The sequence below is a fragment of the Enterovibrio makurazakiensis genome (assembly GCF_050336585.1).
Lineage (GTDB): Bacteria > Pseudomonadota > Gammaproteobacteria > Enterobacterales > Vibrionaceae > Enterovibrio > Enterovibrio gelatinilyticus.
In genome coordinates this window covers 57,672-115,342 of sequence record NZ_JAKJSE010000008.1, presented here as the reverse complement: position 1 = coordinate 115,342, position 57,671 = coordinate 57,672, and the positions used below count along the sequence as shown (strand labels likewise).

Below are 57,671 nucleotides of genomic sequence, written 5' to 3'. Positions count from 1 at the left end.
CTTCATCGACCATTTGCTGCRCGGTCATGTCGCCTTCCCACTGAACATTCATACCAATGTTCACAAAACAGGTGACGATCCCCGTGTCCTGACAAATCGGGCGTTTACCCTCTGCAGACATGCGAGAGTTAATAAGAATTTGCGCGATGGCATCTTTTGCTGCTTGGCTTTGTTCCTTGTTGTACGCCTTTTCTAGGGCCTGAACAAAGTCGATAGGATGATAGTAAGAAATGTACTGCAGGGCGTCAGCGACACTGTCGATGACGTCTTCCTTACGAATGACAGTCATAGTTGCCTCTTTCATTGTTATGATTCCTTGGCGCTGCTTGCTCGCTTATTGATGCGAGCTAAACAGGGCTTCCAGTAAAGCGTTTGTATTATCAAAGCGTAGGCCGCTTTTTAAACAGCGACCTTCCGGTGTCTCTATTTATCAATAACGCTCACTCGGGCTTCATGCCCAAAAACGCGTGACTGTTGCTTTCCACATGGTGATCAGAGCTCAAACTGTCGATAGGTGACGTGAGAATAAACCCCGCGAATATGATACTCTTACGACTCTATCAGCGCCAATTGACGCTTCAATGCCGATCACAAAAACACGAAAATGACTGAATCCAGACGTACGCACCTCGCTTTGCAGTTTCTTGAGTACTCTCCGTCAGCACTCACGTCACTCTTTTCCCGTATTGAGCACCTTCCTTGGGCCATGCTGTTGCAGTCTGCTGCGCAGTCTCACCCTGATAATCGGTTCGATATTTTGGTTGCAGATCCTATCGCAACGCTGTGCCATGAAAATGGCATTAACCAGATTCGTCATCGCGACGGACGGACTTCAGCAAGTGAAACCGACCCATTTGAAGAACTCCACGCGCTGCAAACGTCCTTACTGCCGACGCTAAAACCTATTGAACCATGGCCCTTTTTGGGCGGAGCACTTGGGTATTTCAGCTATGACTTAGGGCGTCAGGTTGAAGTGCTGCCATCATTGGCTGTGAAAGACATTGATATTCCAGACCTTGCTATTGGCATTTATGATTGGGCGGTCATTGCGGATCACCAAGAAAAGCAGCTTGTTGTTATTCAGCCACAAGGTGATCAACGCCTTGCATGGCTTGATAGCCATCATGCGCATGAAAAAGCGAATTTCAAACTGGAAGGGCCGTGGCAAGCCAACATGACACCGCAAAGTTACACAGAGAAATTCGATCGTGTTCAGGCATATCTTCAATCAGGCGACTGCTATCAAATAAACTTGGCGCAACGATTTGAAGCGCCTTATCACGGCAGTGAGTGGGAAGCTTATCAACGGCTGGCGCGCATCAATGGTGCCCCCTTCTCAGGGTTCATGCGTATGGATGATTGCGCCCTTCTATCGGTGTCACCCGAGCGATTCTTACAATTGCATGGGCAACAGATAGAAACCAAGCCAATCAAAGGCACGCGACCACGAAATGATGACCCAAAACGAGACGCTGAAAACATTCGCTGCTTGCAACATGCGGAAAAAGATCGCGCCGAAAACCTCATGATTGTGGACTTGCTCCGTAACGATATTGGAAGAGTGGCCTCGCCGGGTTCCGTAAATGTGCCTAAACTTTTTGATATTGAGACATTTCCAGCCGTTCATCACATGGTCAGTACTGTAACGGGAACACTCTCAGAAGATAGCCATGCCACCGATTTACTTCGTGCATGCTTTCCAGGTGGTTCAATTACAGGTGCACCAAAAGTACGCGCCATGGAAATCATTGAGGAGTTAGAACCTCACCGTCGCAGTATTTATTGTGGCAGCATGGGGTACATCAGCCGTTGCGGCACGATGGACACCAGCATCACCATTCGCACATTGGTGTGTCATAAGCAGCGCGTTTATGCATGGGCAGGTGGCGGAGTGGTAGCAGATAGCGAAGCCGCTTCGGAATATCAAGAAACATTAGACAAACTCAGTAAGATATTGCCGACGTTGTCATAGCCCAAATCTTCTTCGTTAACAGGGCCTTCGAAACACTCAGGAAATGCGCATGGACAAAGCAACACGGATGACAGATACCACCACGTTGAATCACTCAACGCTTTCCGCGCCAACTCAGCGTAAGAGTCCCATGCGCCCTCTTTCCCGACACTGGCTCGTACAGCGATTTAGCTTAAGTCCGGGTTGTCAGTATGACGAACGGGTCATCAGGCGCGCCACAGATGCGATGAAGCGCCAAACGCAAACTGAATTACGTCCCGCCGCCGTGATGATAGCCCTTGCTGAACGACAGGGAGAATTGCACGTCTTGCTGACTAAACGCGCCACGCATTTAAAACACCACCCAGGGCAAATCAGCTTTCCCGGTGGCAAGGTTGAACGTTCAGACAAAGACATCATCGACACCGCCATCAGAGAAATGGAAGAAGAGATTGGTGTTACCGCAAACCGAACTAATCTTTTGGGCTGCTTAACGCCCCTACCTACCGTGAGCGGTTACCTTGTCACACCTGTAATTGCGTTTGTTGATGCCAATTACGACGCCGTGATTGACGAAAACGAAGTCGATACACTTTTTGAAGTACCACTTGCTCAGTTTCTGAGAAAAAATGCCATACGCAAACAGCCATTCCTTGTTCGCGGAAACACGTATGACATTTATGCCATGACCTACCAAGATCACCTGATCTGGGGGGTGACCGCCCAGATACTTTATGCCTTCAGCCAGCAACTTTGTCTAAACTAATTTTTAACTAATAAACTTTTTTTTAAGTCTTTAAACAGGTTTTTTAAACCCTAAAAAATGCATGTGTACTGAGATCAATTAAATTCGTCGCACGAATTATTATTGCTACAAAAAGTGATCAGCATCACTTTTTTCAATGCAAAAATGTAAATAATACGCATCAGATTCAGATCCGTTCCGTATTTTTATTGGTGATTAATTGATGCAAACTCACTCCACCGCAACTTCAAGCGCAGACAAAATGAAGTGGTCAGCGCAAGACACAACTTGGATGCTATCGCTGTTCGGAACAGCTGTAGGTGCAGGTATTCTATTTCTTCCAATCAATGCAGGCTTAAACGGATTCTGGCCGCTGGTTGCACTGGCGATCTTGGTAGGCCCGATGACTTACCTTGCTCACCGTGGTTTGGCACGCTTTGTACTGTCTTCTAAAAAACCAGGTAGCGACATCACTGAAGTTGTAGAAGAGCACTTCGGCGCGACAGCGGGTAAACTCATCACTTTGCTTTACTTTTTCGCGATTTACCCAATCGTTCTGATTTACGGCGTTGGTATCACCAACACTGTTGACTCTTTCATGGTTAACCAACTTGGCATGGAATCATTGCCACGTGTTGTACTTTCAATCGTTCTTATCCTTGGCATGATGTCTGTTATGCTTGCTGGTGAGAAACTGATGCTGAAAGTGACTCAGTTCTTGGTTTACCCACTGGTTGCTATCTTGGCATTCATGTCAATTTACCTAATCCCAGATTGGAACACATCTGCGCTGCAGCAAGTTCCAACCGTGGCTGACTTCATGACTACCATCTGGATCTCTATCCCAGTGTTGGTGTTTGCGTTCAACCACAGCCCTGCAATTTCTGCTTTCTCTATGGCTCAAACCCGTGACTACGGTGATGACGCTGAGCGTAAAGCAAAACAAATCCTTATCCGTACATCGGGTATGCTGCTTGGCTTCGTTATGCTGTTCGTGTTCTCTTGCGTACTAAGCCTAACGCCTGCTGACCTTGCAGAAGCAAAAGCACAAAACCTTGCGGTTCTGTCTTACCTTGCAAACAAGCACGAAAGCCCATTCATCTCTTACTTGGGTCCAATCGTTGCATTCGTTGCTATCGTTTCTTCTTTCTTCGGTCACTACATGGGTGCTCGTGAAGGCCTAAACGGTCTAATCATCAAGCAACTACGTTCACGTAACAAAACGGTAAACCTGAAGAAAATCGACATGTTCACCGTATCGTTCGTTATCATCACCAGCTGGATTGTTGCAACTATCAACCCAAGCATTCTAGGTATGATCGAGTCACTGGGTGGCCCAATCATCGCAACGATTCTGTTCATCATGCCGATGTACGCAATCAAGAAAGTACCGGCTATGCAGAAGTACGGTGGTAAAGCGAGCAACATCTTTGTGACCTTCATGGGTCTGGTAGCGATTTCAGCGATTATGTACAGTTTCCTATCGTAATTAATCGTGTAGAATAGCGCGAAATGAAAGAGCAGGATGCCAACTACGCATCTTGCTCTTTTTGCTTTCCTTTCCTGAGCCACGGAATGAACGGCTCGCAGAATGTCACCTCCACGGATGGATAAATCGAATTAATCCAAGTGCCCGTCTATGTAGACCACGGGCATTGACTGAGGTATGACACATGATCAGCGTTTTTGATATCTATAAAATCGGCGTTGGCCCTTCAAGCTCACACACCGTGGGCCCAATGAAAGCCGGTAAATCATTCATCGACGATCTACGCAGCATGGAAAAACTGCGTGACGTAACCAAAATCACTGTTGATGTATATGGTTCACTGTCTTTAACCGGTAAAGGCCACCACACTGATGTTGCCATCATCATGGGTCTAGCTGGTAACTCGCCAGAACACGTAGATATCGACAGCATCCCAGGCTTTATTGCTCGTGTAGAAGAAACCGAGCGTCTGCCAGTTGGTATGCACTGCCACACTGTGGATTTCCCACGTGAAGGCGGCATGAACTTCCACACCACCAACTTGCCGATGCACGAAAACGGCATGCAAATTCACGCTTGGGTGGGTGAAGAGAAGATCTATAGCAAAACCTACTACTCTATCGGCGGTGGTTTCATCGTTGATGAAGAGAACTTCGGTAAAGAAGACGACAACAAAATTAAAGTGCCTTACGAGTTTAACAGCGCTGAAGACCTGTTGAACCATTGTAAAGAAACTGGCTTGTCAATCAGTGCTGTTGTCATGGCAAACATGCGCGCAATGCACTCTGAAGATGAAATTCAAACCTACTTCGGTAACATCTGGCGCACTATGCGTGAGTGTTTAGACCGTGGTATGAGCAACGAAGGTGTATTGCCTGGCCCACTACGTGTACCACGTCGTGCAGCTGCGCTTCGCCAACAGCTTATTGCGTCTGAGAAATTCTCAAACGACCCAATGGCAGTGGTTGACTGGGTGAACATGTTTGCCTTTGCGGTAAACGAAGAAAACGCCGCCGGTGGCCGTGTTGTTACCGCACCAACTAACGGTGCATGTGGCATCATCCCTGCTGTATTGGCGTACTATGACAAGTTCATCCAAAACGTTGGCCCACGTGAGTACATTCGTTACTTTGCGGTATCTGGCGCGATTGGCGGCCTTTACAAGCAAAACGCATCTATTTCTGGTGCGGAAGTAGGCTGTCAGGGTGAAGTCGGCGTGGCGTGCTCTATGGCTGCAGCTGGTCTTGCTGAACTGATGGGCGGTAGCGCACAACAAGTGTGTATCGCTGCTGAAATCGGCATGGAACACAACCTAGGTCTAACCTGTGACCCAGTTGCTGGCCAAGTACAAGTGCCTTGTATCGAGCGCAACGGCATTGCAGCAATGAAAGCGATTAACTCAACCCGTATGGCACTTCGCCGTTCGTCTGAACCACGCGTTTCATTGGACAAAGTTATTGAGACCATGCTGGAAACAGGCAAAGACATGAACGCGAAATACCGCGAAACGTCTCAAGGTGGTCTAGCAATCAAAGTCATTTGCTAATGAATACTGTTCGTTAATAGAAGCGACCTGTTCACTGAACGCCCGCTTTGCTTAACGCAGAAAAAAAACCGCCATCTGGCGGTTTTTTTGTGAGTCACGAACTTCTTATACCAATCGGATTAAGTCGGTGATCATGAGTTTTCGCAAAAAAATCAATATCTGACGTAGCGCTATTGCCAGTTTTAACCAGCAAGAATGATCAAACGCTTAATCTGATTGGTATTAAGCCATCGCAAGTAACCCCTCCTCTCTCGACACGTGCTTTTCAGCCGCATCAATGGCTCGGTAAAGGCGCATTTTCGTTGCGCTTAAACCCAACCCTAGCACATTACTGATCTCCTCTAGAGACAGGTCATGCTCGAACCGAAGAACAAGAATTTCTTGCGCTGGTTTCGCCAAGGATTTCACAGTCTGAGAGATGCCCTCATCTGTGGTAACAGGGCATTTTTCCTCACTGCCCGGTTCTTCTTGCGTTTCTTCAGAAACGAAGCGCTTCGCGTGGGTAGCACGCTTTTTCAAGTAGCTTCGGCATTGATTGTCTGCGATGGCATAGAGCCAACTTCTGAATGCAGCTTCGCCGCGATAGGCATGGATGTAGCGGAAACTCCGCACTAAGGTTTCTTGCAATACGTCATCCGCATCATAAGGGCAACCTAACCAAGCCATGCATCGACGATGTAATGGTGACAAGTAGCAAGCGACCAATTGATCGAAGTAGTTGCGAGCTAATGGATGCTCCGCCTGAATCTTTGCTATTTGTTCACGCTCACTGTTATTAGAACAGGTTGAATCCACTGAATGCATGTTAATACCCTCCTGGTATTCGAGTGGTGAACACAACCTAGCCAATGCACGGCGAACAATCAAACAGTGTTTTCTATTCAAAAAAGTATAAAAATCACTCAAAAATAGAACAGGTCATACCTCATGTAATGAACAGTGTTTTATTATCAGTCACTTAACCGAAACTATTCAGAACAACATACAATAACCCTGAATATAATGAGCATTTTTCATGTCTCATGAATTCTCATCCATGGAACATAATATTAAATACGGACGCTGGTACGACCATATTTCAGGTATAAAAAAACCCGCTCAATGAGCGGGTTTCGGTAACATTATGAACGCTTGTCGTTACGCGACAACTTCCTGTGCGTTTGTCGCTTCTACTTTCACTGGTTTAGTGATGAAAGACAGAACAACTGCTACACCCAGCATCGCTGCACAGATAGTGTAAGCCATTACGTAGTTACCCGTCATGTCCACTGCGGTAGCCGCAACAACAGGACCAATGAAACCACTTACACCCCAAGCGGTGTAAAGCACGCCGTAGTTACCACCGTAGTTTTTCAAACCGTAGTAATCAGCAGTGATAGATGGGAATACCGCCAGAAGTGTGCCATAGCCTACACCCGCAACCGCTGCACCCACCATCAAGGTGAACTCAGTGTTGTAAGTTGCAAACATCATCATGTTGATGCCTTGCATGATGAAAGCTAGCATCAGCGTTTTCAGGCCACCAATCTTGTCAGATAGGATGCCAGCTGCAACACGACCACCAGAGTTGAAGATAGACAGAACAACAACCAAGAAAGCAACCTGAGTCAAATCAGACTGGTTGATTGCGATAGAGGTAATGTTACCGATAATCATCAGGCCAGCAGATGAAGCCAGTGCATACATCAGCCACAAAGAATAGAACTGCGGTGTTTTCAGCATTGCACGCCATTTCATGTCTGCTTCACCCGCACCGCTCTTAGCCACATAGCCAGCTGGCGCTTCAGGTACATAATCAGCAGGTGGGTTGTTGATGGTGCAAGCCAAAGGCACAGCAAGAACCAAAATACCAACACCCAGAATCAGGAAGCTCGTGTTCACGCCGTACGTGGTGATCAGCATAGACGTTAGCGGTGCAAGGTAAACCGCAGCCAAGCCGAAACCTGCAGCGATAAGACCGTTAACCAAACCTTTCTTAGAAGGGTGGAACCACTTCATTGCTGCTGGAGCAAGACACGCGTAGCCGAAGCCGATACCACAGCCCGTGATCACACCGAAGCTAAGTAGCAATGTCATTGGAGTCGTTGCAAAGCTAGACACGATCATGCCAAGACCTACCATGATGGTACCCAGGATCAACACTTTACGTGGACCCATACGGTCTTGCAGGTTACCCGCCACTAGAAGAGACAGCGCAAAACAGATAGTTGCGACGGTGTAAGGCATCGATGCGTCAGCGTTTGTCCAACCCTGCTCTACCAAAGACTGTTTGAATACAGACCATGCGTACAGAATGCCTATACACATGTTGATAAAGAAACCGGCAGCTAGAACGCCCGCAGCTTTGTTCAGTTTTTTCATGTTACGACTCAATAAAATCACGAGTAAGAGGTGTCGCTGGAAAAACCCAAAGTCAAAGACCTAACAACGTCACCCACAAAATAGCCAAACCACTAAAATCTCATGACTTTATCCGCCATGCTGACCAAAATGACTCAACTCCATAAATTATTTTTGGTATTTCTCAAATCAAGTGAGAAGAACCAAAGCGCGCGGAGTCTATCAAGGAATCAGAGCGTGATCAAAATCTACTTTTGTTTAATGCGAAAAAAGTTTTTCCCACGGTTAAAAAAGAAGCAAAACAGGCAGAATAGGTGGTGATAAACGGAGGGGAGAAATCGCTCCAACCCCTTATAAACACTGGGCAGAGCGACGAAATATATTGTTACATCCAGCAATGTGTTAACACGAATAGCGCAAAAAGTTACCAGTTCGTAGCGAGTGCAAACGCTACTTAATATCAAAACCTTTGCTTTGCAAAAAATCATGCATAAAGGGGCGCGATTCTTTATCTAACGAGCCAGAAATCTGCTCGCTCCAGCTCATTTCTTTATTGCCACCCGTGCGCGTTCGATAGTATTCACGAATGGTTTGGTCGTACGTTGCTAGTGTGTCGACATCCATCAACTGATAGGTATCTTCATGCACATATAAAGATGAAGGTAGGCGCGGTTTCACCTCGGGATTTTGTGCTGGATACCCCAGGCACAAACCAAACAAAGGGATCACATGCATCGGCAGTCCGAGCAATTCACTCACTTTCTCGGGGTTGTTTCTAAGTCCCCCGATATATACCCCCCCTAGCCCTAACGATTCCGCTGCCGCTAACGCGTTTTGCGCAGCCAATGCGCTGTCTATTGCACCGATCAAGGTCTGTTCAGCAAAACCCAGCTTGGCGTCCGGCTTGATCTGCAAGTGGCGATTGAAGTCCGCGCACCATACGAAAAACTCAGCAGCCTCGGCAACATAAGGTTGTCCTCCTGCGTATTCAGCCAGCAAACGACGTTTTTCCTGATCAACGACGCGAATGACACTCGTGCACTGAATGAAACTTGAGGTCGAAGCGGCTCTCGCACAATCTAAAATTACGTTGCGCTGTTCATCAGAAATCGGTTGATCGTTGAACTTACGGATTGATCGATGAGAAAGTAAATTCTCGATGGTTACATTCATGGGGCGTCCCTGTCTTATGCCAAACACTGTCAATAGTGACACAAAGACCCGAGACGCCCGAGTGCGACGTTTAATTGGCGTTAACAAAGTCAAAGATTATTTTGGGAGGTTTAACCCCAAAAGGGTGAACACGCCACCCGACGGTATACGTGCCCGTTTGTTCGATAGGACCGTTCGGTGTATTGATGGTAAGCACATAATTACCTGCCTCTACCACTTTTCGAAAGCCCGTGCGCTTAATCTCAATAATCTCTAATTGTAGATGTTCTACTCCCTGCTCAAAACCTGCTCTCCAAGCTTCAACAATGTTGCTGCGATAATGGGCAGGCAAACTTTGATCCAGTTTCAACGTTGCCGTTTTCGCATAAAACACGCCCAACCCGTCAGCGTCTTTTTGATTAAACGTTGACTGAAACGCCGTACTGGCCGATTGCACTTGTACTATTGGATCTTGAAAGGTGGGCCAGATTTGTTGCGAAGCCGAGACATAGCTTGAAAACAACAAAAAGAAGCTGGCTGTCAGTTTAAAAAATTGATTGTTTAATAGTGTCAACATAATGTTCCCTCGATATGTATGAGAGCATTCATAGTAAATAACGGAACAGCGTTGAACGATGACAAAAAATACCTAAATGGATTGGCGAACTAGAGAATGATCATGCTGCGATATGCCGATAGAGACACGTTGAAAAAGAACCTATTGGACAAACGAAGGAAAGAGCTAGACGGCCAAACGCAGGATGCCATCGCACATTTGATTCTAGAGCTCGACGACCCAGAGACGATGCTGGCCATTTCAACACGATTTATTGCAGAGCGACTAAGCGCTAACAGGGTGGATGGCGGCTTTTCTTCACGAACACAATTGCACTACTGCCCCACGCAGGAATACCGAGATGCGGGTGAGGAACTACCTTCCATGGTAAATGCTGTATTTCCTAATAAGCACCGTTCTCTTCAAACGATTTGGCGCTCGAAAAAGCCGGTTATTTTTCACAACATCGCCTCGAACCCTCTTCTGAATGGGATTCACGACGCGGTATTGGCCACGGAAGTTAAATCCATGATGGCGTTGTCCCTCGGCACGCACCATAAAGATATCGGTATTCTATGCATCGACCAATGTGACCGCGAAAGAGTCTGGACAACAAAAGAACAGGTCTATATTCATGAGCTTGCCAAATACATCCTCTCCCCATTGTTCGATGCCAGTCAAACATCTGCCGTCTCTAAACATTGCTTGTTGTCGGATGCAGAGTTGAATGTGGTGCGGTTAGCGGCAGAAGGGATGAGTTATGTACAAATCGCCGATACGCTCCATAAATCAGTACGAACCATTGAAAATCAACTAAGAAGTGCCAGACATAAAACAGGCGCACAGAATCAAACTGATCTTGTACGCCGCTCTATACATTGGTTTTAACACCGCCGATGGTGACGTTAGTCAGAAAGAGAGTGCGAATACTCATGAATAGGTTCTTGCTTACACATGCGCCGCATGATGTTTACGAGTCTTTCATGATTTAACGGCATGGCATTGCCTTTAATAGAACTAGACCTCAATGCTTGCACGGCCACATCATCAAACACAGCCTCACAAAGACCGTAGTGACAAAGCGAAGGAAGCGAGAGGCGCTTCACGGTGCGCTGCACCCACACAATGCCATCACTCGGCTCCGCATTGTGGCGCCCTGTCAGAATGCAGGATAATTGGCGATATCGGTTTAACAGGCTCATTCTACCAACCTCTCGTGCCGCCAGAATGTTCTCCGCCATAACATAAGGCGCAAGCTGCGCGGTAATCGCACCATGTGGGGCATCAAGCACCGCACCCAATGCTGCCGCCAAACCATGTGCTGCGCCCAGTTTGGCATTCGACTGCGCCATGCCTCCCAGCATAGAAGCAAATGCCATGTCTGCCCTCGCCTTCGGGTCGTCATCTTCACAGGCATGAATAATCGCGGGGGCTAACCGACGTAACCCTTCTTCACACACCATGTCGGTAAGCGGGTTGGGGTCACCACATACATAGGCTTCCATCAGATGTGTAAATGCATCCATGCCGCAACGCGCTGAGACCGCTTTGCTGGTTCCATAAGTTAACGTTGGGTCGATAATAGCCATATCGGGGATCAAATCTGGGCTTCTAATTGCCGCTTTCACATTCTCTTGCGCAGAAATCAACACAGCGTTACGAGTCACTTCTGAGCCCGTCCCCGCAGTGGTGGGAATCGCTATGCAAGGGAGTGGCTTGGCGGTGAGCGGAAGTGAACGCCCTACCACGTCAACATAGTCATAAACACTTCCTTGATTGGGGATCAACGCTGAGAGCGCCTTACCCACATCCATCACGCTGCCACCGCCTATCGCAATGATCATGTCAGGTTTAAACAATCGCCCTAATGCCGCCATTTCCTCCACCATGGCAATCAAGGGTTCATCGTGCACAGCCAATTGCTGAAAGCGTAAGTTTTGTTGCTTGAGGTAACCAAGAAGCGGCGCTGCACGTTGTTCATCTCGCCCCGTTACCACCAACGCGCTGTAGCCGTAGTTGTTTAACAAAGAAAGAGAATGATTGAGCGCACCTTCACCAAAAATAATCCGTGTCGCTGTCATAAACTGAAACATGGAACCTCCCCAATGATGCATCTCTCACTAGCTTCGCTCAGGTCAAAGATAGGTAAATTGATGCAGCGCAGGGAAGTGAATATCCAACAAGCTTGTTTTAAACATGTGTCGTACCAATCACATACCGGCAACAAGCCAACTTTTTATGAGTGAGGAACAACAAAATACGATTGATAGATTTCATCGATGAGAATAAAAGGCAAAACCTTCTTTTAACTTACGATCGCATCAGGCATAGTTTGCACAAGTCAGATGATGAAGCGCATGGATGTGAACGGCGCCATCTCAAAAAATCAATGATTAATAGGATCGTATATTATGTTCGTAGTTATTTTTGGTCGTCCTGGTTGCCCATTCTGTGTGCGCGCTAAAGATCTGGCAGACAAACTGAAAGAAGAGCGTGACGACTTCAACTACCGCTATGTTGATATTCATGCAGAAGGCATCAGTAAAGCTGACCTAGAGCAAACTGTCGGTAAGCCAGTAGAAACAGTGCCACAAATCTTCGTAGATCAAGATCATGTTGGCGGTTTCACCGAGTTTGAAGCTTACGCAAAAGCTAACTTGGGTCTGTACGACTAAGCACCAAATTTCCGCTGTTTTTGAAAACAGACAAACGCTAAAAGCCAGCATTCGCTGGCTTTTTTGTGCTTAGATTCCGCAGAATATTCACAATACGTTAGCAATTTCTGCCAATGTACTGAAATCCTGACAAACACCTGAAATAAAATGCCATTTTCGTCACAACTTTCCATTACATTTGGCGGTAAATGCGTATAATACCCGCCCAGAAATTCTCCTTCCTCCCGCTGCGGATAATGGTTCAGTGAACATAGACGTCAACAACCTGCTCGTTCAAAACGACATACTTTTACTCTTCGTCGTATTGGCGATTGGCCTCACCATCGGCAAGATCCGTATTGGTGGTTTTCAGTTTGGTAATTCCATTGGCGTACTTGTCACGGCATTGAGCTTTGGTCATGCAGGCTTTTCATTTAGCCCAGAAGCACTGAACATTGGTTTTATGCTGTTCATCTTCTGTGTCGGTATTGAGGCTGGGCCTAACTTCTTCGGAATCTTCTTCCGCGACGGTAAATCCTACTTGATTCTCGCCTTCACGGTGCTCGCCGCTTCGGTGGGTATCACGCTGCTTATGCGATACCAATTTGGTGTAGATAGCAGTATTGCAACAGGTATGATGGCCGGCGCCATGACCGCGACCCCTGTGCTAGTAGGCGCAAAAGATGCCCTTAATGCAGGCTTGGCAGGCGTGAACTATTCTCCACAAGAAATTGCGACCATGATCGACAACTTAAGTGTCGGTTATGCATTGGCATACCTTGTTGGTTTGGTCAGCTTAATATTGCTGGCAAACCTTATGCCTAAGCTACAGAAAGAAAACCTTGAACATTCTGCCCAGCAAATTGCCATGGAGCGTGGTTTGGGTGACTCTGCCCACCGCAAAGTCTATCTGCCCATTATTCGTGCCTATCGTGTGGGGCCGGAACTGATTAACTGGGTAGACGGACGTAACCTACGCGAATTGGGCATCTATCGCCAGACGGGTTGCTATATTGAGCGTATTCGACGCAACGGCATTCTGGCTAACCCAGACGGCGATGCCATATTGCAAGAAGGTGATGAAATCGCATTGGTGGGTTACCCCGATAGCCATGCGCGCCTCGACCCCTCGTTCCGAAATGGTAAAGAAGTATTCGACCGCGATTTGCTCGACCTGCGCATCGTCGAAGAAGAGATTGTAGTAAAGAACGATGCCATCATTGGTAAACGCTTATCAGACCTCAACTTGTCTGAATACGGCTGTTTCCTTAACCGTGTTGTTCGTGCGCAAATTGAAATGCCGATGGACCACAACATCTTGCTATCTAAAGGCGATGTATTGCAGGTCAGTGGCGAGAAGCGTCGTGTTATGGGCTTAGCCGAACGAATCGGTTTTATCTCGATTCACAGCCAAGTTTCAGACATGTTGGCGTTTTGTTCGTTCTTCATCTTTGGCTTGATCTTCGGTCTGGTCACCATGACATTTGGGCAAATGACCTTAGGCTTGGGTAACGCTTCTGGTTTGTTGATAGCAGGCATTTTGCTCGGCTTCCTTCGAGCCAACCACCCTACCTTTGGTTATGTGCCTCAGGGCGCTATCAATATGGTGAAAGAGCTGGGCTTGATGACCTTCATGGTCGGCGTGGGACTCAGTGCGGGTGGTAACCTGTGGGACTATCTACAACAAATGGGATTCACCATCATGCTTGGTGCTCTTGCAGTCAGTGTGGTTCCGGTGATCCTCGCTTACTTGGTCGGCGCTTACATTTTGAAAATGAACCGAGCATTGCTCTTTGGAGCAATCATTGGTGCACGTACTTGTGCCCCTGCGATGGACATGATTAACCAGCACGCTCGCAGCACCGTACCTGCTCTAGGTTATGCTGGCACCTATGCGATCGCGAATGTCCTGTTAACCTTTGCAGGCACGCTATTGGTCATCCTCACTTAATTCGATCGCATTCTCGGTCAACAAGTCAGCCACTATTCAGCGAACAGCGTTAAACTGTTCGCTGAATCATTTCATCATATCCAATTATTTATTGATGACATTTACGCTTCGCTAAAGAACCTGACTCTCTCATACGCGCTCTAAAAGGTTCTCAGCGCCATAACAAAGGAAGCTCATTATGCGAATTCTGATTGTCGAAGATGATCCCTTATTGAGTCATCACCTAAAAACTGAGCTGCAAGAAATCGGTAACCAAGCCCATTGCGCCAGCACCGCCAATGAAGGTCTTCACATTGCTAAAGACTACCCAAATGACATCGCAATTGTGGATTTAGGCTTACCCGACAGAGACGGAATTAGCTTAATCAAAGACATTCGCGATGCAGGCATACGCATCCCTATTCTTGTGCTTACCGCACGCGCGAATTGGCAGGATAAAGTCTCTGCACTCGACGCCGGCGGCGACGACTACCTCGTAAAACCCTTCCAAAAAGAAGAGTTAGTGGCGCGTTTAAACGCACTCGTGCGCCGAAGTGCTGGCTTTGTGAAACCTGAAATTAAAGCCGGTGACATTGCGCTCGATTTGCTGGCCAAAAAAGTCACCGTCGGTGACAAACCTCTCGACCTCACCGCGTTCGAATATGACTTGTTGGAATATATGGTTCGTCACAACCGGCAAGTTGTCTCTAAGCACCGCTTATTGGATGTGCTTTACCAAGATCAAGAAGGCGACCCGAATACCATCGAAGTGATGATGAGTCGCTTGCGCAAAAAACTCACGCAAGCAGGGCAAGAAAATCCGATTTCAACCATTCGCGGTCAAGGTTATATTTTCGAACTACAGGTCAGTTAAACAGTATGGCAGCCAAAATCTCTTCCCCGATCCACAAACGCGTCATCTCCACGTCGATTGGCATAATTTTGGTTTTTTCTATCGCGGTTGGCGTCTTGTTAAACCAACTGTATGTACAAAACTATTCTGCCCTCTATGCGGCTGACTTGGTGTCTGCGGTACCTGATATTATTCGTGAACTTCGCCAAGATAAGCCGTTAAAGCGTAAAGACACTTTTATTGAGGCGCAGAATGCCGCAACAAACCCGCATTACCTTTCCTTCATTTGTAGTAAAGAACAAGACATTATTTGGATGTCCTCTGAAGCAAAGAAAGCAAGACTTGATGATATCTGCCGCCATATTCCTGCCGACATCCCAGAGCTCGATCTGGTTTACTACCAAGAAAGTCCCTATGCGGTTCACACAATTTCTGGCGCGACACATGGGATAGAAGAGCACTTCTTTGTACTGCGAAATGTTGAAAATCAGGTCGAAAAGTTCGCCACACTCAAGCGTAAAACGTGGTTCTACGTGGCACTGTTATTTGTTGGTGCTACAGGGCTGCTGTATGCCGCGTCATACTGGAGCTTTAGTCCGCTTCGCAAACTGGCGGGAGAGTTAAACGAAATCGCCGAATCACGGCGCGAGAAGCTTGATGAGGACTACCCACCAGAGCTTGAAGACGTCACCGATGCCCTTAACCGGATGATCACGCTAAGAAAAGCGCAGACTCAGCGCTATCGACATGCCATGGATGATCTCGCCCACAGCCTGAAGAGCCGATTGGCTGCTACCAATGCATTGCTCGATGACGGAACATTGGAGCGCGACATGATGAGCAAGCGAATCATCGAACAGGTTAGTCAAATGGACGACATGGTGCAGTATCAGCTCAAACGTGCCTTACTCGGACAGCAGGGCTTGATGCGAGAAAGCACCTTACTGCAACCACAAGTCGACAGTTTGACAGGCATGTTTATCAAGATTTATGGCGATAAGCCCGTGGACGTGAGCACAGATTTCAAAGGGCTGTCTTCCCTACCCTTGAACAAAGCCGATCTCACTGAATTACTGGGTAACTTACTAGAAAATGCGTTTCGTTACTGCATAAGCCAAGTGCGCATTCGAAGTGAAGAAACGCCAGACAGTTATTTACTGATCATCGAAGATGACGGCCCGGGCGTGCCAGTCACTTATCGAGATTCCATTTTCCAGCGCGGTGTTCGCGCCGATCAGTTAAACCCTGGTACTGGCATTGGCCTTGCGGTGTGTGACGATATCGTCCAAAGCTACGAAGGATCGATTTCCGTTGTTGCGTCAGATCTAGAAGGTGCCGCGTTTATTATGCGCTTTCCGAAGCACCGTTAATGTATTGTAGGGAAGCAGGATCTCAACCCCACAACTCAATGACTCTGTTCTAGGCGCTAGAAGCTAATATTACGACTTTTTACTCAAGTAAGCGTCTAGATTTGAACGAAAAAAGGCCGCATTCACATGCGGCCTTTCTTTTTGATTCTGTGCAGCGCCTCTGCAGCGTAGCAATCTACAACACTGCTAATCTACAACACTGCTAGTCTACAAACCTGCTAATCCGCAAGCGTGCTAATCAGCGTTAAGCAAATCGTCTTTGGCAGCGCGCAGGTATTGATACATAGACCAATAGGTTAATCCCGTCGCAACATAAAGCGATGCATAGCCGACATAAACAATGATGTCATTGTCGTGCCAAAGTAGCATAGTCAATGCGAACATTTGCGTCGCGGTTTTAAATTTACCTACCCATGAAACAGCAACGCTGGCACGTTTCCCCAGTTCCGCCATCCACTCACGCAGTGCAGAAATGATCACTTCTCGTGCAATCATTGTCGCCGCAGGGATCGTCACCCATACCGAATGGTAATACTCAGCAATCAGTACTAACGCAATCGCCACCATCACTTTATCCGCGACGGGGTCAAGAAACGCGCCAAAACGAGTTGTTTGATCAAGCGAGCGAGCTAGATAACCGTCAAGCCAATCCGTAAAACCAGCAATAACGAAAATCAAAGCCGCAGCAAATGCCGACCATTCATATGGCAAATAAAACGCGACTACAAAAACGGGAATTAATGCGATGCGTATAAGGGTCAGGATAATGGGGATATTCAGTCGCATAGTTCTTATTATTTGTGAGTGTCGCTGTTATGGTGCTTGAAAGTCACTGCTGTTGCAATGAGGAATGAATCTTCTCAGCTAAAACTCGGCTAATTCCCGGCACTTTGGCTATTTCTTCAACAGAAGCGCGCTTAAGTTCCTGAATTCCGCCCAAGTATTTTAACAAAGCTTGTCTGCGCTTTGGCCCAACACCTTCGATTTCTTGCAACACACTGCTTTTCCGCACTTTTGCACGTTTTGCTCTGTGCCCTGAAATCGCGTGATTATGACTTTCATCTCGAATGTGCTGAATTAAATGGAGCGCAGGTGAGTCCGTCGGCATGGAAAACTCTTCACCCGTTACCTTAATCAGAGTTTCAAGCCCTGGGCGACGTGTGGTGCCCTTGGCAACACCCAACATTAACGGATGCCTTGGCCACTCCTCTAAAAGCGGACCAACCACTTCCCAGGCTCTGTTTAACTGCCCTTTACCACCATCAATAAGAATAATATCAGGGATTTTATCTGGGTCTGTCTGCTTGCTGTAACGACGTTCAAGCACCTGCGCCATCGCCGCATAATCATCGCCACCCGTAATGCCCGTAATGTTGTAGCGTCGGTATTCTTGTTTCACTGGCCCATCTTGGTTGAACACCACGCACGAGGCGACCGTCTGCTCACCCATCGTATGGCTAATATCAAAACACTCCATACGTTTGATGGGCTCAAGGCTTAACGCGTCCGCTAACACCGCGAAACGATTATGGATGGTCATTTTCTGGTTAATTTTGGTCGTCAACGCCGTGGCGGCATTGGTTTGGGCCAACTTCAAGAATCTCGCCCTCGCGCCGCGCGGCTTGCTTTGCAAGCTCACTTTCCTGCCAGCGATTTCAGAAAGAGCGATAGCCAGTGACTCACTTTCATCACCTAAATCTTGTCCCAATAACAAGCTAGTCGGAATGGTGCGCCCTTCGGCCTGATTGAAATAAAACTGGCTAACGAAACTCGATACCAGTTCAATCACATCCGTATTCGCGGGCATTTTCGGGAAGTAACTTCTGCTCCCCAACACTTTACCTTGGCGCAGAAACAAAACGTGGATACACGCAATGCCGTTTTCGATGGATACGCCAATGGCATCTAAATCATCTTCACTGTTTTGAGAAACAAATTGCTGCTCTTGTACTCGACGCAGTGACTGAATTTGGTCGCGGTATTCCGCCGCTTTTTCAAAAGCCAATGCTTTGCTCGACGCTTCCATTTTTTCCACCAGCGACGCAATCACTTGTCGGTCTTTACCCTGTAAGAATAACCGGGTGAAATTCACCTGTTCGGCATAATCTTCATCAGAGATGATGCCACTCACACAAGGTCCTGAGCAGCGACCAATTTGATACATCAAACACGGGCGTGAGCGATTGGCATACACCGAGTCCTCACACTGACGGACAGGAAATATTTTCTGGAGTAAATACAAGCTCTGTCTAACCGCACCCGCATCGGGAAACGGGCCGAAATATTCACCTTTGCGTTTTTTAGCACCGCGATGAATCGACAAACGTGGATGTTTACTGGCAGAAAGGAAAATATAAGGGTAGGACTTATCATCACGCAGCAAAACGTTGTAACGCGGTAAATGCTGTTTGATAAGATTGTGTTCGAGAATGAGCGCTTCTGTTTCGCTGTGTGTGATTGTGACTTCAACATTGGCAATATTTTTCACCAAGGCTCGCGTCTTTTCCCCCACGACATTTGCGCGAAAGTAGCTAGAAAGTCGCTTTTTAAGCGACTTCGCTTTACCGACATAAATGATCTCACCGGAGTCGTCCATCATTCGATAGACGCCCGGTTTGTCTGAGACGGTTTTTAGAAAATTCTTGGCATCAAACACAGCAAATAGATTACTTAAAGAGCTTCTGTGTCTAGCATACCATGGCGTATCGCCAAATGGGTCAGTTCAACATCACCATTGATACCTAGCTTACTAAATAAGCGATACCGGTAACTGTTGACAGTTTTAGGGCTAAGGTTCAATTGCTCAGAAATATCCGTCACCTTCTGCCCCTTTGTAATCATCATCATGATCTGCAGCTCTCGCTCAGACAGATTTTTGAAAGGGTTCTCTGCATCAGGTGTAAATTGACTCAATGCCATTTGCTGCGCGATTTCAGGCGAAATGTAGCGTTGACCGCTATTCACTGCACGGATCGCATTGACCATTTCGTTCGCACCAGCGCCTTTTGTCAGGTAGCCAGCAGCGCCAGCCTGCATAACTTTGGTTGGAAATGGGTTTTCTGTATGAATAGTAAGAACAATAATCTTAGCATCTGGGTTATAACGAAGGAGCTTTCGCGTCGCTTCTAAACCACCAATGCCAGGCATGTTCATGTCCATCAAGATAATGTCCGCATGATTGCTACGACACCACTTGACTGCTTCCTCACCGCTTTCGGCTTCCCCTACCACTTTAACACCACGTTCGTCTTCAAGAAGACGACGTATCCCTGTGCGAACCAGCTCGTGATCATCTACAAGGAAAACACTAATCAAGCTTGTTTCTCCACTATGATTTTGGCTCGCCATGCGCCAGTATGGCGCTCGACTTTGTGCTGCATCTTACTTGAGTTTAACCTAACAATAAAAGACCGAACACTTTGATTCTGTGTAAGAGAGCATGTTTTTAGTTTCATTTAGTCACAAATTAACCACTACAGTCGTTAAATTTGGTCTTAATCAAAAACTTAAAATAAAAAACTCATTCATGACAGTAAGTTAGAATTGAGCCCTATTCTTGAGGTAAATGTTTGCATATCCAGTTATCAGTACAATGAATTATGCTAAAAAGGCATAAAATATGCTTATTAGTGAAATGGATAACAAATAATCACCATAACGCGCAAGGAGCACAAAGCGGATGATGAAACTAGGCATTCTACTCTGTGATGATCACTACCCAGACTCCATTCCCACCTATGGCCATTACGATGATGCCTTTAAGAGAATGTTTCAGGGCAGCGTCATTAGCCACTACGAGACGTATCGGTGTTTCGAACAACACTACCCCGCTCAACCTAACGAGTGTGACATCTGGATCGTCACTGGCAGTAAATGGGGCGTTTATGACAATGAACCTTGGATTCGCAGTGTCAGTGAGTTCGTTCAACGATGCCACGCCCAATCCCGCCCGCTTATTGGTGTGTGCTTTGGTCATCAACTGATTCATCATGCCTTGGGGGGCGAAGTAACAAAATCAGATAAAGGCTGGGGCATGGGGGTCTACCCCATCGATAACCTCAAAAATACCCAACAGGGCTTTACTCAGCCTGATGCACCAAATGCACTGAATTTGATCGCTTGCCATCAAGATCAGGTCCAAGAGCCCGCACCTGCGTTTTCTGTGATTGCGGGATCGGACTTTTGCCCTATCGCAATAACAGCAAAAGGCCAATACGTGTTAACCATGCAGTGCCATCCTGAGTTCACGCCAGATTTTCTCGTTCAACTGGTAGAACGACTAAGAGACAAAGCGGGCAATGACACCGTTGATAAAGCCATTGAGTCAGTCCGACAGTTTGGTGGTGGCGATCGTGATTTTGTCATTCGCACACTGCATCAGTTTGTTGCGCAGCACAGTCGGGTTGCATAGTCTCGTTAACCCTTAAGGTAAGTCGTCGTCAAGTTGTGCAGCTTGGGTTTTCAATTTGCAACCCAAGTTGCCATGCCGTATAGCATTCTGAAGCAACTCATTGATTATTAAGATCTAAGATTTTGGCACTCAAATTGCTCCTTCATAAATATCTCGTTGAAGGAGCGATCGTATGAATACTAAGACCACAGTGTTGAATCAACCTCTGATTTTCGTCGGCCCACCTCGCTCGGGGGTAAACTTAATCTCAGACATTGTTTTTCATCACAGTGATCTCTGTTGGCTTGATAAGAACTTTGACAACCACCCGAGATCGCAATGGCAACATCGACTCTTTCAACACACAACGCGTTGGCGCAATCACGCTGTGCACTCTTCTTCACTGCTAGGTAGCATCGCGAAGGAATTCTCCCCAACCCCTACAGATGCGATGTCATTCTGGGATGACGTAACACGTGATGACATCGATTTCGAACGAGGTTTTTTGCGAGGAAAGCATGCTACGCCCATTGAAATCTCCTCTATCAAAGATGTGCTAGAAGCACGCATTACGCTTTCGCAAAAAGATCGCTTAGGTTTGCGTTTCACAGGGCCATCACGATTGTGCTTCCTTCACAGTATTTTTCCTGACGCCAAGTTTGTGCACGTAGTCCGAGACCCGGCCTCTACCGTGAATTCCATGATCAACTCTGAGGAGTGGGAGTATCAAGGTCGCCGTTTACTTTGGTGGCGTGGAGCCTATTCCCTGCAAGAGCTCGCGCAATATGACATGCTAAGAGACCATGCCGTCGCTGGTACCGCGTTTCAATTGAATAAATTGATGCAGACGACCAAGCAAGAAGCGCAAGAGTTGAACATCGACATGATCACGGTGGAATACGAAGATTTCGTGCAAAACCCACAAGAGACCGTATCAAACATTCTCTGTCATGCTGATCTACCGCACAGCAACACGATTGATAAGGTTTTGAAGCAGAATGAGATTCGCGGCAGTAACAAGGTTCTAAAAATGCCCGCCACCGACATCAATACGGTTTATACATGGTGCCCTGCGTCCTAGAACCCTCGCCCGCAAGTATTTAGTCATCCAACAAACAAAAACGCCTTCCCCAAGGGGAAGGCGTTTCTCATTGATTTTACTTACAGCGCACCAGATTTGATGCAAAGCACGTGGTATTTCCCGTGTTCTTTCTCTGCCCCTTCGGTTTCATGTTCAAAACCAGGGAACTCGTCATCCCATGCTTCTAGGGCTTTCAGGTACTGGATCTGCGGGCTGCTTTCATTACCGAAATTCTCCCCCCCCATCAGCATTGGGATGCCTGGTGGGTAAGGGATCACTGAGTTTGCTGCAACACGACCTTCCAGTTTGTCCGAAGGCACCAATTCCACTTCGTTTGCCACAATGTGGTGGTAAGCCGTGCGTGGTTTCAGCTCAACATCTGGTAAATTTGAGTACGCTTCGTTCAGTACTTGTGCTGGATTATGGCGAACAAGGTACTGGAACATGCGATCACCCAAATCACGAAGACCTAGGCCTTTGTAGATGTCTGGCGCACTTTCTACCAATTCTGGCAGCATAGTTTCCAATGAGACGTTTGCATCATAGTGACGTTTGAACGACAACAAGGTATTGATCAGCGTATCGCGTTTACCTTTCGTGATACCCATAGAGAACAGGAACATCACTTGGAAATCCGTCGTACGGGTTGGCACAATACCAAAGCGACCAAGATACGCACTCACCAGTGCCGCTGGCACACCTTTTTCAAGAAACTGACCGTTGTCATCCAAGCCTGGTGTTAGCAAACTCACTTTGATCGGATCCAGCATGCACCAGTTGTCGTCCATGTGATCGAAGCCATGCCATTTGTCTTCTGGATGCAGAATCCAGTTGTCTTGCACCGTCATCAGCGCTTCGACAGACGCATCTTCAAAGTTTACTTTTTCACCGCTGGTATCGGTCACCACTTCCGCATTCCAAGGCTTGAAGAACCAATCACCATCAGTGGTGTAATCGTTGAACAGTTTGCGCACGCTTTGACGGAAGATAACCGCTTCACGGATCACTTCATTCGTCAGCGATAAACCGCTCTCCCCTTTCATCATGTTTGCTGCCACGTCATTAGACGCACAGATCGCATAAAGCGGTGATGTGGAGGTATGCATCATGTACGCTTGGTTGAAGCGATCAAAGTCGATAGCATCTTCGCCATTACGCACATGAATGTAGGACGCTTGAGACAAGGCATTCAACAGTTTGTGGGTTGAATGGGTCGCAAACACGGTTGGCCCTTTGTGTCCGTCAGCACTGCCGCGCATGGCAAAGTGACCTTTGTATACAGGGTTGAATCGCGCATAACCAAACCACGCTTCATCCATATGAATGCGATGAGAGCTTTCAGAGAGCAATGCTTCAGCACGTTCTGAGTTGTAACACAGGCCGTCATACGTACAGTTGGTGACAACCGCGTAGCGAGGTGATTTACCCACGTATTCTTTCGTCAGTTTACCGTCTGCAATTTTTTGTTTAATAGACGCCGCTGACATGGTGGCTTGGCTGATTGGGCCAATGATACCGTAGCAGTTGCGGCTTGGTGCCATATACACAGGTCGAGCACCCGTCAGGATCAAGCCTTGCTCGATAGATTTGTGGCAGTTGCGGTCAATAATCGCAATGTCATCGTCTTTCAAGCATGCTTGCATGATGGTGCGGTTAGAACCCGATGTGCCCACAATGCCTGAATACGATTGGTGCGCACCGAAGATTTTTGATGCTTCTTCTTCACTGTCTTTGAACGCGCCAGTGTGGTCTAACAATGAACCTAACGCTGCGCGTTCAATGCCCATGTCTGAGCGGAACAGGTTCTCGCCGTAGAATTGGTAGAACTGGTTACCCGCAGGGGTTTTAGTAAAGCCGATACCCCCTTGGTGACCGGGGGCAGACCATGAGTATTCGTGAATATCGTTGTATTGCATCATCGCTTTCATCAACGGTGGCAGTACATGTGAACGGTAACGTTTCATGGCAGCAACAATACGACCTGCGACGAAATCAGCAGTGTCTTCCAGCACCGAATAACACTCATCCACACGTTCCATCAGTTTGCGGTTCGCAAGAATCGAAGTACGGGCACGCTCTGCGAGCAAGAAGACAGGCACTTCTGACTGACGATCTTTGAGCGTGTTTAGCAGTTCAATTTCTTCGTTTGAGTGGAGAATCTGCTCTTCTGATTTATCGAGCGTCAGTACAAGGCTGTCGATGTGGGTTGCAAGAATAACGGCCTTGGCATCTTCATAGGAATTTGCAGTGACGATTTCAATCGTGCGTTCATGCAGTTCTGCAATCAGTGATTGTGTGGTGCGTGCAGCATAGCTGCTTGGGTCAATATTTTGCGGCTCTACAACAAGAGTGCGCATTTTGCTGAAGTAGTTGCTCATAATAATTACCTAATCTACAAGGTGCATTTCAGCGTCAACGCTTTGGATGGCTTGTGTATGTAATACAAATAAGTCAGGCAGAGTGGTTAACGTTAATTAAATACGTTCTTACTAAAAAATAAAACCATTACGTCCAATAAATAGAAATCGATAGTAAGGTTCATTTTTAGATGAAAAAAAATGGAATAGTCAGCCCCAATAACTGGAGGGAAAATGAGGCTAACTATTTAATGCTTAATCATTGGTAAAAATTGACAATGCTATTCTCTTTACGCGTTGACTTCTTTTTCGATAACGTTAGATTTTCTCTCTTCATCATTAACATCGCGTGCTGCGATAAAGCCGTAGAAAATATAACCGAACAGAGTCAATATAGTGCCGCCGAATACGGCTTCCGCGCCACAGGCATACACACCATAGATGCTGTAAATCACACCAAGCGTACCCACTGTCGCACCCAGCTTATATTGCGCAGGTGTGACCTTGTTTTTGCGAAGCATCACTTCCAAACCTGTCATGGAGAGGATGTAAGGCACCATGTTCACGAATACCGCAAGGTTGAGCAATGCGTTGAATTGATTAACCAAGTTAGGGGAAATGGTCATCAGGGCAAGCAGCAACTCCGCCGCCAACATAATGAACATGCCAAAGATTGGCGCACCTGCTTTGTTTGTTTTCGCGAAGATTTTAGGGAACAAGCCTTCTTCAGCGGCAGATTTTGATACCTGCGCATTGGTAAACTGCCAACCAAGCAGCGAACCAATACATGCGACAACCGCAGCTATGGTGACAATATTACCCACGGTTGGGTTAAACATGTGGCTGAACACAAGACCAAACGGCGCGGTTGAATTCGCCAACTCTGCGTTAGGGATAATACCTTGGATCACAGTGGTAGAAAGGATATACACCACCGCAGCAAAACCAGTACCAAACAACACGGCTAGCGGCACGTTGCGTTCTGGGTTTTCAACCGCATCCGAGTTAGCACCCGCAGATTCAATGCCCAGGAATGCCCATAATGTCAATGCGATACCTGAAGATACTGAATGCATGGTGGTGTCATGGTGTGGATTCCATGCAGAGATGAAAGTTTGTGGATCGAACCACCACCAGCCAACCACAGACAGACCCAGTACAGGAAGAATAATACCCCATACGGTCAATGACGAAATCTGACCGGTAATTTTAGGGCCACCAAAGTTTGCCAGCATGGTCACGATAAGGATGGCGACAACACCGAAAAAGGTGTGCATAGGCGTATCAAGCCATGGCATGAAAGGTTTGATATAGCCAACCGCTGAAACTGCGATCGCGACACAACTAATAACTAGACAAACATAGTAAGTATAAGAAGCAATGAAGAATGACGATTTTCCATGCGCTTCTTCTGAATACGCTGACATACCACCAGAACGTTTACAAATCGCACCACATTTCGCAAAAGTATAGGCAATACACATTGCACCTAGGGCAGTAATAACCCAAGAAAGTAGCGAAATGGTTCCGACTTGTGCCAGGCTCGAAGGTAACATAATAATACCTGAGCCCATCATATTTACTGCAACGAGAACGGTTAAACCAACCAATCCCATTTTTTTACTATTGGCATCTGAAGACATCACTTAAACCCTTAATTCAGACGAGAAAGAATAATAGATTAATTTCAGGCAGCCAGATCCATGGCGACTGTATGTAAACAAGCTTATTTATTTTAACTCGAATACATTTAAGGGCGGCATTTTGATATTGGTGATAATCAGAAATAACGAATGTGCTCTTATTACAGCAATATTCACATAGGTGTTATGCCATGCAAATACATCCATTAATGAATATGCCCTTTTTTACCCAATGAACTTGAAGATGCCGGATTCTGCGAGCATCTTCAGGTTGTTTGGGTATATATAAAAGCATATTCATTAAATCGTTTAGATAGTTTAACTCTTAGGCAGCTTAGCTGCTCTTAGACAACATACCTCTATTCGATGAAGCGTATTCTTCTCCGATTTCGATTTTTTTAAACCCCTAAAAATGCAATCTAGCATTGCAAAAATAAGTATTTTACCGTGATCCAAATCACTATTCAGTTGACGAAAACGGGGAAACTCGCGGACGTCTCTCGGTCAGCGTGCTTGTGATTAAGATCACGAAAATACGTTAATTCAATCAGTTAGATCAGATTTCTACACGTTTGTTTTCCTTGAAACCTGCCCGAATTGGTGTCGACGCCAACACGATCCCATAAATAACTATTCACGATAATCGTGGTTTCATTTGTCATCTTTTTTCTCTTCATAGCAAACGTTTATGAAAAGATATGCCTATAACCAAGTGACCTGAAACGCTCGATTTCAGGTTTCAAAGTTGTATTTCAACGCAGATCTTCTTATTCAACACCAAGGTTCGTCTCTCGATATTCGCCAACTTTCACCGTGCGTTATCTTTCCTTTGTTCCAATGGTTCATTTGCCATGCATTTTTTGCATGACCTTTTTGCATCTAATTCATTTGCTTCATGACCTTGCTGCTACTACTCTACGCGCCTTTCATTACTCGGGAACGTTATGAGCTCGCAAACACTATTCGCACAATTATCCAGATGGTTAGTGCTGCTGATCATTACGCTGGTCGTTGTTCATCATTGTGCGCCTCTGCAACGCGCGCTCTCGGACTACGCCGTCGATGGAGGTTGTCATCAACGTCATCACGTCGGAAGCCACGAGTAACATGAGCCACTGCGACCAAGCAGCCTTCTGTTTCAACAACATTTTTAAGGTATACCTATGAGTATTTTCCGGTTCCCACTTCTTGTCTGGCTGGGGATAGGGATTTTGATTATCAGCCTAGGGATCAGGCAATCTTTCGGCATTTTCATGATGCCTATCAGTGACACGTTCCAATCAGGACGTGAGTTTTTCAGTCTCGCCATTGCCCTACAAAACCTCATGTTTGGCATGTTCCAACCCTTTATAGGAATGGCAGCTGATCGCTTTGGTTCGAAACGCATTATCGCTGCTGGCGGTATCGCGTATGGTCTAGGGTTATATCTCACATCAATCGCCACAAGCTCAGGGATCCTTTACCTGTCTATCGGGGTTCTTGTGGGCTTAGGTCTAAGTGCAACCAGCTACGTGATAGTGCTTGGTGCGGTGGCGAAAGTCGTTCCCGCTGAACATACCGCCAAAGCCTTCGGCCTGACAACAGCCGCCGGCTCATTCGGTATGTTTGCTGTTATTCCTGGTGCTCAAAGCCTGCTTGCACACTATGACTGGCAAACCGCCATGCAAGTGTTCGCCGTGCTTTGTACATTAATGATCGCGTTCTCGGCGTTCATGAAAGCCGCGCCAAATCAGGGCCAATCCCAAACAACCGCTGACACACAAACCCTGCGCCAAGCCTTGGCTGAAGCATTCCGTCATCCCGGCTATTGGTTCATCCATGCTGGCTTTTTTGTCTGTGGTTTTCAGGTTATGTTTATTGCCACGCACTTGCCTAGTTACATTGCAGACAAAGGCTTACCAGGCAATACCGCAGCCATGGCGCTTGCATACGTGGGTATTTTTAACATCTTTGGCTCATATTTCTGGGGAGTCATGGGCGATAAATTCAACAAGCGTTACGTCATGACGAGTTTGTACATGATGCGCTCAATCGTACTTGCATTGTTTGTCTCACTGCCATTAACCAGTGAAACAGCCATCATCTTTGGTGCGGCAATTGGTTTTTGCTGGCTAGGAACCGTACCACTGACATCAGGCTTGGTACGTCAAATCTTCGGTGCGCGTTATATGTCGACGTTGTACGGCTTGGTATTCTTTACTCACCAAATCGGCAGTTTCCTTGGCGCATGGGTTGGTGGGCGTGTATTTGATTACTACGGCTCGTACACTCCGATCTGGTGGGCTACGGTTGTATTGGCTATTGCGGCGGCACTGTTGCACCTACCTATCAATGACAAACCGCTAGTACGTTCTGCTCTGCAGCCAGCTGCGGCGTAAATCTTACTGATTTAATGATTCGATCATGCGCTAAAGCCATGATCAGTGGTTATACGAGTTGAAAGGGTGATACACCTCGGTGTTCACCCTTTTTGTTTCCGGCTCATCACCTACGCTCGTATGACACCTGGCACTTTCATCACGCCTTTAAAATCACCCATCTCATTCAACATGTTCCTGCGCACGTATTGAACCATTCACGTTAGAAACCGCACCGATGAAATGCTAAGTTTTAAGCGAATGATGATATGAAGTAATGGCTCGGTGTTTATGAAACGTTCAAAGGTGATTCTTGATGGGTAAGCTCACAACGCATGTCCTCGATACTGCACACGGTAAACCTGCCAACGGTGTCAAAGTCTCTCTCTATCGCATCGATGACGATGGGCTCCAACCTCTAGTTACTACAGTGACTAACAATGATGGTAGAACTGATGCTCCGTTACTTCAGGATGGCGCTTTGTCCGCAGGTCTCTATCAACTGGTGTTTTCAACCGCACCTTACTTTCGAGCAACAAATACCCCCCTTGACCCTATTCCGTTCCTCGATGAAATCGTGATCCGTTTTGGTATTTCGGATGAAAGCCAGCACTTGCATGTCCCCCTGCTCGTATCTCCTTACGGCTATTCTACCTACCGAGGTAGTTAACACCTGAAAAACCTTCATCGAACAAAGTAAAAAACCAGCCTTAAGGCTGGTTCTTTACTTACTTCATAATTCAGTTACTCTGCCAAAATTGGATACGCTTCGGTGTATATCCAATCTTTGTCTTTGGCTGGAACATGACAGCCCAAGCAATCCGTTTTGTAATCAGACGATGCATTGGTTGTCAGGTTATCGGGTTTGAACAAAGCCCATCCCCAACCGTCCCCCCAAGAACTGTTATCGGAAAAACGACCCTTGCTGTCTTTGACCATAACGAACCATTGCTTAAGACTCGCGGTTTCATGACTGACATTTGAACCCGTCGTGTAATTACCACTATCATGCGCCCGCAACTCTTTCACCAACGTAGCGCCATCTGGGAACTTCCCGGTTTTGCGGAAAGCTTCTACGGTCGATTTCTCGGTGTAAACGCCATGAAAACCGCTCGCCCCTCCCTCTGGAACAAACCAAGAACCTAAATGCACCATGTTGGTTCTAAGGTCTTGAGGAAAACTGATAGTCCCCTTGTCGTCAACAATGGGTGAAAAACCACCGTGCGTAGCAGCGATGCTTACGCCTGATGCGGCGGCACTCACAATGAGGGCTGCAATAAAGGTTTTCTTCATCATGTCGCTCCTTTATTTCAACATAGACGAGTGACCGCCAGTCGCCAGTGTACCCGCGCCTTTGCCAGCACGGAGGACTGGGTAGTACTGAGTAAACACAAAGTCGTCAGCCGCTGCTGCCGCGTGACAAGCATTACATGCCGCTGCTGGGAACGCTTTTGCCGTATCAGTCAACGATTTATGATCTGGGGTAGAGAAGCTGTAGTAAGACCAGTTTCCCGGTTCATTGGGGTTAATCGACGTACTCTTGATGGTCGCTTCCAATCCGATAAAGTCACCCTGAAAGTAACCTGCGCCGCTCACTGCCGCTTTTGAGCCTACAGCCACTAACTCTTTGATTATGATCGTACCATCACGAAATTCACCGGTTTTCTTCCAGTGAGACCAACTGGTTGGGTCGATATATACATTGTGGTGCTCTGGAAACGCAGCTTTGCCGTTGTTCATATCATTTGGGGTGACAGGTGTGCCAACGTACACCCACTCACGATAACCCGTTGGTCTTTGAAGCTCCCCATCAACTACGTTGAAATACTCTTCTGCCATGACCGATGTTATTGAAGCCGCTCCTCCAAATAAAATTGCGCCGATGCATAGAGAGCGACGAATAGTTTTTGAGCTTATTTTTCTTTCCATTTTCTCACCTCACTTACAGTTCGAACGCGCGAATTTTGAGCGTTCCGAAACAGTCTAAGCTAAAGTAGGAAAGTCGAGTGCTGCCGAGGGAATCAGATCTGTGTCCAAAGGAATCAAAGACATTAAAATGTTCAATTTATTTACCGATATCATTGAAACGCTTAAGTTTCGGGGAACCATTTTCTTCAGTTCGGACCTCAGTGCACCTTGGGGAATTTCACTGGAAAAGCGCAAATATCCTCGCTTTCACATTGCCCTAAAGGGAACACTTTACGTCGGCGCAGACAGCACATCGAACGTCAAAGCCAATGAGATGGATATTTTCATGCTCCCCAAGGGGGACAGTCATTGGATAGCTGATAACCCGGGAAACAAAAAGTTGTCGAGTAGCCAAGCAGTTGATGCCTGTGAACTGGGGTCACCACTTTTTCAAATTGGGCCCAATACTCATAGAATAATGTGTGGTCTTGTAGAGTTTGATGAAGGCCTAACGCACCCTATATTGGATGCGTTGCCAACCGTTATCCATGTTCAAAACGTAGACCACAACAGCATTATATGGCAGTTGATTATGCTTATTGATCAAGAAATCAGGGAAAATGGTATCCACCAAAACCCGAGCATTGATAAGCTAACCGAAGTGCTTTTTTTGAAGATTCTGATTCAATTTTTCAATGAAAACACCGAAAAATACAGTTTCTTGCGTGCCATTCATGACAAACGCATTCATCAAGCCCTCATGTTAATGCATCAAAACCCGCAACACGATTGGACACTAGAAGAGCTTGGAAGCCAGATTGGCATGTCAAAAGCGACCCTAGTTCGTCACTTTCAAGATGCACTCAACATGGCTCCTATCGCTTATTTGAATCACTGGCGCCGCCTTAAAGCTTATAACGCGATTCGCTACACCAATGATTCAATGGACAAAATCGCAGTGTCGCTTGGCTTTACATCTGGTAGAACCCTTAGCCGCGCATTAATTCGAGAGCTTGGAATGACGCCTGCAGAAATTCGTCACAAACAAAAAAGAGAAGGCGTATAGCCTTCTCTTTCAATCATTACATCCAGTATTGTCGCAGGTTATTAAGACTTCACCACCAGGTGGTTTTCCTTTTAACCTGTATCTAACCCAGCATTACTACCCTTGATATCCCATTAGGCGCGGAACATACAGCACCACATCAGGAGTCAAAATCATGATCATCAAGGCCCCCAGCAATACAAAGATAAACGGGATCACTTGCTTGATAATACCTGCCAACGGGATTTTGGTTGTACCGTTAATGACGAACAATAACACCCCATAAGGCGGCGTGATTAAGCCAATCATCAAGTTAACGATCGTGATAACGCCGAAGTGAACAAGGTCGATTCCCAGCTCGCGACATGCCGGAATAAACAAAGGTACTATCACCAATATTACGGTGGTCGCATCCAGCAAGAATCCAAGCAACAGATAAATCAAATTCACCAATAGCAAGAATGCCAGTGGCGATAAGTCAGCCTGATTAATCAGTTCTGCAATCGCCGTCGGCACATTCTCTGTCGCAATGATGTAGTTGAAGATCAACGCTGAACCTATCACCAAGCCAACCGAAGCCGACGAGTAGGCACTTTCCTTCAGTGCGGCATACAGTTGATTCAAGCTGATAGAGCGATAAACAACAGCGGCAAGAAGCAAAGCATACGCAGCAGCAACCGCTGCAGCTTCTGTCGGTGTTGTCACACCACCATAAATACCGAACAGCAGAATCGCCGGCATCAGTAAGGTTGGCAACGCACGGAACGTGATTCTAGGAATATCTTTGACCGGCGTTCTTGGCTCTTTGACGATATTCATCTTCGTCGCCATGTAAGTGTTCATTCCCATAAGAACGACACCCATCAGCAGTCCAGGAACCAAACCCGCGATAAAGAGGTAACCAATTGATGTATCCGACACCAAGGCATAAATCACCATGGGAATCGACGGAGGAATGATCGGCCCAATCGTCGCTGAAGCAGCCGTGATCGCCGCCGCATACGCAGGAGGATAACGACCGTCTTTCGTCATCATGTTAATGATAACGCGTCCAACCCCAGCGGCATCCGCAACTGCAGAACCTGACATGCCTGAGAATATCAAGCTAGACACAATATTCACGTGCCCTAATCCACCTCTAAAATGCCCCACCATGGCGACACAAAATTGGAGAAGTCGGTCAGTGATACTGCCTGCATTCATGATATTAGCAGCGGCAATAAACAATGGAACAGCCAGAAGAATAAAGCTGTTGTAGAAACCCTGAATAATTTGCTCACCCGCCAGCGCCAAATCTTGACCGCTCACCGCGAGGTACACAATGGCACCAATGATCATTGAAAATGACACGGGTGTGCCAAAGGCAGCCAAAAGAAGCACTGTTACTAAGCAAAGTGTTAACGCCAAACTCATTCTTCCACCTGCTCGTCCTTGTCACTGTCTTGCACTTTATAGTTCGGATTCAAATACTGAATCAGTGCAACACCGTAGCGGAGAATAATGACACCCAAGAAAACCCCGTAAATGCTAAACACATAGTCGAGGCGCCACTTCAAGATCGCACTCTTTTTGATCTTATAAAAAGTGATGTAATCCCATGTCGGAAGAAAGCTGATACCAAAACCAATGATGATGCCAAGCGCCGACAAAATGAGAAAGATACGCTGCACTTTCCCGGGTACGTTTAAATAAAGAAGATCAAAGCGAATATGATCTTTGTTACGCAAACAGAAAGCCCCAGCCCAAAAGATGACCCACAGCCACAGCGTCAGAAGTAACTCAGACGACCAGCCAAGGGGCATATTAAGCACATAGCGGGAGAATATTTGCGCACAAAAAATCAGGAACATTGCGGCCAACATAGTGACCGCAACCCCATCTGCTATTCGCTGAATCCAAAGCAGAATCGTTTTCACGCGTTAACCTCACAGGTTGTTGATGTTTTCCACCATGCCTTCTGGCCAGGTTTTAGAAAACTCAGACTCAAGGTATGCTTTTTGAACATGTGCGCGGAACGCTTCAAGGTTTGGTTCGTAAACTTTCAAGCCTTGCTCACGGAAGAAATCAACCAACTCAGCTTCCAGTGCCAACTGATTCTTACGACCAAATGCAGCCGAGTCATCCGCCGCTTTTTGCGTTTGAGCTTGTTGCTCTGGCGTCATGTCATCCCACACTTCTTTCGAGATAGCGAGGTAGTTCAAATCCACCAAGTGATTGGTGAGTACAATCTGCTTGGTCACTTCATAGAACTTCGCATCTTTATCAGTAGGCAATGGGTTGTCTTGACCGTCAACCGCGCCAGTTTGCAATGCTGTGTAAACCTCCGTGAAGGCCATTGGCGTTGGGTTTGCGCCAAGCGCTTTACCCAGGAACTGCCATGCATCAGAGCCCGGCATACGCAGTTTTACGCCATCAAGATCCGCTGGCGTTTGTACTTCTGCATCCGTACGCAAGTTCAACTGACGACGGCCAAGGTAGATAACACTCAACAGCTTCACGCCCAAGGTGTCTTCCACTTCTTCTTTCAGCGGATCCATCGCTTTAGAATTGAAAACAGCCACTTGGTGGTCCGCATCACGGTGCATGTAGCCCGCAGAGAAAATGGAGAACGCAGGAATGAATTCTGCCAGCTCTTGCGCCGATGCCATCGCCATGTCGAGGTTGCCTCGAGCAATGGCCTCCAACTCAGTGCCTTGTTTAAACAACGAAGCATTCCAGTGCGGTTCAAATTCCGCGAAACTCGCAACACCCGGACCAAAAACTGTCGTCAGTGCAACTGCACGCTGATCAGTTTCTGAGCTTGGGGCAGACAAGCGTAACTTCATGTCTGCTGCACTTGCAGCAGTCACAGAAAACATCGCAATCGCCAATGTCGTTGCTTTCGTAACGTTACCAAGCCATTTAGCCGAGGTTCTGGACAACAATTTCATACACCACTCCTTTGTACGGGCACTTGACGACCAAATGCCCAATGTTGGTTTGCTCAATGACCCCCTTGGTCAAAAAATCAGCTCACCGTTTAACATGAACATAGCGTAGACGATCGGATTACGTGAATGTTGGTCAAATGTGTCTCAATTGTTAAAACATCACCTATTTTCCATTTTGGGGGATATTTTTTGTCTTATAGTGAATTCATGAAAATAAGACATATTTGTTGTCGCAATAGGACGAGAATGTGGATCTTAGCTAACCCAATGCTTGAGGCGAGCGGTCATGAACCTCTATGAAACGTTAAGAACAGATCTACTCCGGGGCGATTTTAAACCAGGCAGTCGTTTACGCATGGAGTCGCTAAAAACGCGATATGGCAGTGGTGTCAATCTATTGCGCGAATGCCTTACTCGCCTTGCCAGTGACGGTTTAGTCATCGCTGAGGGGCAGAAGGGTTTCCATGTCGCTAGCTTTTCTCCGAAAAAAATGGAAGAGCTAACACGGCTTCGTATTCTTCTAGAAGCCGATGGCGCGGAGCAGTCTTTCGTTAATGGGGATATGGAGTGGGAAAGTAATTTGGTTGCCGCTCACCATAAGTTAGAGCATGTCGAAAGCAAGATGCGTGACAACATCGTAGACAACTTTGTCATGTGGCATCGCTGTGACTATGAATTCCACGCGGCACTCATTGGTGCGTGCAACTCGGAGCTGCACATGCACTATCACCGCCAGATTTACGACCAGTTTCGACAATTTGTGATGATGGAACTGCGTACGAATGGCTTCCGTGGCACTCACATCATTGATGAACATCAGATCATTCTCGAAGCCGCGTTAAATCGCGACTTATCGGCTTGCGTGAGCGCACTGGAAGCGCATCTGGGTGGGTTTGTCGAGCGCTTACGTGAATTTGGCGAGAACGAGTAATACTGATTAACTGCTAAAAACAATAAGGATATTCAACTTAAATGGAACCATTAAACCTTGCCGTTGTTGGCGCGGGGCTGATTGGAAAGAATCATATAAAGCTCATTAATAACAGTGATATTTGCCGTCTCGCCGCCATTGTTGACCCGTTTGAAGCAAGTGCTGCGCTAGCCCAAGAAAATGGCGTACCCCACTTTTCAGATCTTAAAAACATGTTATCCACGCTAAAGGTAGATGGGGTCATTCTTGCAACCCCCAATAACCTGCATGTTCAGCAAACCAAGCAGTGTATTGAACATGAAGTGCCCGTCCTTATTGAAAAGCCCGTTGCTCATTCGGTGGCAGAAGCCACAGAACTGCTTAACATTGCTGTCAGCTCTCCCGGTATTTGGGACACATTGCTAGTTGGGCATCACCGCATGCACAGCCCGATCATTAAACGCACACGTGAATTGATTGATTCCGGCGTATTAGGTGCGCTCGTAGCAGTTCAAGGCAGCGCTTTGTTCTACAAGCCTGACGATTACTTTGATGCCGCGCCATGGCGCACCAAAGAAGGTGGCGGCCCAATTTTAATCAACCTCATTCACGACATAGGCAATCTTCGCTATCTGTGCGGAGAGATTGTCGCCGTTCAGGCCATGGCGTCGAATCGACGTCGAAACTTCGATGTGGAAGATACCGTCTCCATCAATCTGAGTTTCGCTAACGGCGCGTCTGGGACTTTTTTGCTTTCTGACACGGCAGGATCAGGCCGCAGCTGGGAGCAAACATCGTTGGAAAACAAAGCCTACGCCAGTTATCCCGATGAAGACTGCTACCACATTGCAGGCACGGACGGCTCAATCTCTGTGCCGACCATGCGCCTTAAACACTACACAGAAAAAGCCAACCGTTCTTGGTGGAAACCGTTTGTCAGTGACACGCTGGCGCTACAGCGCAAAGATCCTCTAGTCGAACAGCTCAATCACTTCTGCGATGTGATCAACAAACAAGCTAAACCTCTCGTCACCGTGCGCGATGGATTACAAAACCTCCGTGTGACAGAAGCCGTCGTAGAAGCAGTGAAAACCGGAAGAACCATATACATCGATGATATTGGCTGAGCCCAGATTGAGTAAACGAACAAGGAAGGACGCAATGAAATCGATTCTCGTAATGAACGGCCCGAACCTTAACTTATTAGGGCAACGCGAACCCGACCTCTATGGCCACACAACACTGGCCGACGTAGAAACCCTATGCCATCAAGCGGGTGATAAACACGGCGTCGCCATTGAGTTCATGCAAAGCAATCACGAAGGTGTGTTGATTGATACCCTGCACGATGCAGGAAAACGCGTCGCCGCAGGTGAAATGATCGGCGTGGTATTTAATGCCGGCGCGTTTACGCATACATCCGTTGCGCTGCAAGATGCTATCAAGGGTGCTCAGGTCCCTGTCATTGAGATCCACATTTCGAATGTGCATGCCCGCGAAGCGTTTCGAAATCACTCCTACCTTTCCTCTGTCGCCACCGGCATTGTGGTTGGATTTGGCGTAAAAGGATACGCGTTAGCCATTGATGGTCTCGTGATGAAACATGGCGAGGAAACGCAATGATTTACTCCATCGCAACCGTCTGTCTGTCTGGCACCTTTCGCGAGCGCATTGAAGCCATCGCCAAAGCGGGGTTTCGCGGCGTCGAAATTTTCGAAAATGACCTGATCACACACAAAGGTTCAGTCAAAGATATTCGCCGCATGTTGGACGACCACGGCTTAGACGTTGTCACCTACCAACCATTTCGAGATTTTGAAGGCCTGCCAGCGCCTTATCGTCAAAAAGCCTTTGACCGCGCCGAACGTAAATTCGATCTTATGGAAGAACTCGGCACGGATTTGCTAATGGTATGCAGCAGTGCATCTCCACACGCGTTAGGCGGCATTCAACGTGCTGCGGATGATTTTCATGAGCTGGGAGAGCGAGCAGCAAAGCGGAACATGCGGGTTGCCTATGAAGCCTTAGCCTGGGGGAAATACGTTTACGACTATCGTGATTCATGGGAGATTGTGCGTCGAGCGAATCACAAGAACGTCGGCGTCTGTTTGGATACGTTCCATATTTTCTCTCGCCAGACCGAGCTCGACACCATGCTCAACATTCCCGGCGATCGCATATTCCTCGTGCAAGTTGCCGATGCTCCGAGTCTATCAATGGACCACTTAAGCTGGAGCCGACATTATCGTTGCTTCCCTGGCCAAGGTGATCTCCCCCTCGATAAGTTCGTTGCCAATATGCACGCAACGGGATACGACGGCCCATTCTCACTTGAGATCTTCAACGATCAGTTCCGCGCTGGTTCGGCAGAGAAAACAGCGCGTGATGGTTATCGTTCACTGGTGTATGCAAATCATGCTGCCGAACAAACGCCAGAGAGAGCAGCAACGCCACTTCCCGTGGTTTCGCCGCCAAGTGATGTCGAATTTATCGAATTCGCCCTCAATGACAACGAAAAGCAAAGCCTTACTGCCTTGCTATCACAGCTAGGGTTTGTTCATGCCGCCACACACAACAAAAAACATGTAGAGCTGTGGCAGCAAGGCAACGTCAATTTAGTCATGAACATGGAACCCGACAGCTTTGCGCAGAACTTCCATCACAACCACGGCGTTTCAGTTTGCGCTGTTGGCATGAAGTGCAACAACGTCGATGACATGGTTGAACGCGCCAAAAAGCTCGAATTTGCGCCGGTTTACGGCAACCCTGAAACAGATACTCACGGTATCCCCGCCATCTATGGCCCCGGCGAAAGCCTGCTCTATATGGTCGAAACCTCAGACAAGCCCGCGCACTGGGAGCGCGAGTTTCATTGGCACGATGACGTCGAACCACAAGCGTATTTGAGCAATGTCGACCATATTGCGCTTTCAATGAGCTACGAAGAGATGCTCCATTCCGTGCTGGTATTTCGTTCCATGTTTAACATGCAAACAATGCCAACCGTCAATGTAACGGACCCCGGTGGCCTGATACGAAGCCAAGCCCTGCAAACACCGGATCGAAAAGTGAGTTTCACCTTAAACAGCAGTCAAGCATCACGGACTGTATCAAGTCGTATTCTTGACCAATATGCAGGGACTGGCGTCAATCACATTGCCCTTTCCACCCATGATATTTTCGCCACCGCGGAATTCATGAGTGAACAAGAAACAGAAACCTTACCCGCCACCAGCAATTACTATGAAGACCTTGCCGCACGCTTTGCGCTGTCAGATGAAACCATCCGTAAGCTAAAGCAATTCAATATCTTGTATGACGAAGATGAGAACGGCAGTTTCTATCAACTGTATACCACCTTGTTCGCAGGGAAATTCTGCTTCGAAATCGTTCAACGTAATGGTTACAGAGGGTTTGGCGCGGCAAACAGCCAAATGCGCTTAGCCATGCAGGCGAGAGAGCTCTCACATTAGCCTCATCTGGCTATATCTAGATAGCAAACTGCTCAAACACAGCGTGAAGATCTATACCAAGTGGCAGCGATGCTAAAGCAGCAATACACAAACAGGGAGCCAAATGGCTCCCTGTTTTTACGTTGATTAACTTACTGCTAAGTAAATCGAGACAAGCTATTCGCGGTCTTGATCGAAATCACCGTGGAAATGACCGTGGTCTGCCACTTCACGAGAAGCAGATTTGATTCGCTCACCGATACGATGCTGATGACTAGACTCTTGCGTTGAGAAAGAACGCAGCAGGGTGCGTTGTTCTGGCTCATCTTCTCGACCATCAGCGTATAAATCTTCACTCATGGCGTAGAAAGTAGCAACATAAGACAAGGCTTTCGAGTTCGTTGTCATTGCCGAATTGCTGACGTTATTCAAGTCATCACAGGCTTGGTGATAGCACTTGTCATAAGCAACATCGACTTCTCCGCCAAATTCCTCGACTTCTTCTGCTGATTTGATTTTCTCTGCGCCCGTGAATAGACCACCAAATGCAATACCCCAATCAGCAAAGCCAGAGTAATCAGAACGTTTAGACAAGGCTTGAGGTACGGTAGACTCGCCGACATCAGTAAAGAACTCGTTGAATAACCCTTCGATATGAGACGTACCTTCAGGTGGCTCAAAGTCACCCGGATAAGCATTGTCTGGGCTATCTTTGGTATCAGACAAATCGCCATCCATCACACCAAAGATATAGTTTGGCGAACCAATCATATCGAAGTTGAGGTACATCTTAATCGGGTTAATATCGAGGTAACGCGCTTCGATTTGCTCTCGATGCTCTGCGGTCAAATCGGCAGGATCAGTAATACCTAATTCCTCCATGATTTGCGTTTGAGCCTCACTGTAATACCCACCTAAGATTTCATTTGTGTAGTATTCAGAGCCAATCAAGCCCGCCTCTTCTGCCGCCCACCAAGCAAAGCGCACTTTGTTCTTTTGGGTCACAGGGAGTTTTCTCATTTTCTTTTTCAGGCGAATCGCATATTCCAAGATCCCAGCACTACCCGTACCGTTATCATTAATACCAGGGCCTTCAGGCACCGAATCCAAGTGCGCGCCCAACATGACGATTTGGTCAGGGTTACCTTTCTTGGTTTCAGCAATCAAGTTTTCTGTTACCACCACGTCATCTTCAACCGTGATCGTTAACGCCGCAGCCACAGCATTCGATTGAGACAAGTCATACCATTCCTTGCCCAAATCATAGCGTGCGCCAAACGCAGGGATCGTTGCTTCACTATCGCTACCCAAGGTGCCGTTCACCACCGCCTTGCGGCCATCGTTATTCCCTTGGTTGAAGACAATCACGCCAGCAGCACCCGCGTTTTCAGCATTCACTACTTTAGCGTCGAAGGTACAGCCACCGCGTTGAATGGCTGCCACTTTTCCGGTGACATCAACACCATCAAAGTCGGAGGCTTCACACCCATCGGTATCATCGTAATCTGGAGATTCAAAATCAAAATCGGGGGTAACAAAAGCAATATCAGCGCTTAACGCTCCATCAGAACTACCAGAGTAGGACATAGCGGCATAATCAGGAGGAATATCATCAGTGGCATCACGAACATGCACCAATGCTTGACCGTTTACAGTGAGTGAGGTGCCATCCAGCTCAGCCCAACTTCTAAAGTCGAATGATTGGAATTCTACATCGTAGCCATGTTTTTCAAGTGTGGCTTTAATGTATTCCGCTGAATTTGCATAGCCTTCGGTGCCAGCCGCTCTGGTTGTTGAACCGCCATCAGCCGTAGGTACTGCAGCAGCTTCCATAGCTTCAAGATGATCAACAAGGCGCTTTTCCTTGATTGAGGCACTGACTTTGTTCGCTACCCATCTTGGGTCTTCACAGCCAGCAAAACCTGTCAGCAGTGCGGCACTGATTGCCACCACTACGACTTTCTTTGCACTAACGTTGAATGTCTTCATATTATGTCGTCCTTTTTATTTGACTTAACCAGTCAAACACTCAGACGCACATTCTTCCACATAACGTAAGGATATTAATTTCACTAACGGAAACAGCATCACGATTTATTAATACAAAGAGACCTGATGTTCAATAAGAATAAATGACCCAATAGAGAAACGCGATCTCATGAGACAATCAAACATGTAAAGAAATCACAGCGCGGAATAAAACATAAATATATGAATATTTATATCCGTTAAAATAGAATATGACATCCAAAAGCTATACGATCAACAGATTTTATAAACATGGATATGAATAGACATTCAACATTAACGAATTTCAGTTAACCAATGGGTGCCTCATAATGTGCTGCGGGCCATTAGGTCCAGCTAAGTAAAACGTATTTGTATCTTCAAACCCGCCTTTCAAATAACACTGATATGCAACCACATTTTTGCAGTTAACCGTTAAGTACAGCCAATCATCTTTCGGGTAATAGCGTGGCAGCTCTCTGGCAAGCGCAATCACAGTCTCCTTGCCCAACCCCTTTCCTTGCTGCCCCTTATCAATAGCAAATTTTCTCAGGCCAATTGCGTGACTTTCACAAGGTTGGAGTTGGTTTGAAAAATCTCGATATATTTTAAAATATCCAATAACCTTCGCTTCATGGACGACAACAAATCTATCTGCACTACCCTGATCTTCCGTAAGGAATGCAGCAGGAAGTGCCGTATATTTTACTTGTTCCTCAGCGAGCGTAATTTTACGCACCGCGGGCTCGTATTTTGAAGTAAATCTCTCGATTGTTATCACGGCCAACCTTTATTTATTTTCTTATTAATCCTTCCACAAGGAAATTAGAACCTCTCACAGAAACACACCCAACACGTTTTAAACGCTCACTATATAACGCGAGCAACCATGGATATTATCAACCATCTAGTCACCCGCCTATTAAAAAGCATCAAATATTGGATTTTACTCATCTTAGCCAAAATTTAAACGAAAACGTAGAAACGCATTCACTCGAGGAATTATCTCCATCGTGAGAATGATGTCACAAACACAAGATGCAATCATATTGTACTAGGATCAGCGCAAGGGGGCAGACTATCCAATGGTACAATTTCAACGCACTGCACATATAGCCAGCGTCTAACCAATACTACTGCATCAACACGTTTATTGCGCTTCTAGGTCACTTCCTCATGCTTTTCTTTGCCTGAATGGATGACTTTCGCCGGCTTTGACCCAAGTAACTAGAAAATGCAGGACTCTGGTCATTGGGTATATGCTTATATTGGAAGAATTAACCGACATACGGATATGAAAGCAAACATTTTTTGGCGTATACGCCCCATCCTTTTCACCATCTTCGGCTTTGCCATCAGCCACAATTTGTTTTTCATCATGCTGCCGATACGCATGAAGGAAACAGGTTACGAAACCTCAAACATTGGTCTCGCCATGAGTATGTTTGCGGTGGGCGCTATTTGCGCTGGCCTGTTTGGTTCTCGCGCTGTGCTGCGTGCAGGCCACATTCGCGCGTTTGCCTCAATGGCTGCGACGCTATCGATTGTCTCCGTCATTCACAGTTACACAACAGACATTTGGCTAACTGGCGCATTGCGAATGATCGCCGGTTTTTGTTACGTCACATCGTTCATCACGCTCGAAAGCTGGCTGAATGTTCTCAGTGACCGGAGCAACCGAGGGCGGGTCTACGGCACGTATCAGATTTGCTTCGCGATTGGGTTTGGCACCGCGCCATTTTTGTTCGGGATGTTTAACGAACAAGATCCGCGCTTGTTTGGCTTGATCTCCGTCTTCCTCTGCTTTTCACTCATCATCATGTCGATGAGCCGATTGCCAGCACCTGAATTACCGGCAAGAAGCACACCAATATCACTGAAAAAGCTATGGGACTATTCACCTTCAGGCACGTTGTCATGCTTTTGTGCTGGCTTGATCAACGCCGCTAGCGTCTCGCTTATTTCCCTATATGCCTACAGCAAAGGCATTTCAGGGATTTGGCTCTCGCTTATCTTGGGCTCTTACCAAATGGGCGGGCTGCTCACTCAGTTTCCTACGGGTTGGTTAGCAGACCGATATGATAAACGAGTTATCGCATCCGGCTTAATGGTCATGGGCGTTATTAGCAACAGCTTGATTATACTCGACAACTTCCACCCCTATCCGATTGAAATATTAGCGGTGCTTTTCTGGATTTCCGGCGGTTCTGGTGTGGCATTATTTCCATTGGCCGTCACCCAAGTGTTTGACCACATTGACCCCAAAGAAGCCATGCCAGTCACCAGTACCATGCAAATATTGTTGGGAGCAGGCGGCGTGATCGGCCCAATTGTCGCCAGTGCGTTGATGAGTGAATTTAGCGTGGTGTGGCTCTACTACTACATCATCACTGTGCATGTTTTTGTGTTCGCGTTTTTGATGATCCGGAAGCTCTACGTACGGACAGAACGTATCCCTTCAACCAACCCATTAAAAGTCAGTGTGCAACCCATTGGCTCGTCAGATTTCGACCCGATGTTGGACTTTAAAGACACCAATACAACCAACCCTGAGCTTAAACTCTTGATTGCCGCTTTGGGGCAAAATCCTTCAGATCCAGGCTTGCTGATTAAGCTGGCGTTGCAAGGTTCTGCATTGAATGCGAATGATGTCGCCAAAAATATTGTACTGGCCTATCCAAAACGCGCCGGTGAAATGATGCGTCACCTAATTGAACAGTTCCCTAAACGTCGACTCGAGGTTGCCGATTCATTGCATGATTTGTTTATTCTGAGGAAGGAGCGAATCAACACACTGTTGCAAGATGCTTTGCTTGATGGCGCAACACCCGACGAAGCTGCGGCAATTATGGATTTGATTGATGAAATCAAACTCAAATTAGAAGAAAACGTAGAATCAGAGACGCCAAATAGTCAACCAAGCAATCCAGCATGACGATGTATCTCTATACGCTTTCATCTATCTAGTGCTCATGTATCTAGTGTTCATTTATCAAGCATTCATGAACACAAGGTTAGAGCCCTATAGCTTTGGCAGCTTATTCAGTGTGGCGGGCACGATGAGCTTGTGAGCAGGGCCAACAAAGAACATGTATAGCTTGCCCAGTCTGTTTTTCTCGTGCACTACCGTGCTTGCCGTAACGGTGGCACGGTCTCCATTGGGGGCGATGTGGAATGACACTTTCACATCGAGGTGTTTATCTTTATCTTCCATAATCACTTCAACGGGTGATTGATAAATCATGGTAAAAATACCAACACGATCGCCGACCTTGTAATCTGTTTTATCAGGAGAAAAATTCTCGAAGTTCCCCAAATGTTTTAAACCCAATGCCGAGGCAATGCGATTGCGAAGTCGCATCAAGACGCCAACCCATTTAGGCGTGCTGTTCATCACCTGTAAGTAAATATCCATCGCCGTTTCCCCATCATAGGGAATTTCTCGAACATGGTTGTCGGAGAAGGACGCTGCATCGCTGTACTGTTTGAGCATGACATGGTTAGGAATTCCATCCATAAATCTTCCTCTACATTTTAAAGTGAAAAAAATCTGCTGCTTCGACCTTACGAATTGCCATGCCCAGTTTCAATGGCAACGCCTATCAAAAAGCGCAAACATCGACCACTTTTAGTGGAATCCTTGACCACATCTCAGAAACACTGTCGAACAATGCAGATGTGTTACATGAGCGACTCTCAACGCTTGGGCATACCATCAACAGAAAACATCTAATTTTTTACGACTTAATGATTGACTTAGTTTTAGTGAGTCTTTAGTATCCGCTCCCAGCAAAAAGAAGGGTCGCAAGGGCCAGTCTTTTCAAACAGTTACCCGCCAAACGTCAGCTGATCCCGGTCAGTTGTTTTTCTTTTTTTATAAAGAGAGAGACAACAATTTTTTGGAATCGGCATGACAACGCAAACAATCAATCAAAACACCTCAACAACGTCTTGGCAGAAAAAAGCCATTCTTAGCGTTGCATTCCTGATGGCGACAACATCTGTTGGCCCAGGATTTCTGACACAAACCGCCGTATTCACCAACATCTACAAGATGGACATGGCTTTCCCTGTCTTCGCATCCATGTTTATCACCTTTGGTATTGTGATGAACCTTTGGCGCATCGTGGGTGTGTCTGGCCTTCGCATTCAAGATATCGCCAACAAGATTGCACCAGGTGCAGGTTACTTCATCGGTATTTTACTTGCCCTTGGCGCAGTGGCCTTCAATTTCGGTAACGTCAGCGGCGCAGCGCTCGGCATCAACGTGCTTACGGGTGTTGATACCACATGGGGTGCATTGTTTACTGGCGTGATCGGTTGCTTGCTATTTGTGGTGCACAATGCATCAAAACGCATGGACCAAATGGCTCGCTACCTTGGCCTGTTCATGATTGTGCTGATTGCATACGTCGCCATGACAAGTTTGCCGCCGATGGGCGAAACCCTTACCGCTGCCGTTCTGCCGACTGATATTGGCAACCTTCTTCTTCCTACCCTGACCATCGTAGGTGGCGCAGTGGGCGGCTACTACACCGGCGCACAACGCTTGGTGGATATCGGCCTTCAAGGTGAAGACAACGCTGATAGCATCAAAAAAGCAGCATGGGCGGGGATTTCTATCGCTGTGGTGATTCGTATTCTGCTGTTCTTAGCGGTGTTCGGTGTGATTGCAACAGGTGCGACGCTTGATACGTCAAACCCAGCGGCTGATGCGTTCCGCCAAGGTGCTGGCGAAGTGGGTTACTTCATCTTTGGTTTGGTGTTGTTTGTTGCTTCTATTACTTCGGTTGTCGGCAACTCCTACATGGCGATTTCACTGATTAAGACTTTGTTCCCAGTGGTTGCACGCAATGAGAAAGCATGGTGTGTGGCCTTCATTATCATCACCAGCGTAGGTACGGTGATGATGAACATGCCAATTCTACTGCTCATGCTTGCAGGCTTGGTGAACAGCATTATTCTGCCAGTGGTGCTTGCCTTTGTACTGGCTGCAACGCGCCGTAAAGACATCGTGGGAGACTACAAACACCCGCTTTATCTTACTCTCTCTGGTGCCTTGATTGTGGTTGTTATGGGCGCAGCAAGTTTCAGCAACATCGGTAACTTTGTTGGAAAATTCATCGGCTAATGGATTGTTGGGCTGTTGGATTATTGGATTGTTCTCCAACTTCAATAATCAGTAATCAGTAATCAGTAATCAGTAATCAGCAATCAGCAATCAGCAATCAAGCTTGCCAAAATAACAAAGCCGTCTGCATTCAGACGGCTTTTAGATTACATCTTTTGTACCATTACCAACGCTTTACGCCTTAGTCTCTGTCTCGCTCAGAGTCCATCACTTTCATTTGTGCTTCGTTGTAACGCGCACCCACCACTTTATCGTCATCTATTAAGCCAGAGACATATTCAGCCACTTCCAATGGCAAATGCACGTTGGCTGCCGCAATGTTCTCACGCATGTATTCAATGTGTTTAGTGCCTGGGATCGGTACCAAGGTTTGCTTACCCGCGCGGTTGGGTAACGCAATAATCCACGCTAGCGCCAATTGTGCCAACGAGCAATTGAACTCTTGCGCCACTTCTCGCAGTGGTTCAAGTAGCTTGCGGTTGTAAGCAAACGCATCCGCCTCAAAACGTGGACGTGCATTGCTGGTACGAATATCACCTTGCGTAAGCTGATCAGCCTCTTGGGCTTTCCCCGTGAAGAATTGACGACCGAGTGGTGAAAACGGCACAAAAGTCGACCCTAATGCTTCACACGCGGCGAGCATTTTTAGCTCAGGTAAACGCGTCCATAATGAGTATTCGGACTGCACCGCCGCAATAGGGTGAATAACACTGGCACGGCGTAGGCTATCAGCAGACACTTCTGACAGTCCGATTTCGCGGATTTTACCTTCGCTCACCAACTGAGAAAGCGCACCAACGCTTTCCTCAATCGGCACCTTAGGGTCAAGGCGATGAAGATAGTAGAGGTCGATGACATCCGTGTTTAAACGCTGCAAGCTCGCTTCACATTGGGCTTTAATGGTCTCTGGGCGACCATCAATGGTTGGCTTGCCGTCTTTGGAAAACAACGCACATTTGCTGGCCAGTACATATTCGTGGCGGCGGGTTTTCAATGCTTTTGCCAGTAGCTCTTCGTTCTTGCCACCGCCATACATGGTGGCGGTATCAAGAAAATCATACCCGACGTCAAGCGCCTCATTAAGCAGCTGAATGGAGGTTTTCTCATCGCTAGGTCCATACCCATGAGACATGCTCATGCAGCCTAACCCAATCGGCGACACCGACAACGATCCAATCTGACGCTTATCCATCTAGTGATATTCCTCTTATTCCCAAACAACCTGAAGATGCAGGATTCAGCGAGATTTGGGTATATCGCTGAATCATAGGCAATGACTCACTATACCAATTGGATTAAGTAGGTGGTCATAAATTTGCGCATGGAAAATCGTCAAGAGCAAGGAAGATATTGCAGTAAGTGGTTATTCTACCTACAAAATATCTGACGCCGCTATTGTCGATTTTAACCAGCAAGAATGACCGAATATTTAATCAGATTGGTATCAATACTTTTTCAATGCTATCAAGTATCTTCATTGCCGCGAGTGCTTGTTGCACGCTGGCGTTGGGTTCACGATTCTCACGAATCGCTGCGATAAACTCACGATCTTGCAGCTCAATGCCATTCATCGACACATCCACCTTGCTGACATCAATTGGGTTCTCGCGCCCGTCCACCAAGTCATCATACCTTGCAATATAAGTACCGTTGTCACAAATATATCGGAAGAAAGTGCCAAGTGGACCATCGTTATTGAACGACAAAGACAGTGTACACAAGGCGCCAGAGGCGGTTTTCAAACCAATACTCATGTCCATCGCAATACCAAGCTCGGGATGTTTTGGCCCCTGCATGCCCTGAACTTGAACAATTTCCTCACCCGTTTGATACGCAAAGAGATCCACCGTGTGGCAGGCATGGTGCCAAAGCAGGTGATCGGTCCAACTACGCGGTTCACCCAGCGCATTTAGGTTTTGTCTGCGGAAGAAATAGGTTTGCACATCAAGCTGCTGAAGCTTCAATTCGCCCGCACGGAATTTCTTATTCAGGTACTGGTGGCTTGGGTTAAAACGACGCGTGTGCCCTGCCATGGCGACTGTGCCCGTTTCTTTCTGCACACGAACAATGCTTTCTGCATCTTCTAGGGAATCCGCCATTGGGATTTCAACCATCACGTGTTTACCCGCTTGCATCACTTCGATGGCTTGTTGGGCGTGTATTGGTGTCGGCGACGTAATAATTGCCGCCTCAACACCCGGCTGTGCCAGCGCTTCCTGTAAGTCCAACGTCCAGTGCGTGATGCCATACTTCTCTGCGGTCGCACGGGTGCTTTCTTCTACGCCACCCGCAATCGACACAACCTCCACATCGTCTATGTTTTTTAGTGCGTCTAAGTGCTTATGACCGAATGCACCCTCTCCCACCATGATGATTTTCATTCGCTACTCCTTGAACGTAAGTGTGCCTTCCGTGACCCTGTCACTGGCATTCTCTAAAACGGTTAACCCATAGTGGGAATTCGACACAGGTGCGTGGGTGAATCGATAGACTTCATCCACCTTCTCATCCATCGCCCCGCGCATGACGAGCCACATGATCGCTTCGATGCCTTCTGAGCCGGCTTCACGTAAATATTCAGTGTGAGACACCGCCTTCGCTGCATCTGGATCATTCACCATTTTATCTAGCCAATTGCAGTCATATTTGGTGTTGATCAGTCCCGCGCGCTCACCTTGAAGCTGGTGTGATAAACCGCCCGTACCAAGAATGGCGACGGTGGTATCTTCTGGGTAAGACTCCACCGCTCTGCGAATCGCTTTGCCTAGATTGAAGCAGCGGTTGCCCGTCGGTTGCGGGTATTGCACCACGTTCACTGCAAGAGGGATCACTTGGCAAGGCCATGCTTCAGGCTGCCCGTAAGCCACAGACAATGGCACGGTCAGGCCATGATCCACATCCATCTCGCTCACGATGGTCATGTCGAATTCATCAAGCACCAGCGATTCGGCAATGTGCCATGCAAGCTCGCTATGGCCTTCACATGATGGAACTTGGCGCGGGCCATACCCTTCGTCTGCAGGGTTAAACTGAGGGGCGACACCAATAGAAAACGTTGCGACAGATTCCAATGAAAACGCTGAGGCATGATCGTTATATACGATCAGGCAAACGTCAGGTTTCACCGTATTCATCCATTCGCGAACGGGCTGAATACCGTTTACAAATCGCTGCCAGTAATCGCTGTGCGCGGGGTCATACATGGTGCCGTTATCCATCGCGGCACCAATTGACGGAATATGAGAGGTACCAATACCACCGACTATTTTACCCATTGGAATCGTCCTTGTTTTCGCTCTGTTCTGTTCTGATGGTGCTAGCATCACCTTGACTCGCCACTTCACCAGGAGCGTGCGCACGATTTTCAGGCTTGGAATAGTACTCCGCCCATTCCTGCTTGCTGCGATTGCCGTCGATACCGCGACCACCTACCAGCATCATGTCGCGAAAATCTTCAAACGTCATATTATTGCCTGACATCGCCGCACCTGCGTGTTGCATGGTCATACCATCAAAAATAGCCAACTTGAAGGTGTAGTAAATATTGCCGCCTAAGCGCAACATGCCGAGCCAATCTCGTGTTAACACAGCTTCACGCTGCGCGTCAGTCATGGGGTATTTATCCAGGTATGCGGCTTCATCTTGTCGAAACACATCTCGGTTCTCGCCCTTGTTGAGCGACATACAAAACATGTTCAAGTGATACCCTTGACGCGATGCCTGGCCATCAAACACATAGGTGCCAGGAATGTCGTCATAATCTCTTTTTTCGCGCATTATTCACTCCTTAAATAACACTCAAATAACGCACATTAAATCAAACCGACTTCTTTCAGTCTGGCATCTAATCGAGAGAACACTCGACGCGTATTACCATTGAAAATCTTGGTTTTGTTTTCATCGCTCAGTTTAGAACCGTCGATATAGCGCTTGGTATCATCAAAGAAATTGCCCGTTTGCGGGTCAATCCCGCGCACCGCACCAATCATTTCAGACGCAAATAAAATGTTGTCTTTAGGCACCACTTCAAGCAGTAAATCGATGCCTTCTTGGTGGTACACACAGGTATCAAAGAAGATATTGTTGCCCATGATGTCGTTCAGCGGCGGCAAGCCCATCATGTCGCATAAACCACGGAAGCGTCCCCAGTGATACGGCACAGCACCACCACCATGCGGCACAATGAACTTCAACTCAGGGAAATCTTTAAACAAGGTTTTTGACATCATTAACTGCTGGAACGCTGTGGTGTCAGCCCCTAAATAGTGCGAACCTGTGGTGTGAAAACATGGGTGGCAACAGCCGCTCACGTGGATCATAGCAGGGACATCCAATTCACACATTTTCTCGTAAATTGGGTAATAGTATTTGTCGTCCAACGGCGGTGCAGTCCAATAGCCACCTGAAGGGTCGGGGCTTAGATTACAGCCCACAAATCCAAACTCTTTCACGCAGCGCTCAAGCTCGGCAGCACTCGCGGTTAAATCTGCCTCGGGTGATTGTGGCAATTGCGCTGCACCAATGAAGTTCTGCGGGTAAAGCTCCGCAATGCGGTGAATCAGCTCATTACAGTGTTCTGTCCAATATTTGCTCGTGGTTTGGTTGCCAATGTGGTGTCCCATCCAACTTGCACGCGGTGAGAAAATGGTCACGTCCGTGTCGCGCTCGTTTTGTAGCTTCAACTGCGCCCCTTCAAGGCTGTCACGAATTTGGTCATCGGAAATGTTCACCACACCTTTGACGTGATCGAACAGAGGATCGGTCGCCAGCTCGGCTTTTTGTTGGTCACGATATTCACCCAGCTCATTCGGTGCTGTGGTGTAATGACCGTGACAATCAATAATCAGCGTATCCTTGCTCATTCCAAATCCTCCAATACATCAACATAACGAAAGCCCGCTTGGTCCAACTTAGGGCGCATGTTGTACATGTCTAACCCTAGAATGCCGGACTCGAGCATTTGCCGTTTTTCTTCTTCCAATTCCACACGCGCTTGCGCTGCTGCTAATACCATTTCAGCGCGGTCTTTTGGCACCACACACACGCCATCGTCATCTGCCACAATCACATCACCCGCATAAATGGGTTGAGCGCCACAAACAACTGGCACGTTTACCGAGCCCAATGTCGCCTTCACCGTGCCTTTAATGGACACCGCTTTTGACCACACAGGGAAATTCATTTCTTTCAGGTCTTTCGTGTCACGTACACCTGCGTCGATAATCAGCCCTTGCACACCGCGCGCTTGGGCAGACGTTGCTAACAAATCACCAAAGTAGCCATCAGTACATGGCGAGGTTGTTGCGATGACCAGCACATCACCTGGTTGGCAAAGCTCAATCGCCACATGCACCATCCAGTTATCACCAGGTTGTGCCAACACCGTCACGGCACTGCCCGCGATCTGTGCGCCAGAGTAGATAGGACGCAAGTTATGGTTAAGGTTGCCTGTTCGCGCTTGCGCTTCATGCACGGTGGCGCTTCCGCATTCGGCGAGCCCTTCCAATACTGCGTTGTCAGCACGTTCAATGTGTCGAACGGCGACGCCTTGGATTGTTCTCATAGACATACTGCTTTCCTTACTCGTCAAAACCGTAAAGGCGTGCTGGGTTGTCCACCAAAATCTTCTTCTGCGTGGCTTCGTCACGCGCAATCAAAGGCACGAGATCCAGCAGGTCTGCATCATTTGGCATGTGTTTTTTGATGTTCGGGTGCGGATAATCCGTTCCCCAAAGGGTGCGGTCAGGGGCGACTTCCACCAGCCCTTGTGCATATGGCACTGCATCGTAAAAAGGCGGCGCAATCGCGATGCGCTCAGAACCACACACCTTCACCCACCAGTTATCACGCTGCATAAAATCAAGCAGGATTTGATACGCCTTTTGACCTACACCTTCTGATGTCGGCACACGGCCCATGTGGTCTACCACGATGTCCATGTCGAAACGGTTGAAGAAGTCTTCGTAGCGAATGATGTCTTCCGCATTAACATGGATCACCAAATGCCAGCCAAATGGCTTCACACGCTTCAACACCCTTTCCATCATTTCAAGGTTGGGTGCGCCGCCAAGGTGGGTCACGAAGTTGAAGCGAATACCGCGAACGCCGCCTTCATGAAGACCCTGAAAATCATTGTCAGTAAACGTATCGTCAGCCATGCATACGCCACGGTAAGCGCCGTTGCTGGTCGCAATCGCATCCATCATGGCGCGGTTATCACGACCGTGGCAGCTCGCTTGCACCAACACAGCGCGGGAAATCCCCAGTTTGTCATGCACACGTTTCAGTGCATCTTTGCCCGCATCAGGCGGCCAATACGTCGCGGTATCGGCATATGGGAACTGCGCATGAGGGCCGAACACATGGCAATGGGCATCGCACGCATTCGCAGGTGCCACAAATCGCGGTGTGCGCGTGTTGTTATCAGGTGGCATACAACTGGGTTTGGTCATTCCGTGACTCCTGTACAGCCATTGGTGACTGCGTATCGTTATTCAAATTTAGCTATCGTTATTGGTGCTTTCTTGTATTGCTACAGAGGTTTCTTGTGTTGCTATAGCGGTTTCTTGGGCAAATAAAGCTCGCCTTTTGCGAGTAAACGCGCCGTTCTGACCAACCCAGCACTCTGCACTGCGCCAGATGAGTCGAACGTCAACGTCATGGAGAATTCCCCTGAAGGGTGTTCAACGGACAAGGTTTTCACCAAGCCGTCAGGGATGGAGGCAATCCCCTCTGCGACCGAGCCGGATAACGCACATGCCGTCGCAACGGACACCGCGCCCAACACGCCAATGGCAGAGTGGCAAACGTGAGGGATAAAAGTACGGGAGGAGACATTGCCGCCCTCAACAGGCGGGGCAATCAGGCACATTTTGGGCACAACCTTGTCAGTCACATCGCCAAGGTTCATCGCCACGCCTGCTTTTAATCGAACAGCTTCAATGCGTGCTTTCAGCTCAGCGTCGTTATTCAACGCATCGGCATTTTCGTAACCTGTCACGCCAAAATCATCGGCACGCATCACCACAACCGGCATGCCGTTATCAATGCAGGTCACTTCGTAATGACCGTCTAGGCCTTCAAATGTATCGCGGGTATTGCCCGAGGGAAGCAAAGAGCCCGTGATCGAGCCTGCAATGTCTTGGTAATGACAAATCACCGGAGAGGCGGTACCGGGCACGCCATCGATCGCAGCATCGCCATCATATTTCACGTGACCGTTAGGTGTTTCGATTTCCAAATCACAGCGATTGCCGCTATTGGTCATCAACACACGCACCATGGTTTTTGGATGGGTCGCTTCAACAAGGCCAGATTCAATGGCAAAAGCACCGACACCCGCCAAGATGTTTCCACAATTGGGTGTGGTATCTACGCGGTTCTCACCCACCACGACTTGAACAAACAGATAGTCGACATCGCAGTCAGCATCCGACGAGGCTGAGACCACCGCCACTTTACTCGTTAATGGGTTTGCGCCCCCTAAACCATCAATTTGGCGCGCATCACGGCCAACGGCATCAATAATGGCTTGGTCTCTCGCATCAACATCTTCCGGCAAGTCACTTGCAAGGAAATATATGCCTTTGGAGCTTCCGCCTCTGAGCTGCATATAGGGGATTGAATTCATGTCGTACTAACCTTCGCATTAAGTTAACACTCAGAATAGTGGCGATATGACTCGCAATAAATTCAACTTTTTTACATTTTGTTGTACATTTTTAACATTACTGATTTTTGAAGCATGAGTGTGATGTCGAACATTCCCCACTACTTCCTTTATGGCGAAGAGTTGCCTGAAAGCTCACCGGATTACATGCATATCGCTCGCCTTGAGCAGTCTCTGCCAAAACACAACTGGGAAATTCATCCGCACCGGCATGACGATCTCCACCAATTGATGATCCTCGAGTCCGGTTCGATGACGGCACAAATCCGAGATAGAAGCGCTGAATATCAGGGTGGCTGCGTCCTTTCTATTCCTGCCAAAGAAGTGCATGGGTTCATCCACCAGCCCGAAGTGAGGGGCTTCATCCTTTCTATCTCCCAGCCTTTCATTTTGAGTTTGTTTAATGAAACTGAACGACAGGCGCTCTCATCTCTTTTTCGTGAACCTTTGGTCATCCCGATGACGGAAGGCAGAAATGTCGTTGAACTGAAATCTCTTGGAGAGCGCTTATTGGCGGAATACCAAGGCCGTGAAGTCGGACAAGCCTCTATGATTGGCGCGTACTTGAAGATTGTGTTCGTATTATTGAGCCGACAGTTACAGCACAAAGCCCCGCAGCAAACAGCAGATACCAAAACCGCGGTATTTGAGAGATTCACAGCATTGGTAGAGCGCCATTACACCGAGCATTGGAGCGTGAATGAATACGCCGCGGAACTGGGGCTGAGCCAAGGGCAGCTGAATCGTATTTGCCAGCGCAGCGCTGACCAACAGGCATTGGAGATTGTTCACGGGCGCATTGTCGATGAAGCCAAGCGATTGCTGATTTTCACCCAGCTTTCATCGAAAGAAATTGGTTATCAACTCGGCTTTAAAGATCCGGGCTATTTTTCTCGCTTCTTTACTCGCCATGTAGGACAAGCACCCAAGCAGTTTCAACAGCAGCTACTTCTAGAACAGGTGCAGCGATTGCAGTAACAGTGCTGGTTAGAACATTGAGCAGTAGCTAAATCACCCAGCCCCCATGCAAGCATCTAAGCCGTCAAGTGACCAAGTAACCAAGTAACCAAGTAACCAAGCAATAAAACGAAAAAGGCTGCAAATGCAGCCTTCTTGTCAGTTATACATGTTGGCTTGAATTAGATCCAAGCAACCGCCGCAATGGCGGTGGAAAGGCCAACACACAAACCGACAATCACGTCTCGCCAATGGTGCTTTAAGGCCTTGACTCGACCCACACCCACCAGCATTGCCAAGCCATAAGAAAGCAAGCCAATAATCCAGCCATAACTCACCGCAAGCACAGTGGATGCAGCAAAAGCATTGGCGGTGTGGTTTGATGGAAAGCTGTCGTTGCCGCTTTTATCTGGGCGCTTGGCATCGATCAGCATTTTTCCGACTAAGCCAATACCAGAAGCTATCGCTATGATGTATCCCGCGAACTTAAACTCTCCCCATTCGCCATGAATCACAGGGAAAGCAACCGCGGTCGCGACCAAACCATATACACCCACATCACTCACCATCTGCCAATTCAACGAGCTAGAGAAGTGAACAAAAAAGCACACCCACAGGGTAACCAACAGCAGAGCAGGATAGAGAATTGTCATTAGCGCGTCAGTTCATCCTTAATACATCCAAGTAGAAACATCGAGTATCTCAGACTCTGGTCACTATTAGCCATACAGAATGTAAGCAAATATTGCTCGTGGCAAAAAAACACAGAAATAACTCGAAAAATAAAGGTGTTACACCCTAACAACCTGAAGATGTAGGGTACTGGACCTCCCCCGATTTAGTGGACACACAATTCAGTCCATAAAGGGGGCCTTATGCCAGCCTACAAATCAGGAAAGAAGACAGCCGAATATTCACTAGACTTTAAACGTAAAGCGGTGGAATGGAGCTTTCAAAGTCACCGTACAGTCAAGTCAGTTGCAGAAGCATTAGATATCCATCCGTTTATGCTTTCGAAGTGGCGACGCGCTTACCTAGATGGAGTGTTTGGTATGCCTAAAGTCCCTCCAAAATCGCAGAACAAGCCAAAGTCACAAGACGAAGTATCTAAACTAAAACAACGTATTGCAGAGCTTGAAGAGGAAAATGACATCCTAAAGAAGTGGCAACGATTTCAAGCCGAACAAAGACACAAGCCTTCCGATTCATAAAGACGTTCAGTGGGATATATTCCGTGAAGCTGATGTGCCTGCATCTTAGTGTGTCGCGAAGTGGTTATTACGCGTGGTTGCAACGTGGTATTTCTGGGCACGCACAGATAGACAAGGTGCTTGGCGAGAGAATAGCGCTATTGTACAAGCGCAGCGAAGGCAGATATGGCAGYCCGAAGATACACGAAGCATTAAAGCAGGAAGGCGTCAGAGTAGGAAAGAAACGCGTAGCTCGCTTGATGAAAGAGGCCGGATTAAAGGCGCGCGTTGAYAAAGTTTATCGCCGTCGGAACAAAAGTAGAGCGTTCTTCAAGGGGCTCAAGAATCGTCGTAGAGAGTTATCTAAGCCTTTAAAAATTAACCAACAATGGTCGTCGGACGTGACCTACATTCGAGTCGGCRACAAGTGGGGATACTTAGCCGTTGTCATCGATTTATGTTCTCGGAAAATTGTAGGTTGGKCTTTAAGTAATCGATTAGATACGGACTTGACCATGCTTGCAATCACGAAGGCGGTAAGGGCAAGGAAGCCTAAGCAAGGGTTATTATTCCATACAGATAGAGGTCGTGAATATTGCGCGGATCGAGTACGTCATTACCTGAGCGGTATTGGTGCTATGCAAAGCATGAATCGTCCTGGTCATTGCACAGATAACGCGGAAGTGGAGTCCTTCTTCAAAACGCTGAAAGGCGAATTGATTAAGGATGCGTTTATTGGAAGTTTGGTGCAGCTTGAAGAGAAACTCCGGCGATACATTGATTACTTTTACAACCGAACACGACTCCACGGGAGTATTGGTTATGTTTCTCCAATAGCGTTTGAGAAGCAACAGATTTAGGTAACTCAGTGTCCGTTTAAACGGGGGAACATCATACAGAGGCCATCAGTGCCTTAAGGGTCGATATCGCATCGCAACCACACCAACAACACTCAGAAATCACCATAAGTTGACCGAACGGTCAGTAACCACTAATTTTTATAGAGGTACGCATACGGAATACGCGCACCGTTTTCTTTTCATCAATCAGCATTAACTGCCAAGGCTGCGACAGGCGAGCCAACGGCCTCCATGGTTACCGTCGCCGAAGTGACAGCCGCCGTAGTGACGGTTGCCTCACAAATTGTCATATCGCACTGGCAATGTGAACGCATCACCCTTTGATGACAACAAACAACTCAACGTGTAAGGGAGAATCTTATGGAAGACTTTATCCGACACTTACCCAAAGTAGAGCTGCACCTTCATATTGAAGGCTCATTGGAGCCAGAACTGATGTTCGAATTGGCGGAACGCAACAACATTACCTTACCCTACGCCAATGTTGAAGAAGCTCGCGAGGCTTACCATTTCCATAATCTTCAATCTTTTCTAGATATCTATTATCAAGGTGCCAATGTACTGCTCACAGAGCGAGATTTCTTCGATCTTACTTGGGCATATTTAATGCGCTGCAAAGCCGACAACGTCATGCACACAGAAATTTTCTTCGATCCGCAAACCCATACTGGCCGTGGCATTGCTTTTGATACTGCCATCAACGGTATTTACCACGCATTGCGGCAAGGTGAGAAAGAGCTTGGTATTACAAGTCAGATCATCATGTGTTTTTTACGTCACCTGTCAGAAGAGGCCGCCTTCAAAACCTTAGAACAGGCGAAGCCGCACCTACATCGCCTTGTGGGCGTTGGGTTAGATTCTTCCGAGTTGGGGCACCCGCCTGAGAAATTCGCCCGTGTATTCGCGGAAGCTCGTGCACTCGGCTTAACCACCGTCGCCCATGCAGGTGAAGAAGGCCCAGCGAGCAATATTTACGATGCCATTGAGTTGCTTCACGTCAGCCGAGTGGATCATGGCGTGCAATGCACGCAAGATCCGGCGTTAGTCGAACTGTTGGCGCAGACGCGCATGCCGCTCACGGTTTGTCCGCTATCCAACATCAAATTGCGAGTGTTTGACCGGATGGAAGATCACAACATTCTCAGCCTGTTGGACAAAGGGCTTTGCGTTACCGTGAACTCTGACGATCCCGCTTTTT

Annotated in this window: 51 protein-coding genes (2 of these 51 cut by a window edge); 23 read left to right on the top strand and 28 right to left on the bottom strand. The window is 47.4% G+C overall.

Annotated features, from left to right (window positions below):
* Window positions 1–289 carry the 5' end (the start) of a fumarate hydratase gene (locus L4D06_RS06710; protein ID WP_429738512.1) on the bottom strand. 1,226 nt of this gene lie to the left of the window's left edge, so the window shows 289 of its 1,515 coding nt (coding positions 1–289); it begins with the start codon at window positions 287–289; the stop codon falls past the left edge of the window.
* Between the two features lie 315 nt (window positions 290–604).
* Between L4D06_RS06710 and pabB the strand changes: the two genes are divergently transcribed.
* From pabB to L4D06_RS06690, 4 genes are all read left to right on the top strand, one after another.
* Window positions 605–1,972: an aminodeoxychorismate synthase component I gene (gene pabB, locus L4D06_RS06705; RefSeq protein WP_274165773.1), complete on the top strand. Its 1,368-nt coding sequence runs from the start codon at window positions 605–607 to the stop codon at window positions 1,970–1,972.
* Between the two features lie 49 nt (window positions 1,973–2,021).
* On the top strand, window positions 2,022–2,717 hold the full coding sequence (locus L4D06_RS06700) for a CoA pyrophosphatase (protein ID WP_429738395.1): 696 nt from the start codon (window positions 2,022–2,024) through the stop codon (window positions 2,715–2,717).
* 202 nt (window positions 2,718–2,919) lie between these two features.
* Window positions 2,920–4,185, top strand: a complete 1,266-nt coding sequence (locus L4D06_RS06695; RefSeq protein WP_274165775.1) for a serine/threonine transporter — start codon at window positions 2,920–2,922, stop codon at window positions 4,183–4,185.
* Window positions 4,186–4,369: 184 nt separating this feature from the next.
* On the top strand, window positions 4,370–5,731 hold the full coding sequence (locus L4D06_RS06690) for an L-serine ammonia-lyase (protein ID WP_274165776.1): 1,362 nt from the start codon (window positions 4,370–4,372) through the stop codon (window positions 5,729–5,731).
* Window positions 5,732–5,953: 222 nt separating this feature from the next.
* On the opposite strand, the gene L4D06_RS06685 is transcribed toward L4D06_RS06690, so the two are convergent.
* From L4D06_RS06685 to L4D06_RS06670, 4 genes are all read right to left on the bottom strand, one after another.
* The gene (locus L4D06_RS06685; protein ID WP_028023403.1) at window positions 5,954–6,535 is read right to left on the bottom strand and encodes an RNA polymerase sigma factor; all 582 of its coding nucleotides are present in this window, start codon (window positions 6,533–6,535) and stop codon (window positions 5,954–5,956) included.
* Between the two features lie 333 nt (window positions 6,536–6,868).
* A complete protein-coding gene (locus L4D06_RS06680; RefSeq protein ID WP_274165777.1) occupies window positions 6,869–8,092 on the bottom strand; it encodes an L-lactate MFS transporter in 1,224 nt (407 codons plus the stop codon).
* A 429-nt stretch (window positions 8,093–8,521) separates the two neighbouring features.
* The gene (gene nfsA / locus L4D06_RS06675) at window positions 8,522–9,244 is read right to left on the bottom strand and encodes an oxygen-insensitive NADPH nitroreductase (protein WP_429738393.1); all 723 of its coding nucleotides are present in this window, start codon (window positions 9,242–9,244) and stop codon (window positions 8,522–8,524) included.
* Window positions 9,245–9,314: 70 nt separating this feature from the next.
* On the bottom strand, window positions 9,315–9,800 hold the full coding sequence (locus tag L4D06_RS06670; RefSeq protein ID WP_429738392.1) for a YybH family protein: 486 nt from the start codon (window positions 9,798–9,800) through the stop codon (window positions 9,315–9,317).
* A 102-nt stretch (window positions 9,801–9,902) separates the two neighbouring features.
* Here L4D06_RS06670 and L4D06_RS06665 point away from each other — a divergent pair, with 102 nt between their 5' ends.
* On the top strand, window positions 9,903–10,667 hold the full coding sequence (locus tag L4D06_RS06665; protein WP_429738390.1) for a helix-turn-helix domain-containing protein: 765 nt from the start codon (window positions 9,903–9,905) through the stop codon (window positions 10,665–10,667).
* Window positions 10,668–10,684: 17 nt separating this feature from the next.
* On the opposite strand, the gene L4D06_RS06660 is transcribed toward L4D06_RS06665, so the two are convergent.
* The gene (locus L4D06_RS06660) at window positions 10,685–11,872 is read right to left on the bottom strand and encodes an iron-containing alcohol dehydrogenase (protein ID WP_429738388.1); all 1,188 of its coding nucleotides are present in this window, start codon (window positions 11,870–11,872) and stop codon (window positions 10,685–10,687) included.
* 318 nt (window positions 11,873–12,190) lie between these two features.
* Here L4D06_RS06660 and L4D06_RS06655 point away from each other — a divergent pair, with 318 nt between their 5' ends.
* From L4D06_RS06655 to L4D06_RS06640, 4 genes are all read left to right on the top strand, one after another.
* Window positions 12,191–12,454 carry a GrxA family glutaredoxin gene (locus L4D06_RS06655; protein WP_274165780.1) on the top strand — a complete coding sequence of 88 codons (264 nt, stop codon included), beginning with the start codon at window positions 12,191–12,193 and terminating at the stop codon, window positions 12,452–12,454.
* 244 nt (window positions 12,455–12,698) lie between these two features.
* On the top strand, window positions 12,699–14,384 hold the full coding sequence (locus tag L4D06_RS06650; protein WP_274165781.1) for an aspartate:alanine antiporter: 1,686 nt from the start codon (window positions 12,699–12,701) through the stop codon (window positions 14,382–14,384).
* A 178-nt stretch (window positions 14,385–14,562) separates the two neighbouring features.
* Window positions 14,563–15,237, top strand: coding sequence for a response regulator (locus L4D06_RS06645; RefSeq protein ID WP_274165782.1), 675 nt, complete (start codon window positions 14,563–14,565; stop codon window positions 15,235–15,237).
* 5 nt (window positions 15,238–15,242) lie between these two features.
* Window positions 15,243–16,586: an ATP-binding protein gene (locus L4D06_RS06640; protein ID WP_274165783.1), complete on the top strand. Its 1,344-nt coding sequence runs from the start codon at window positions 15,243–15,245 to the stop codon at window positions 16,584–16,586.
* 234 nt (window positions 16,587–16,820) lie between these two features.
* On the opposite strand, the gene pgsA is transcribed toward L4D06_RS06640, so the two are convergent.
* The 3 genes from pgsA to uvrY are packed head-to-tail and all read right to left on the bottom strand — an operon-like array spanning window position 16,821 to window position 19,901.
* On the bottom strand, window positions 16,821–17,372 hold the full coding sequence (gene pgsA / locus L4D06_RS06635; protein WP_274165784.1) for a CDP-diacylglycerol--glycerol-3-phosphate 3-phosphatidyltransferase: 552 nt from the start codon (window positions 17,370–17,372) through the stop codon (window positions 16,821–16,823).
* 43 nt (window positions 17,373–17,415) lie between these two features.
* Window positions 17,416–19,242: an excinuclease ABC subunit UvrC gene (gene uvrC, locus L4D06_RS06630; RefSeq protein ID WP_429738385.1), complete on the bottom strand. Its 1,827-nt coding sequence runs from the start codon at window positions 19,240–19,242 to the stop codon at window positions 17,416–17,418.
* A gap of 14 nt (window positions 19,243–19,256) precedes the next feature.
* A complete protein-coding gene (gene uvrY / locus L4D06_RS06625; protein WP_028023394.1) occupies window positions 19,257–19,901 on the bottom strand; it encodes a UvrY/SirA/GacA family response regulator transcription factor in 645 nt (214 codons plus the stop codon).
* Window positions 19,902–20,265: 364 nt separating this feature from the next.
* Here uvrY and L4D06_RS06620 point away from each other — a divergent pair, with 364 nt between their 5' ends.
* Window positions 20,266–20,997: a type 1 glutamine amidotransferase gene (locus L4D06_RS06620; protein ID WP_429738383.1), complete on the top strand. Its 732-nt coding sequence runs from the start codon at window positions 20,266–20,268 to the stop codon at window positions 20,995–20,997.
* A gap of 172 nt (window positions 20,998–21,169) precedes the next feature.
* On the top strand, window positions 21,170–22,057 hold the full coding sequence (locus L4D06_RS06615; protein WP_429738381.1) for a sulfotransferase family protein: 888 nt from the start codon (window positions 21,170–21,172) through the stop codon (window positions 22,055–22,057).
* Window positions 22,058–22,137: 80 nt separating this feature from the next.
* On the opposite strand, the gene adiA is transcribed toward L4D06_RS06615, so the two are convergent.
* Both adiA and potE read right to left on the bottom strand, forming a co-directional pair.
* Window positions 22,138–24,435 (bottom strand): arginine decarboxylase, encoded by a 2,298-nt coding sequence (adiA, locus tag L4D06_RS06610; protein WP_274165789.1) that lies wholly within the window; start codon window positions 24,433–24,435, stop codon window positions 22,138–22,140.
* A gap of 269 nt (window positions 24,436–24,704) precedes the next feature.
* On the bottom strand, window positions 24,705–26,057 hold the full coding sequence (gene potE / locus L4D06_RS06605) for a putrescine-ornithine antiporter (RefSeq protein ID WP_274165790.1): 1,353 nt from the start codon (window positions 26,055–26,057) through the stop codon (window positions 24,705–24,707).
* 1,163 nt (window positions 26,058–27,220) lie between these two features.
* Here potE and L4D06_RS06600 point away from each other — a divergent pair.
* Both L4D06_RS06600 and uraH read left to right on the top strand, forming a co-directional pair.
* Window positions 27,221–28,435, top strand: a complete 1,215-nt coding sequence (locus L4D06_RS06600) for an MFS transporter (protein WP_429738380.1) — start codon at window positions 27,221–27,223, stop codon at window positions 28,433–28,435.
* Between the two features lie 295 nt (window positions 28,436–28,730).
* On the top strand, window positions 28,731–29,084 hold the full coding sequence (gene uraH, locus L4D06_RS06595) for a hydroxyisourate hydrolase (protein WP_274165792.1): 354 nt from the start codon (window positions 28,731–28,733) through the stop codon (window positions 29,082–29,084).
* A gap of 74 nt (window positions 29,085–29,158) precedes the next feature.
* Here uraH and L4D06_RS06590 read toward each other — a convergent pair whose 3' ends face one another.
* A complete protein-coding gene (locus L4D06_RS06590) occupies window positions 29,159–29,710 on the bottom strand; it encodes a cytochrome P460 family protein (protein ID WP_429738378.1) in 552 nt (183 codons plus the stop codon).
* A gap of 9 nt (window positions 29,711–29,719) precedes the next feature.
* On the bottom strand, window positions 29,720–30,343 hold the full coding sequence (locus L4D06_RS06585; RefSeq protein ID WP_429738376.1) for a cytochrome P460 family protein: 624 nt from the start codon (window positions 30,341–30,343) through the stop codon (window positions 29,720–29,722).
* 100 nt (window positions 30,344–30,443) lie between these two features.
* On the opposite strand from L4D06_RS06585, the gene L4D06_RS06580 reads away from it, so the two are divergent.
* Window positions 30,444–31,388 (top strand): cupin domain-containing protein, encoded by a 945-nt coding sequence (locus L4D06_RS06580; RefSeq protein WP_429738375.1) that lies wholly within the window; start codon window positions 30,444–30,446, stop codon window positions 31,386–31,388.
* A gap of 96 nt (window positions 31,389–31,484) precedes the next feature.
* On the opposite strand, the gene L4D06_RS06575 is transcribed toward L4D06_RS06580, so the two are convergent.
* From L4D06_RS06575 to L4D06_RS06565, 3 genes are read right to left on the bottom strand one after another with little or no spacing between them, the layout of a single operon-like run.
* Window positions 31,485–32,780: a TRAP transporter large permease gene (locus L4D06_RS06575; RefSeq protein WP_429738373.1), complete on the bottom strand. Its 1,296-nt coding sequence runs from the start codon at window positions 32,778–32,780 to the stop codon at window positions 31,485–31,487.
* Window positions 32,777–33,283 (bottom strand): TRAP transporter small permease, encoded by a 507-nt coding sequence (locus tag L4D06_RS06570; protein WP_028023385.1) that lies wholly within the window; start codon window positions 33,281–33,283, stop codon window positions 32,777–32,779. The genes L4D06_RS06575 and L4D06_RS06570 overlap by 4 nt, the downstream gene beginning before the upstream one ends.
* Before the next feature lie 9 nt (window positions 33,284–33,292).
* Window positions 33,293–34,297: a sialic acid TRAP transporter substrate-binding protein SiaP gene (locus L4D06_RS06565; RefSeq protein WP_274165797.1), complete on the bottom strand. Its 1,005-nt coding sequence runs from the start codon at window positions 34,295–34,297 to the stop codon at window positions 33,293–33,295.
* Window positions 34,298–34,583: 286 nt separating this feature from the next.
* On the opposite strand from L4D06_RS06565, the gene L4D06_RS06560 reads away from it, so the two are divergent.
* Genes L4D06_RS06560 through L4D06_RS06545 form a run of 4 tightly spaced genes read left to right on the top strand, consistent with a single transcriptional unit; the run spans window position 34,584 to window position 38,680 of the window.
* Window positions 34,584–35,228 carry a GntR family transcriptional regulator gene (locus tag L4D06_RS06560; RefSeq protein WP_274165798.1) on the top strand — a complete coding sequence of 215 codons (645 nt, stop codon included), beginning with the start codon at window positions 34,584–34,586 and terminating at the stop codon, window positions 35,226–35,228.
* A gap of 41 nt (window positions 35,229–35,269) precedes the next feature.
* A complete protein-coding gene (locus tag L4D06_RS06555) occupies window positions 35,270–36,334 on the top strand; it encodes a Gfo/Idh/MocA family protein (RefSeq protein ID WP_274165799.1) in 1,065 nt (354 codons plus the stop codon).
* Window positions 36,335–36,368: 34 nt separating this feature from the next.
* Window positions 36,369–36,830: a type II 3-dehydroquinate dehydratase gene (gene aroQ, locus L4D06_RS06550; protein ID WP_429738370.1), complete on the top strand. Its 462-nt coding sequence runs from the start codon at window positions 36,369–36,371 to the stop codon at window positions 36,828–36,830.
* Entirely contained in the window at window positions 36,827–38,680 is a 1,854-nt protein-coding gene (locus L4D06_RS06545) for a bifunctional sugar phosphate isomerase/epimerase/4-hydroxyphenylpyruvate dioxygenase family protein (protein WP_274165801.1), read from the top strand. Before aroQ ends, L4D06_RS06545 begins: the two co-directional genes overlap by 4 nt.
* A gap of 156 nt (window positions 38,681–38,836) precedes the next feature.
* On the opposite strand, the gene L4D06_RS06540 is transcribed toward L4D06_RS06545, so the two are convergent.
* Both L4D06_RS06540 and L4D06_RS06535 read right to left on the bottom strand, forming a co-directional pair.
* On the bottom strand, window positions 38,837–40,648 hold the full coding sequence (locus L4D06_RS06540) for a M28 family metallopeptidase (protein ID WP_274165802.1): 1,812 nt from the start codon (window positions 40,646–40,648) through the stop codon (window positions 38,837–38,839).
* 325 nt (window positions 40,649–40,973) lie between these two features.
* The gene (locus L4D06_RS06535; RefSeq protein ID WP_429738369.1) at window positions 40,974–41,405 is read right to left on the bottom strand and encodes a GNAT family N-acetyltransferase; all 432 of its coding nucleotides are present in this window, start codon (window positions 41,403–41,405) and stop codon (window positions 40,974–40,976) included.
* A gap of 555 nt (window positions 41,406–41,960) precedes the next feature.
* Here L4D06_RS06535 and L4D06_RS06530 point away from each other — a divergent pair.
* The gene (locus tag L4D06_RS06530; RefSeq protein ID WP_274165804.1) at window positions 41,961–43,601 is read left to right on the top strand and encodes an MFS transporter; all 1,641 of its coding nucleotides are present in this window, start codon (window positions 41,961–41,963) and stop codon (window positions 43,599–43,601) included.
* Window positions 43,602–43,688: 87 nt separating this feature from the next.
* Here the strand turns inward: L4D06_RS06530 and L4D06_RS06525 are convergent, their stop codons facing one another.
* Entirely contained in the window at window positions 43,689–44,183 is a 495-nt protein-coding gene (locus L4D06_RS06525) for a DUF2867 domain-containing protein (RefSeq protein ID WP_274165805.1), read from the bottom strand.
* A gap of 393 nt (window positions 44,184–44,576) precedes the next feature.
* On the opposite strand from L4D06_RS06525, the gene L4D06_RS06520 reads away from it, so the two are divergent.
* Window positions 44,577–45,797, top strand: coding sequence for an NRAMP family divalent metal transporter (locus L4D06_RS06520; RefSeq protein WP_429738367.1), 1,221 nt, complete (start codon window positions 44,577–44,579; stop codon window positions 45,795–45,797).
* A gap of 181 nt (window positions 45,798–45,978) precedes the next feature.
* On the opposite strand, the gene L4D06_RS06515 is transcribed toward L4D06_RS06520, so the two are convergent.
* The 8 genes from L4D06_RS06515 to L4D06_RS06480 form a co-directional block, all read right to left on the bottom strand.
* Window positions 45,979–46,989 (bottom strand): aldo/keto reductase, encoded by a 1,011-nt coding sequence (locus tag L4D06_RS06515; RefSeq protein ID WP_274165807.1) that lies wholly within the window; start codon window positions 46,987–46,989, stop codon window positions 45,979–45,981.
* 241 nt (window positions 46,990–47,230) lie between these two features.
* Window positions 47,231–48,178 (bottom strand): Gfo/Idh/MocA family oxidoreductase, encoded by a 948-nt coding sequence (locus L4D06_RS06510; protein WP_274165808.1) that lies wholly within the window; start codon window positions 48,176–48,178, stop codon window positions 47,231–47,233.
* Between the two features lie 3 nt (window positions 48,179–48,181).
* On the bottom strand, window positions 48,182–49,072 hold the full coding sequence (locus L4D06_RS06505) for a class III extradiol dioxygenase subunit beta (RefSeq protein WP_429738365.1): 891 nt from the start codon (window positions 49,070–49,072) through the stop codon (window positions 48,182–48,184).
* Window positions 49,065–49,574 carry a protocatechuate 4,5-dioxygenase subunit alpha gene (gene ligA, locus L4D06_RS06500; RefSeq protein WP_429738363.1) on the bottom strand — a complete coding sequence of 170 codons (510 nt, stop codon included), beginning with the start codon at window positions 49,572–49,574 and terminating at the stop codon, window positions 49,065–49,067. Before ligA ends, L4D06_RS06505 begins: the two co-directional genes overlap by 8 nt.
* A gap of 35 nt (window positions 49,575–49,609) precedes the next feature.
* Entirely contained in the window at window positions 49,610–50,659 is a 1,050-nt protein-coding gene (locus L4D06_RS06495) for an amidohydrolase family protein (RefSeq protein ID WP_429738361.1), read from the bottom strand.
* The gene (locus L4D06_RS06490; protein ID WP_429738359.1) at window positions 50,656–51,366 is read right to left on the bottom strand and encodes a 4-carboxy-4-hydroxy-2-oxoadipate aldolase/oxaloacetate decarboxylase; all 711 of its coding nucleotides are present in this window, start codon (window positions 51,364–51,366) and stop codon (window positions 50,656–50,658) included. The genes L4D06_RS06495 and L4D06_RS06490 overlap by 4 nt, the downstream gene beginning before the upstream one ends.
* A 10-nt stretch (window positions 51,367–51,376) precedes the next feature.
* On the bottom strand, window positions 51,377–52,249 hold the full coding sequence (locus L4D06_RS06485; RefSeq protein ID WP_429738357.1) for an amidohydrolase family protein: 873 nt from the start codon (window positions 52,247–52,249) through the stop codon (window positions 51,377–51,379).
* Window positions 52,250–52,350: 101 nt separating this feature from the next.
* A complete protein-coding gene (locus tag L4D06_RS06480; RefSeq protein WP_429738356.1) occupies window positions 52,351–53,427 on the bottom strand; it encodes a 4-oxalomesaconate tautomerase in 1,077 nt (358 codons plus the stop codon).
* Window positions 53,428–53,550: 123 nt separating this feature from the next.
* Between L4D06_RS06480 and L4D06_RS06475 the strand changes: the two genes are divergently transcribed.
* On the top strand, window positions 53,551–54,444 hold the full coding sequence (locus L4D06_RS06475; protein WP_274165815.1) for a helix-turn-helix domain-containing protein: 894 nt from the start codon (window positions 53,551–53,553) through the stop codon (window positions 54,442–54,444).
* Between the two features lie 161 nt (window positions 54,445–54,605).
* On the opposite strand, the gene L4D06_RS06470 is transcribed toward L4D06_RS06475, so the two are convergent.
* Window positions 54,606–55,076, bottom strand: a complete 471-nt coding sequence (locus tag L4D06_RS06470) for a phosphatase PAP2 family protein (protein WP_274165816.1) — start codon at window positions 55,074–55,076, stop codon at window positions 54,606–54,608.
* 222 nt (window positions 55,077–55,298) lie between these two features.
* Here L4D06_RS06470 and L4D06_RS06465 point away from each other — a divergent pair.
* Both L4D06_RS06465 and L4D06_RS06460 read left to right on the top strand, forming a co-directional pair.
* A protein-coding gene (locus L4D06_RS06465; protein ID WP_429738353.1) for an IS3 family transposase occupies window positions 55,299–56,473 on the top strand; the annotation gives its coding sequence in 2 pieces (ribosomal slippage) (window positions 55,299–55,587 and window positions 55,587–56,473; 1,176 coding nt in all).
* Between the two features lie 360 nt (window positions 56,474–56,833).
* A protein-coding gene (locus L4D06_RS06460; RefSeq protein ID WP_429738351.1) for an adenosine deaminase crosses the window boundary here: on the top strand, window positions 56,834–57,671 show its 5' portion. The gene runs 176 nt beyond the window's last position; only the first 838 of its 1,014 coding nucleotides appear in the window; it begins with the start codon at window positions 56,834–56,836; its stop codon lies beyond the right edge, outside the window.

Coding starts and splice junctions, on each gene's coding strand:
- pabB (WP_274165773.1), top strand. CDS start 605: ATGACTGAATCCAGACGTACGCACCTCGCTTTGCAGTTTCTTGAGTAC.
- L4D06_RS06700 (WP_429738395.1), top strand. CDS start 2,022: ATGGACAAAGCAACACGGATGACAGATACCACCACGTTGAATCACTCA.
- L4D06_RS06695 (WP_274165775.1), top strand. CDS start 2,920: ATGCAAACTCACTCCACCGCAACTTCAAGCGCAGACAAAATGAAGTGG.
- L4D06_RS06690 (WP_274165776.1), top strand. CDS start 4,370: ATGATCAGCGTTTTTGATATCTATAAAATCGGCGTTGGCCCTTCAAGC.
- L4D06_RS06685 (WP_028023403.1), bottom strand. CDS start 6,535: ATGCATTCAGTGGATTCAACCTGTTCTAATAACAGTGAGCGTGAACAA.
- L4D06_RS06680 (WP_274165777.1), bottom strand. CDS start 8,092: ATGAAAAAACTGAACAAAGCTGCGGGCGTTCTAGCTGCCGGTTTCTTT.
- nfsA (WP_429738393.1), bottom strand. CDS start 9,244: ATGAATGTAACCATCGAGAATTTACTTTCTCATCGATCAATCCGTAAG.
- L4D06_RS06670 (WP_429738392.1), bottom strand. CDS start 9,800: ATGTTGACACTATTAAACAATCAATTTTTTAAACTGACAGCCAGCTTC.
- L4D06_RS06665 (WP_429738390.1), top strand. CDS start 9,903: ATGCTGCGATATGCCGATAGAGACACGTTGAAAAAGAACCTATTGGAC.
- L4D06_RS06660 (WP_429738388.1), bottom strand. CDS start 11,872: ATGTTTCAGTTTATGACAGCGACACGGATTATTTTTGGTGAAGGTGCG.
- L4D06_RS06655 (WP_274165780.1), top strand. CDS start 12,191: ATGTTCGTAGTTATTTTTGGTCGTCCTGGTTGCCCATTCTGTGTGCGC.
- L4D06_RS06645 (WP_274165782.1), top strand. CDS start 14,563: ATGCGAATTCTGATTGTCGAAGATGATCCCTTATTGAGTCATCACCTA.
- L4D06_RS06640 (WP_274165783.1), top strand. CDS start 15,243: ATGGCAGCCAAAATCTCTTCCCCGATCCACAAACGCGTCATCTCCACG.
- pgsA (WP_274165784.1), bottom strand. CDS start 17,372: ATGCGACTGAATATCCCCATTATCCTGACCCTTATACGCATCGCATTA.
- L4D06_RS06620 (WP_429738383.1), top strand. CDS start 20,266: ATGATGAAACTAGGCATTCTACTCTGTGATGATCACTACCCAGACTCC.
- L4D06_RS06615 (WP_429738381.1), top strand. CDS start 21,170: ATGAATACTAAGACCACAGTGTTGAATCAACCTCTGATTTTCGTCGGC.
- adiA (WP_274165789.1), bottom strand. CDS start 24,435: ATGAGCAACTACTTCAGCAAAATGCGCACTCTTGTTGTAGAGCCGCAA.
- potE (WP_274165790.1), bottom strand. CDS start 26,057: ATGTCTTCAGATGCCAATAGTAAAAAAATGGGATTGGTTGGTTTAACC.
- L4D06_RS06600 (WP_429738380.1), top strand. CDS start 27,221: ATGAGTATTTTCCGGTTCCCACTTCTTGTCTGGCTGGGGATAGGGATT.
- uraH (WP_274165792.1), top strand. CDS start 28,731: ATGGGTAAGCTCACAACGCATGTCCTCGATACTGCACACGGTAAACCT.
- L4D06_RS06590 (WP_429738378.1), bottom strand. CDS start 29,710: ATGATGAAGAAAACCTTTATTGCAGCCCTCATTGTGAGTGCCGCCGCA.
- L4D06_RS06585 (WP_429738376.1), bottom strand. CDS start 30,343: ATGGAAAGAAAAATAAGCTCAAAAACTATTCGTCGCTCTCTATGCATC.
- L4D06_RS06575 (WP_429738373.1), bottom strand. CDS start 32,780: ATGAGTTTGGCGTTAACACTTTGCTTAGTAACAGTGCTTCTTTTGGCT.
- L4D06_RS06565 (WP_274165797.1), bottom strand. CDS start 34,297: ATGAAATTGTTGTCCAGAACCTCGGCTAAATGGCTTGGTAACGTTACG.
- L4D06_RS06560 (WP_274165798.1), top strand. CDS start 34,584: ATGAACCTCTATGAAACGTTAAGAACAGATCTACTCCGGGGCGATTTT.
- L4D06_RS06555 (WP_274165799.1), top strand. CDS start 35,270: ATGGAACCATTAAACCTTGCCGTTGTTGGCGCGGGGCTGATTGGAAAG.
- aroQ (WP_429738370.1), top strand. CDS start 36,369: ATGAAATCGATTCTCGTAATGAACGGCCCGAACCTTAACTTATTAGGG.
- L4D06_RS06545 (WP_274165801.1), top strand. CDS start 36,827: ATGATTTACTCCATCGCAACCGTCTGTCTGTCTGGCACCTTTCGCGAG.
- L4D06_RS06540 (WP_274165802.1), bottom strand. CDS start 40,648: ATGAAGACATTCAACGTTAGTGCAAAGAAAGTCGTAGTGGTGGCAATC.
- L4D06_RS06530 (WP_274165804.1), top strand. CDS start 41,961: ATGAAAGCAAACATTTTTTGGCGTATACGCCCCATCCTTTTCACCATC.
- L4D06_RS06525 (WP_274165805.1), bottom strand. CDS start 44,183: ATGGATGGAATTCCTAACCATGTCATGCTCAAACAGTACAGCGATGCA.
- L4D06_RS06520 (WP_429738367.1), top strand. CDS start 44,577: ATGACAACGCAAACAATCAATCAAAACACCTCAACAACGTCTTGGCAG.
- L4D06_RS06515 (WP_274165807.1), bottom strand. CDS start 46,989: ATGGATAAGCGTCAGATTGGATCGTTGTCGGTGTCGCCGATTGGGTTA.
- L4D06_RS06510 (WP_274165808.1), bottom strand. CDS start 48,178: ATGAAAATCATCATGGTGGGAGAGGGTGCATTCGGTCATAAGCACTTA.
- L4D06_RS06505 (WP_429738365.1), bottom strand. CDS start 49,072: ATGGGTAAAATAGTCGGTGGTATTGGTACCTCTCATATTCCGTCAATT.
- ligA (WP_429738363.1), bottom strand. CDS start 49,574: ATGCGCGAAAAAAGAGATTATGACGACATTCCTGGCACCTATGTGTTT.
- L4D06_RS06495 (WP_429738361.1), bottom strand. CDS start 50,659: ATGAGCAAGGATACGCTGATTATTGATTGTCACGGTCATTACACCACA.
- L4D06_RS06490 (WP_429738359.1), bottom strand. CDS start 51,366: ATGTCTATGAGAACAATCCAAGGCGTCGCCGTTCGACACATTGAACGT.
- L4D06_RS06485 (WP_429738357.1), bottom strand. CDS start 52,249: ATGACCAAACCCAGTTGTATGCCACCTGATAACAACACGCGCACACCG.
- L4D06_RS06480 (WP_429738356.1), bottom strand. CDS start 53,427: ATGAATTCAATCCCCTATATGCAGCTCAGAGGCGGAAGCTCCAAAGGC.
- L4D06_RS06475 (WP_274165815.1), top strand. CDS start 53,551: ATGTCGAACATTCCCCACTACTTCCTTTATGGCGAAGAGTTGCCTGAA.
- L4D06_RS06470 (WP_274165816.1), bottom strand. CDS start 55,076: ATGACAATTCTCTATCCTGCTCTGCTGTTGGTTACCCTGTGGGTGTGC.